Genomic DNA, 57,671 nt, shown 5'->3' with positions numbered 1-57,671 from the left:
AACACACTAAATACCAATAACTAATAACTGAGGATATTTTTTAAGACAAGTGGTAAAAAGAAAATGCATCCTTTCGTAAAGAACTATATGCGGGGCACTTAGAAAGCTCAAGCAAAATTACCGCCTTATTATCAAAGCCTTACACGCAAACATCTGCTCAATTGGGGATTCCGGCTTGTTCCATCAACTCCCTGATTGGGGAATCAACGCAGAAAAAACAGCCCGGTTTCCGGAAAAACCTATTTTCCGGACTTGCTTCGCCCCTGCTCCGGGACAAATTCGGGGCAGATTCGCTGTTTCTTCGGTTGTTCTTCGGTTATCCTTCGCTTATAAGGGAACGAAGCCTGAACGAATAACAACCGAAGCGCAACCGAACCTGCTACGAAGCAGGACCGAAGCATTTACGAGTGTGGGACGAATGGCAAGCGAAGAAAACAGGGAAGATTTTTCATCCTTTTCCAGGATTGAAATTTTTATTATTTTAGATGACCATTGACTAAATCATTAGAAAGAGAAATGGCAAAACAACTAACCATGAAAAACTTTGATGCTTTCTCAAAAGCTTTAAGCGACAGTTTTAACATCCCCATTGAAATTTTTGATTTTAATCGATCCGAACATTTTTCCTCTGAGGATGGCAATGACTATTATTTATCAGAGGCTTATGAGTTGACTGCCTCTTCCTCATTTGAGTTTTATCAATACATCAAACGATACGATGAAGGCTGGGGCTGCGTTCGCCTCTATATTGACAAATTGCAAATAAAGAAGGTTTTGAATTTCATCCTTGAATACCACAAGGAATTGTTTTCTGAAGAAGATTTGTTGCCCGTTAAAACTACTCTGGAAATCGGGAAAGGCCATTTTGCCATGCCGGATGAGACAGAAAGCCTGAGTTATCTGGAGGGGGTGTTTGATGAGGGACAGGCTTTTATTGAAGTGGCGAGAGTGATTGCTTAATTTCGCTATTCACTTAAAACCTCTGTAATTTAGTAGCCTTAATTTCTATTTCCTTATAACCACCCCCCCACTCTTACGTAGAAAACCAAAATTTACAACCGGGAAATATATAAAAGTCCATGATCAAATCCATTCAGCAATTCCTGTCCAAACTGGCCTTTCTTTTTGTAGTAGGACTCATCGCCATTCTCCCTTTTCCTGTTCTTTACGGGCTATCTAGTTTTATGGCATGGCTTTTCGGGAGTGTTATTAAATACCGACACAAAGTAATTTACAACAATCTGTCGCAAACTGATTTGAATCTTGATGAGACTCAGAAGGAAAAGCTGATTTCGGAATTCTATCGTAACCTGTCGGATATGCTGCTGGAGGGATTGAAAAGTTTTTCGATGTCCCGGAAGTCGGTAATGAAAAGACACAAAGTGCTGAATCCTGAGTTACTGGATCAATACTATAAAAACAATCAGAGTGTAATACTGGTAACCGGTCACACGGCCAACTGGGAATGGGGAAGTTTATCGGCAGGACTTTTTTCCGACTTTAACGTAATTGCTTTTTACAGTCCACTGAGGAACAAGCAAATTGATAAGCTGCTGAGATGGTCAAGATCGCGATTTGGCACCACACTTTGTCCCACCAAGGGAACGACCAATACTTTCGAAGCTAACCAAAACCAGCCAACTCTTTACCTGATGGCAGCCGATCAAAGTCCGGCAAGAGTAGTCTCGGCACATTGGTTGCAGTTTCTGGGAAGGCCTACTGCCTTTTTGCATGGGCCTGAAAAACATGCACGACGCAACAATTACCCGGTGGTGTTTGCAGAAATCATCAGAGTAAAAAGAGGGTATTATGAATTAACCCTCAAAACACTGGAAGAGCAACCTATAGAATCAGAACCTGTGTCCATCACCCGGAAATATGCTCTGGAGCTGGAAAAGTATATCCGAAAACACCCATCGAATTGGCTTTGGTCACATCGGAGGTGGAAGCATAAGTTAAAGATGGACAATTAACTTCACTAAGCTTTTTTCATAAAGGAGCATGGGGTGACAGATATAACAAAATCTCGTTCCTACGGAACTTATCCGTTAATCGAATTCATTATCCTACCAATGTTTTGCCCCTAACGGAGCTGTTCTATATAAAACTAAATAGGTTCTGTTGAAAAATTCAGCAGATTAATTTTTGATTTATTTATTGATTTTCTTTTTGGCATTGCCCCAAAAAGAAACAAAAAGTCTAGTCCGTTTAAACCTATCCGCCCGCATCAGGCTTAATTTCCGGCTGGCCCGCAAGGCCTTGAAGTCGCCCACTAAACCTTCTCGCCAACCGCCGGCCCGGAAAACGGACGGGCCTCCCCGCCCTTTGAACAATAAAACTCATTCAAGCATAAAACATGCTTTTGACCAGCAAGTTGTTAAAAATTTACCTTTTCAAGTGCAGACATATTTAATGATTTGCTTAAAAATCATTGCACTTAAAAAAATATCTGCACAATAAATTATTTATTTTCAAACTGTGATCCATTACTCATGCAGGATCTAAAGTACCGGTAGAAAGAAAAATTTCGTAAACAACAAGTTAAGTCCTGTAGTTATTAAACCTAACCTGGACAAGCCAGAAGTAAGCAACAAAAGAAAAAACTCAAATCATAATTTGCCGGTTTAAATAATTGCTGCGCAATTATTTTTTGTTGTCCACGAAACGACTGGAAGGAGTTCGATAACTCCTAAAAAGTCAATTATAATGTTGTCAATTTAACGAATTTAGCGAATCTAAACGGCTTTGCCGTTTTATAAAAGCTGTCGCTCGGCTTTGCCGCTTTGCTCTGCAAAGAAAACAGCTTTTTTCGCTCGGCTCTGCCGCTTGCTTGCAAGAATTCGTAAAATTCGTGGACGCTAAACAAAAAATGGCATAGCCATTTTCTATAAATCACTGGAAAAAATTTTGCAAAAAAACACACGAATATTAGAAGTAAGACCCTACGTTTTTTTCAGGAAAAGCCTGAAAAAAGACCCTTCGGTGGATATGGGGCAGTGCAAATATGTAACTTTCTAACGTCCTGAAAGGACAAATTAAATCAGCCTGGTGGCAACGCCCCGGGAATTAGAAGCAGACAACAACAGGCGCCCTTTAAGGGCAACTTAAATAATAGGATAAAATTTCAAAAAATGAATAGATTAACCTGCCCTTCCAGGGCGCATCCATTTTCAACATCAATTATCCCGGGACGACGCTTCGCTTTGTCCCGGGCTGATATAAATTGGGCTTTTAGCCCGAAGAAAGGGTATGTAATTTTCGAAACACCATCAACATATACAAAATGTTGGTAAGTTTACTACGCTAAGCGCCTAATATACAACAATCAAACAACAATTTAATTGCCCCCCAGTAAAACCGAATTAAAACCCTTAAGCGTACAACTTGTCAATAACGTCCTGGTATTTCTTTTCAATGTGCCTTCTTCGGAGTTTTAAAGTATTGGTCATGGTGCCATCCTCTATGGTAAAAGGATGCTGAAGAAGAGCAAATTTCTTGACACGCTCGTAAGGGGCAAGATGCTCCTGAAGCTCGTGCATGTACTCTTCAAAAGCCTCATTTACCTCTTTGGAATAGAGCAATTCGTCTTCATCCTCCACCTCAATATTTTTCGTTTGGGCAATCATTTTCAGCTTACTCACCAACGGAACAATAAGTGCTGTTACATACGGTCGGTTATCTCCTACCACAAGCATCTGCTCTACAAGTTCTTCACTGGCAAATAAGGTCTCAATTTTTTGGGGTGAAATGTATTTTCCAACAGAGGTTTTCATCAAATCTTTGATGCGGTCTACCATTATCAAATTTCCCCGGGAGTCCAGACACCCTTTATCACCTGTATGAAACCATCCATCTGTCATCACTTCACGCGTGGCTTCTTCCTTTTTGAAATAGCCACTGAAAACACCTTCGCCTTTAACCAATATTTCGTGGTTCTCCCCTATTTTTACCTCAACTTCGGGCATCACACTGCCACAGGTACCATATTGATAGTAATCATCTCTGAAGCATGAGACCGTAGCAGAGGTTTCCGTAAGACCATAACCATAGGTAATGAAAAGTCCCACCGCATGAAAGAACTTCAGAATCTCATCGCTGAGGGCAGCTCCGGCACAAGGCATAAATCGGATATTACCTCCCAAAACATTGCGCAGTTTTTGAAAGACCAGTTTTTCAGCCAGTGAAAGTCTGAATTGCAGCAGCCGGGGCATCATTTCTGAACGACTACGATATTTATTGGCTTTTAAGCCGGTTGAAACGGCCCATTTGAAGATGGATTTTTTTACCGGGGACCATTTTGACATTTCTGCCTGGACACCCTGGTAGGTCTTATCAAAAAACCTTGGAACTGCACACATCAGGGTCGGTCGCACCTCACGCATGGCTTCCACCACATCCCTGGGATTATCTAAAAAAACATTAACCACCCCGCTGTACAGCATAAAATGTGTCCAAAGTCGCTCAAACACATGGCTCAAAGGCAAAAATGCCAGTGAAACATCTTTTTCAGAAACCTTCAAACGTTGCTGATGCACTCTGTAAGTGTGAGCAAAGTGACTGTGTTTGAGCATTACTCCTTTGGGTTCTCCGGTGGTTCCTGAAGAGTAAATGATGGTTGCTAAATCTTCCGCATGGTATTCGTGGACTTTTTCATTCAACGTGATATGAGATCCATGCTCGCCGGATAATTCAATAAACCTGTTAAAGGAAAGAACCCGTTCATCCACTACTTTGCACTCGTCAAACACCACAATGTATTCCAACGACTCTACCTCATCGAGGAGAAATTTTACGGAATCCTTCTGCTCACAAGTCCCAACAAACAAAATGCGAATCTCAGCTTCTTCAATAATGTATTGGATTTGATCGGGAGAAGAAGTCGCATAGATGGGAACGGTAACAGACCGGTTGGCCATAATACCCAAATCAGCCACCAACCATTCGGCCCGATTCTGGCTTATAATGCCCACACTATCCATTTCTCTGCACCCAAGAAGATTCAGTCCGGTTAATACCTGCTCAACTTTCTCTCCCAGATGGTTCCAGGTCCACGATTTTCTGGTCTTTTCCCTAAAGCGTATTATCTCACCCGATCCGTAGTTTTCGATACGGTTGAGAAGCATCTTAATAACATGGTCTTCCATAAAATATTTCGTAGTGCAATAAAATGGATTAAGTCAAAATATGTACGGAAAGATCTTCCTGCGGTTTCGTTAATAGGTGGGATTTTGTGAAAATAATAGCTGCCTCAAAACAATAGATCGTTAGATTTTTAGACAAAAGATGTGAGATGATTCGTACAATCTTGATATTATGTATTTTAACAAAAAACACCTATAAGTACAAATTACTTGTTTGCAGTACATTGCAATCCCGATCCATCGGGATAACGGAGTATGGTCAAAAGGATAAACCATGAAAGTCTTGTCATGCTGAACGCAGTGGAAACAACTGTATAACAAACGCCTCCCTTTTCGACAAGCTCAGGATGACATCAAGTTTAGACTTTTGAGACATCCTCACTGCAGGTTAATTCAGTGGAAACCATTGAACTTTCCCTCCCCTGTCAAACGTTATTAAAAGAAAACCCGTTACTCAATGCTGTTTAAAATCAACCATACCGCACCTCTGGATCTGGAGATAAAAAGAATACTGACTGATTTTATTGATGAATCATTGGAGTATCTAAAATATTCTGATCAAAACACCGATGAATGCATTCATGAGATCCGGAAAAACATGAAAAAAGCCCGGGCAACGTTGAGGTTAATCAGGCCGGGTATTCCGACGGAATTATACCAACGGTTTAATGCCTTATTCAGGGATATCGCCAGAGAATTTTCTGAAGCAAGAGATTCACGAGCTCTTCTTGATACTTTTAATTGCTTAATGATTAAACATGAAGACTCTCTTCCCCTCCAACATGCAACCACCCTGATAGAAGACAATTACAAAAACAAAACCTCCAAACTGAAAAAAGATAAGCCTTACAGCGCCACGAAAGCCCAATTGGATACGACCAGATATTTGACAGAAGCCTTAAAAATAACTACTGGATATCATAAAAAGCTGCTTGAAGAACTGGTAAGTAATTACAAAAAGGTTCGAAAAGCTTTTAAGAAAGCTTCACGGACCAATGATGCCCACGAATTTCATGAGTGGAGAAAAAAACAAAAGCATCTTTTGTCCCAGTTTCTTTTGTTGGAAGATTTTTTTTCATCTGAAATCAGTTATTACCCGGAATGTCTTGATGAGTTAGCCGACCTTTTGGGCAAGGAACATGATTTAGCAGTTCTCATACTATTCTTACAAAAATCGGAACTCCCGAAACAGGAGTTTATAACAATAAAAAAAATCATTATGGAAGAAAGAGAAGTAATTCAAAAAGAAAGTCTGCATCTGGGAAAAGAGAGGATATTTAAATGGTCTCCAAAAGATTTCATTCTTATATTAAAAGATCATTACTCTTTTTGACACCAATATCTTCTGCAAATTCAGCTATATTTAGGATTTTCTCCTTTATCTTATTATCATAACCATCTAAAACCAACTGCTGATAAACGGATTTAAGAAGACCTTTGTTAACAGCTAAATCAAAATCCGAAAAGTGAGTATTCAACAAGCCCTCATATTGTTTTTTTATATCCAGCATCATTGCAGATGTTTTTACTGAGAAATCGAATCCCTTACAGTCAATTACGCACAATGAATCATTCCATGCTGTGGTAAAATATATCTTTTGTTTTTTGATATCATAAACAATACTCCATTGGGTATCTTTTTGTTTTACCCTGTCTAAAATTAAGAAAGCATCCTGCACACCTACTTCAAGCGAGTTGCTTCGCAATTCTTTTATCATTGTAGCGACCCTGACAAATCTCTCTCCGCTTGAATTCGTTGATAAAAGTTCCTGCTTTCCTCCAAAACCTTCAAAGTTTGAAATATATTTGACTAATTGATTGTAATGATTATTGCTCAACACCGGATAACCGACTTCATCTCCGGAATAAAAAAAGGATTTGCCATCATAAAACTCAACAACAGCCACTTCTCCTTCACTATCAGATATCAAATAATGTAAATTCACGAAGACAGGTTCAATTGAAATACTGTCCTTGAGCTCCAAAACTTCACCTATAGAAGAACAATTATCCAGACAGTATTGAACAAATTGAAACTCGTTCAACTTATAGGACCGGTCATCTTCAGGTGGGATCCCCCAACTATTTAACTCTTCCACTACGAGTCCGGTTTCATTCATCCCCCCAAGAGGAAATTCCTTACCAAACTGATTAAAGGTAACGCTGCCAAAACGGGAAGTCCAGCTTATCTGTTTCCCGGTTACATCAAAGGCTTTTTTAGTAACACCTCTTTGTTTAGTTTTTGTTGGTTTTTGGGCACCAAAAAATAATCAGATCCTTTTTATCCCAAAAAACGAAACCATCAGACCCGTTCCGGAAGAGACCAACAACCTGATATCCTGCCAACTACCGGAGTTAAGCTTGCCCTCCCCAAGAAGAGTTTCCCCGGCGTAAAAAGAAAAAGCATAATCAGACACCTTAACTTTTATTTTATGAACTGCGTCAGACTCAAACCCGGGAATGGGTTCTTCGACCATTAAACGAGTTTCCCCGGTGGAACCATTCGACTCATAAACCAATCCATTACCTTCCCCATCGATAATGAAATCATAACGAAGGATGCCGCTAACCAGAAAAAAGCCATACTGGGTTTGTCCTGGACTCCGGCTTACCAACCGAAAAGCCGATTCCACCTCAAAACTATTAAGCCCCATTAAAAAAGACTTATCCAGAGGTGCGGTGCTGGAGTACTGAAAGGAAGTATCTTTTGAGTGAATAAAATAATAGCCGTTTTTTATATACAAATCATGAGAGACTGTCTTCTCCTCAATCCATCCAAAATTATTGCGTAGAAAATTATCTTTAATTACATAGCCATCATCATGGTGAACATGCTTAAAAGGGTTAGATGGCAGGAAACAGGCATTCAAAATAAAAGAGAGTAATACAGTCAGGTAAAGATTTTGTTTTTTCATAAATAGTGTTTTAGTCAATAGTTATAGTGAATAGATATAGTTATTTGTTATAGTGAGAAGTGAAATAGTGGAGTCCGGCGGGTTATCAAAACCAAATCAACCAGAAATTAATTCAAAACCCGCATTTACAGGGCATTGGTTGTTTTAATTAAGTAAAGATCAGCTTTTATCCACCGATTCAAATTACTTAATACTTATCACCCGGGTTCCGGAAATTCGATCGTGCCACCCGGATTCTTCTCCACCCAGGAATGAAAGAGCATCAAAGGGAATAAACCGGCACAAACTCCGAATTAAGATAGCTTGAAAACCGGGACTTTCTCCATTCTCAGTGACCACTTTGGTTTTAGTAATGTACTTGGCAATAGATCGACCACTGGCATATTCCAGAATGGTGTAATAAAGAAAACTAACCACAAACACATGAAAAAAAATTAATGGGCGGTTGCTATTTAAAACATGAAATAGCTGATTTGAAAAAAGGGATAATAAAAAAACAAGAATAAATGCCCCAACAAAACTAAAGCCCATCAAAAATATTGAGTCCAATATATAATTGGCAAATCTGGTTCCCTGATTGCTTATTTTATTGGTCGAAGCATTCTGAAGGTCTTTTGCGGTCTGCTCTTCTTTTAGTTTGGCATCTCCTTCGAATTGGTCACACTCCAAGGCAAAAGTGGCTCTTTGTCCGGTAAGCCCGCAAATAATCCCTTGCTTAATGTCAAATTTTTGGTTTTTGCAGATCTTGCAGAAGCGAAGTTGTTTTTCTCTTTCCATAATTTTCAGGAGTTAGATAAGGTTAATAAATCGAAGATATCGACTCAAAACTAACAAAAATTCGATTATATACATAAATTAACATTGGAAACATTTACAACCACAATATTAAACATTCATCCACACCTACTATGCAACGCCCTTCACCTAATTTATCACTAAAGCAAAGGGCTTAATATTATCTGAACATCATAAAATTTTGAAGAAATGTGAGCTTTTTGTGAGGTGCAATTCTTCGGTCATTTAACATTTATTATTTCTTTTGTCGACGCTTGAAGTTGATCAGAGTGATGTATAGATAATAAGATTTAAGATATCTTAAGCCAGGCTGCCTCAAAAGTGTAAAAGGCTTAAAGGCTGTCATGTTGAGCGTAGTCGAAACATCTGTTTTTAAAGCGAACAGATTCTTCGACAAGCTCAGAATGACTTCAAATTTGGACTTTTGAGACATCCTGGTTTCACTTAAGAAAAGGAACTGGCACGATCACCTCAGAATCCACGGTTTTTCCATCGGTTTCTCTTGCAGGAACCCACTCAGGCATATCCTTTATAAGCTCTTCAGCCATGCCGTCTAATGTCTCCGAAATCCCCCTGTGAATTTCAATTCTCCTGATCTTCCCGTTGGATTTTACCTCGAATTTTACTTCTACAACACCCTGTTTCGTTTCTTCATCCGGATATTTGACATGAGCGTTGAGATAATTTTTCAGAGCTTTATCCCCGCCGGGGAAAGAGGCTTTTTGCACATATAACTGAGCCGACTCTTTTTCCACATTAGAAAAGCTGGTTCTAACTTTTTGGAAAGCATTTCGTCTGAGATGAGACTCAAAGGTTTGGGCAAAGTATCTATACTTAATCAGAGATTTAACTTTATTGCCACGAAACTCCCTGATAGTCTCGATTAATCCATGGTTGTCATGTTCATATTTTTCACGAATGGGTTCACCTCTCAGTCCAACAGCAATGACTTTTTCCTCTGGCAAACCATTAGCATCGTATTTGATTTTTTCAGAGCTCATGGTAAATCCTTTAGCATGCCTAAGTGTAATATAAACAGGCGATCCATCATCATTAAACCTGGCGATTCTAAAAAATGTAAGCTCATCATCAGGATTTAACTCCCGCGTTTTATAGAGGAATCCCTGGTCGTTAAAGACATTCAGCTTTCTGGCATCCAAGGCTCCATCAGCGGTATATTCGACAGCTTCAATCAATTCCCCGGCAGCATCGTAGTAAAAGGTCTCTTTCCAGGATAAAGATCCATCGGGCTCATAGTAATTCTTTTCCTTCAATTTGCCCTGATCATCATAATGAAAAGTCTCATATTCAGTCATCACCCTGTAAGGATCATACTTTGCGACTTTCAAGGGCTGACCACTTTCGCTCAACCAAAGTACGGTATAATTCACAGGTTGATCAGATTTCAAACCTTTTTCACTTGCATATTCACTTTTAATGATTCCTCTTACTCCCTGCGCCTTCAGCTTAGCGCAATAACTTTTTCGTTGCGCTTTATTCATAAAATCCCTGTTAACCTGAGCCGAAGCCGGAACAAAATATAAACAGAACACCAAAAACAGGAAGAAACGCCTCATAGATAAAAAACTGTTTTCAATATAAACGGCCCTTTCATCTTTTACTTCGAGAAAAATCGCATATCGATGAAATACAGTTCAATTTCTTTAAAGACAATCAGAAAATCCACCTTTTTTACACCAATCGCTGTAAAGGTGTTACTAATGTATCAGATCTGCCAGGGGAAGATTATCTCCGATGTATACCTTCCGAAATAAAACGATACAAATCAGCATGATTGGTAAAAGCTTTTTCCAGTTCTTCTTTTAATCGGGAAGAAAAGAAAAGGTCATCCAGTTGACGGGTAGTATTGACATATAGGTTCTTCTTCTGAATCCATTTCCGAAAGGATTCTGGGTAATCGTTAGAAATGGTTCTTTTGTATTCCTCACCGCCTACCGTAAAATCATCATGGGACTCATAGAAATCCACAATTGGTTTAAAAAGATCAGGCCGTCCATCAATATGGTCACGAATTTTGGCCATGTTGGCCGGAGAGGCACAGTAAAACCCCATTCCAAATTGGTACTCTTCAGGGGTAAAATAGAAATAAAATTCAGGAACATTGCCCCACTCTTTGTTTGGCCGCCGGAAGGAAATCCACAAATCGTTGCGTAAAGGTGTTTTGTCCTTCGAGAAACGGGTATCTCTGTAAATCCGGGAAATGGTTTTATTAATCGCCGGAGTGGTTTCAATAAAAGGATCAATGCTTTTGATACAAACTTCCAGATCGGTGGTCAGATCGCGCATCGGCTGCAAAACATGCGTTTCATAAATATCCCGTCGGGCTTCAAACCATTCTTTATTGTTGTTTAAAGCCAGATCGTTGAGAAATGATATAGTACTGGTAGTAAATCCGTTAAATGCCATTAAAAAGAGATGATTAATTTAAGATGATTAATTCCGGGACCGGTTAATTTATGAACCATATAAAATATTTAAGGCCATTTATGAATGTTTTTGATGCGATTGATGATTTTCATTTAGATGGCAATTTACAAAAAAACGGAACATTGCTCCCCTTTTGTAATTTTGTTTTCAGCAATATTAACCTGTTTTCGTTTGGCTGATGGGCAATAAAAAAACCTACTTTTAAATATGCACTTTCACTACCCCTCTTTTGCAATGAGGGGTCCCAAATTCGTCGTCTGTGACGACATACTTCTTTAATTCTCATATTCTGGTAGTTTTTGATTCGTCAAAGACGAAAAGGCAGACAACCCCTCGTTACAAACGAGGGGCAGGGGATCCATTTCATTTATTAAAAGTATCACTAAGGTCAAGTATTTCAATTTTTCTGAATTCGGTGGGATGACTTTCAGCCTGCAAGGCGATAAAACCTTCATCAATCAATTCACCACTTTCAGATAATTGAGGATGCTGATAAGTAAGTACCGTATCTTGCCCGAGAATGTGATGAATCACTGAATCGCCGTAAACATAGAGCTCAGCAGTCACCCATTGATCGCCAGTGTAAGTCTTTGCATTAGAAGAGATACAGTGTTCGGTTCTCAGTACACCATCAATTTCAACATCAGTTCCGGGTGTACAAACTCCAAAATTGGGACGTTCTTCACCCTCTATTCCGCCCAGCAACTGGGCTTCAATCGACACAGGAAAGTCCTGATTGAGCTCCATGGAATCAGGAGATTGAGCATGAAACATAATGCCATTATTAAGAAAAGCCCATGAAGGACCTCCCTGGAGCTGCTCTCCAACAAACCGGTATTCAACCCTTACTTTGTAATGAGAAAATTTCTCGTTATAAAAGATATGGCCAAAATCATTATTGAAAGTATCGTAATCGGCATAGGAAACTTTCAATAACCCATCCTCAACCCGGAAGGTGTTGTTATAATTTTCATTAAGCTCATGTCCGGCAATCTTGATGGTCCATCCATCCAGATTTTCACCATTAAAGAGGGGTTGCCAGTTTTTAGGGGGTCCGGTTTGGAAGGATGAAATAACTCCGGAAAAAATCACGAGAAATAATACAGGGTCTTTCCATTTAAAAAAGATGTCTCCAATGCGTGTTAATTTTTTCATAGCATATTGTGTGTGATGTTTCACTCTTCAACCTGGGGATTAATCAGAAGTCTGCTGAACCAATGCCACTGCCCGTTTTGATCACGTGTAGTAACGGTAACCAAAGTGCGGCGGCGGTTGGGCGGAACGGTTAAATCAAAGTTGAGTTTTCGCCCCTGTTTGGTAACGCTTTCGTTGGCTGACCTGCCGGCAATAAAGCAATTGAAGGAACCGCCAATTTCTTCATCCGTTAGTGTCACAGAGTATTTTAGAGATTGATTGGCTTTAACAAGAATTGGAATTTGATCTCCGGGCTCAGTTCTCAACGGAAGCATGTTAACTTTGCTTTTGAATTGATCCATATCCACATGAGCACCCGCAACCGGGAACCGGGAGACGGAATAGGGATTAGACCCGTCACTCATAACCCCGGAGTTCTGGGCAAAACTGACTACATAGTCGTGTTTCTTAAGAACATCAATCATATCCTGGGTAAACTCGCCATAAGGATAGACATACGTTTTGGGAATAAATCCCAGATGCTCCTCAAAAAGAGATTCGGCTTTCAACAGATCCTCCTCAAAGGCTTTTGCACGTTTGTCCTTCGGTAAATTCACAAAGTAAGAATGCTTGTGAGAATGACTGCCTATCTCTACTCCTTTGTCTTTAAGCTCTTTTAGTTCCTGCCAGGTTAAGAAATCACTCCATCCTACGCTTTCAGTATTGACAAACAATGTGGCCTTCATGTTGTATTTTTCAAGCAGCGGTAAACCACTCTCCATAAAGGATGCATAACCATCATCGACTGTAATCAATACTTTTTTTCGCTCATTCGTCAAAGCGGCAGTGTCATTCAAAAGCCCACTTACTGTATAAGATTTAAAACTTTCTTCAGAAAGATATTTCAAATGCTTTTCAAATGCAGCAACAGGCGTATTTGTTGAAGGATAGCGATTATCTCCAAACCGGTGATATGCCAGGCAGGTAACGCTATATTTTTTGGATACTTCCTGCCACCCAAATGCTGGATTCTCTGTTTCTGATCCTCCGGAAGCCTTCCCCATGCAGGAAATCAGAAAAGGAAGAAATGCTATCAGCAACCATTCAGGAGTCCAGAAGTTCCTGCCAGTTCTCGTCTTGTTTATCAATCTCAACCAACTCATAATAATCGTATTGTGTGAGTTCATTATATTCAATCATCTGCCTGAGATAAACCACGTAATTCAGGCGTTTTTCTGAATAATTACTCAAATACCAAATCAAACGATAGGGATTTTGAGACTTTTGGCGCGTTTCCCGAAATCCCTTGTAAGCATTTCCTCTGGCTAACACCATCAGGTAGTCATAGACCGATTCAAACAGACTATCGTAGCTTCGCAAATAGATGTTTTGTCCATCTCTGGCCTCTCCGGCTCTTATCCGGTCTTCTTCACTGTTAAACGACCAAACACCATAAACATTATTGGCCTCTCTGAAAAACCTCGAAGTTCCCCATCCACTCTCGATAGCAGCCTGCGCAAGGGTAATACTAACAGGATGTGGCTGCATTCTGTTTATCAGACCCTCCGGGTTTTCAGCATTGAACTCTTCAAGATACTTATTGAGTTCGAGAGTGTCTTCTGAAGAAAAGGTCCCTTCCTCTTTTTTTGCCAATAGGTACTCCACCTCTACCCGTTGAGTTTTAATTTTCTCCTGCGCCAGCAAAATGGAGGGTAGCATCAGATGAATAAACCGTTCTTTTCGTTCATCCACATCCAGTTCCGAAAGATCCGGGACTTGGGTATAGATTACCGGAGAGACAGTGCTATCGGAATGCATCACAATGGAATCAGTTGATTGAGCATCCACCTGTATAAGGGGTTCTCCGGCAGGCTTCTCAGATAACTTAACAATGCCCCAGAGGGCCACTATAAAAACTGCAATAATTCCTGCCAACCTGATGACTTTTGGAGAATTGAGTTTTTTAAAAAGATTTTTCTCTGATGTCATAGATATTGTTTTTCTTAACCGTTTCTACAGGAGAACTGTTAAATTCTACAACGCCTGTAAATCACGATTTTGTTCTTTCCAAGTTAGCAAAAAAAAGGCTCAAACCCCAATTAACGGAATTTAAGCCTTTCGATTTGAAAAGGAAATTGCATTGAATGTTTACATTTTTACAAACTCAACACGTCGATTCTCAGCCTTTCCCTCCGAAGTATCATTAGAAGCAACAGGCTTACTTTCGCCAAAACCTTTAAAAGAAAGTCGGTTTGCATCAACCCCCATTGAGACAAGACGATCCAGAACAGCTTTGGCTCTGGCTTCCGACAACTTTTGATTGAGATCCGGATCCCCATCACTGTCGGTGTATCCTTCTATGGTGAATTTTATTTCCGGATGATCATTCAGAATTTCATAAATTTCATTAATAACCCCCATAGATTCAGGCTTCAGTGTGGATTTCCCGGTATCGAAACGAATGCCGGTGGTCACGATCTTTCCATCCTGAAGAAAACGGTCGTAATATTTCACTCCCCCTTCAGCAATTCTAACATTCTTAATGTAGTATCGGTTATTATCACTTGCATGGTATGTATGCAACGATAAACCTGACGGATCAAATCCCAGGCGGGGAATGTTGATGAGGCGTGTTTCATCAATGTATGCCTTCATCTTTCCTTTGGTGTAAGCAATAGCTATGTGGGCCCATCGGTTACTTATGTCTCCATTATCAGGCAAGCTGCTTATGGCCGGCCTCAGGGACATGGAGTTTCTGTTTATATCCAGAAAGGTGGCTCCTGAAGGGGCACGCTGGTTTTTCCTGTCATAGAAAAGAACCTTGAAATAATTGTTAGGCAAATAAAGATCAAATTCAACAGTAAAGATTTCCGGCAGGTAATCGGTTTCAGAGTTTTTCAGATAAGGAATAATGGTTGGATGGGCTCCTCTGAACATGATGACATTCTCACCGTCAAACCGTGCGTTCTCCACATTCCCGGCTACCAGGTCCCATCGAGAAGGAAACTCTCCATTCTCTTCTCCCTCAAGATTGTCCTCGAAAATTATTTTATCTCCTGGCACAAAATCATATTTCGACCAGACTAACTCATGGGAAGGTTGATCTTTGGGCATGGATTCAGATGTTTTAGCCACATTAGTTTGAATGGTTTCTTTTTCCGGCTCAGGCTGACTTTCCTCTTTTTTTTCTTTCTTTTTTTTCTTCTTAAACAACCCCCCCAGGCCTTCTTCAATTTTATCAAGCCCCTTGTCAATTCCCTTGTCAACCTTTTTGTCAACACGTTCTTCTGCTTCCTCTTCAGTTTTTTTCTTTGGATCTTCAATCTGACCGTAACAGGGTGCAATTACCCCCAAAAACATCCCTGTAACAAACAAAATAACCAACAGCTTTTTCATGGCTTAAAGCTTTATGATTAATGTATAAGTTCAGTAAGGTATACCGATAAGCAACCTGATAGTGGCTCCCAGCTTCCCGAATGTATTTAATACGGGATTGAGAGAGGGTCACACCCAAAACGATGTTATAATTTATTCCAAATTATCTCTTTTGTAAAGTAAAAAATCACCTTGGCACATAGCTTTCCTGCATAATCTCACGCCATTCTCCGGCTGAATATCCGTCAACATCAGGATAATTGGGACTGTAAAGCAGTGTTTTCTCACGCTGAACCAATTCTCCATCTTTTACAAAGCCTTCTCCGCGCTCCTTGAGGTGATCGACCATATGACTGCGCCACTTTTTAAGTTCTTCGGTCCAGGATGCGTCACCGGACAGGTCTGTCAATTCTCCCGGATCATTTTCCAAATCAAACAGCTGTTCTTCCCCCGACCTGAAAAACCAGATGTACTTGATGTGACCGTCGGTCAGTGCACACCAGTAATTATCGCCGCTGTAAGCAGTCGCATGTTCCATATCAATGTATGGGCGCCATTCTGCTTTCGGATTTCTGATAAGCGAGAGCAAGGACATACCATCCATTTCTTCCGGAATTTCTCCCCCGGCAGCATCCAAAAATGTGGGCAGAAAGTCTCTTAACTCAACGGGATTTTGCAAACTTTCTCCCCTTTTCAAAGCTCCCTTCATTCTGCGGGGCCATTTCATAATAAAAGGTACATGCGTTGAGCCTTCATAGGCATAAGTCTTACGCCAGTGATGATGGTCGCCCAGCATATCCCCGTGATCAGAAAAAAAGCATATAACGGCATTGTCGTACATACCTTTTGCTTTAAGGGTTTCAATAATGCGTCCTACTTCATCATCGATAAAAGTGATATTGGCATAATAATGCCTGCGGGATTTTATGGCATGTTTCTCTCCAAAATCCCCAAATGCAGCATCCTTGCTTTCAGGAAATTCAGAAAATTTATCGGCCCACTCGCCGATTACAGGGGCCGGAACATCCACATCATTGTACATCTCCAGGTACCTGGCAGGCGGGTCATACGGACTGTGGGGCCTGGCAAAACTGACCTTCAGAAAAAGCGGATTATCCAGCTCATAATTATTGATAAAATCAATGGCTGTTTGCCCTGTCCAATGCGTGGGATGAAGTTCTTCGGGTAATTGATAGGTTCCGGCACGATGCTCATTCCAGCCGATGCCTGTCTCGTCCGGATCTTTCCCCGGGGCATTCAGCTTAAACCAGTCGCGGTAATCACTTAGAAAGCCGTCCTGTTCAATTCTTCCGCTTTCATCCACAAGTATCCCGTTAAAACCATGTAAAGCCTTTTGAGGAAACCAATGCATTTTCCCTATTCCATACCGGTAATACCCAAGTTCTCCCAGCATAGCAGGCATTTCGTATTTATATTTTCGAGCGACACGGCCATATCCAAGCATCCCATGATTCCAGGGAGACATACCTGTCAAAAGCCCGGCCCTTGCCGGGGTACAACTCGGTGTAGACACATAACCGTTTACGAAATTCACCCCATCTCGAGCAATAGCATCAATGTTGGGCGTTTCAATGGCTTCATTTCCCGCACAACCAAGAGCATCGCCCCTCTGCTGATCGGTCATAATCATTATAATATGAGGCTTATCCGGTGCTGTTGCACCAGTTGTTTTTTCCGACTTTTCAGATCGGTTTGTGCATCCTCCCATCAACGATATTGTCAGAATCAATAATGGGAGGATTGTTTGGAGAATTAATCTGGACTTTTTCATATTTTAAGAATTTACTTTCTTTCCTTGTTTGAGCCTCTGTTGAAGGCTAATTTCCTGGCAGGCTAAACGACAGCGCCCCGCGGACAATTCATTTTTTTCTTTTTATCAGGATTGAAATCCTGGGCAATGGAAACGCGGATTGCCGCTCGGCTTCGCCGCTTTACATGTAATGGAAACCGTGTTAGCAGGCGAAAAATGTTTTGATTTTCTTCACGGAATTTGACTGATGCGAATTCAAGCCCGCTACTTTCTGATTATACTCAAAAGTCTTAATAATACACGCCTACTTAAACAAACATTTAAATTTAACCGGACATCAATGTTTTTAAAAATTGGCTTTTTATACTGTTTGAAATCTCTGCCAGGGGGGATTTCATCCCTAGTACCCAGACTTACTTTTCTTCCCCTGTTTAAAAAGCAAGCAAAGAAAATCAAGACCGTACTGCTTCTCTTTAAAAACTTTGCGTCATTGCGCCTTTGCGTTTAAACTTTTTATTCCATTTATCATTTCAAAAACAATTCAATAACCGGAATTTCTTCGTTGGGTTTATTGACGGGCAGAACCACATTTAAGTCTCCTTCGGGCAGTTCCTCCCTCGCCCAGTGCCCTACTGGTTTTGTAAAGCGAATTTCTGAAGCATCATGCAGGAATTGAGCATATTCGACTTTACCACTGTAGCCGGGCAGACGGAAATTTTGTAACGGATACTCCAGCAAATGGATATACAAGCGATTTTTTTCAGGATTGTAGGTCAACAAACAATTATCAGGCACTTCAAACTCTTCGGGGGCCTGGGTGCAGCCATAGATTGAGCGACTGTTAATTTTCATCCATTCACCCATAGAAGCCAAAGCTTTGTTGGCACGATAATCGAAGTTGCCTCTTCCGGTAGGCCCCACATTAAGGAGCAGATTCCCTCCCTTACTGACTGATTCGATCAGCAAAACCAATAATTGTCGTGTATTTTTCCAGGTATGCTCATCTCTGAAGTATCCCCATGAACCGCTGAAGGTCTGGCAAGTTTCCCAGGGAATTTTTTCACCATCAACAGTAGGCCATTTGGAAACTTTGAATTGTTCCGGTGTGGTAAAATCCCAGCCACCGGGAACATCTTTCAAATCCAGTCGATCGTTGATTATGATGCCAGGCTGAAGATTACGCACCATATTCATCAGCTTTTCCGAATCCCAGTCTTCATGATCCTTTCCGTGCTTACCCGGAAAAGAGTAATCGAGCCAGAGAATATCAATTTCCCCATAATTGGTCATCAACTCCCGAACCTGATTATGCAGGTATTCGCGATAAATGTCCATATCCCGATCTTTGTTTATGGCTTTATACTCTTTGTCACTTCCGGCCCTTTGAGGATGAATACGGTCTACAGTATAGTGGGGATGGTGCCAGTCTATCAGGGAATAATAAAACCCTACTTTTAAGCCTTCAGCGCGCAGCGCTTCTACATATTCTTTTATAAGATCCCGGCCTATCGGGGCATTGGTAGCTTTATAATCTGTAAACTCTGAATCGAACAAGCAAAACCCTTCGTGGTGCTTAGCCGTCAACACCACATATTTCATTCCTGCCTCTTTGGCTTTACGAGCCCATTCGGCAGGATCATAAAGATCTGGATTGAAATGGTCAAAGTACTTTTGGTAGGATTCATTGTCCATCCTCTCGTACATTTTCACCCATTCGTGGCGGGCGGCCAAAGAATAGAGCCCCCAGTGGACAAACATTCCAAAGCGGTCGTGTGTCCACCAGGCCATGCGTTCCTGTTTCTCTTCAGATGTTTCTGTCCAGCCCGCAGTTTGTGCTTTGAGCATTGATGGTACCAATATCAGCACAGAAAGAATTAGTAATACGATTTTTTTCATAGTTCAGAATTTTGTTAAGCTTAATATGTGTAATTAGAGATTGCCTCTAAACCGAAGCAATCTCTAATTATAAAAAACGCTACTTTCAACTACAGCTAAAATTAATTAGGTACTGCTGAAAAAGTCAACAGCTTCCTTTATTATTTCATTTTTCAATGTTCTTTTTGGCATTGCCCCAAAAAGAACCAAAAAGGTCTAGTCCGTTTAAACCTATCACCCCGCAAAAACCAAAATTTCCGGCCTAAGTCGCCCATTTTGGTTTTTCGCAAACCGCCGGTCCGGAAAACGGACAGGCCAACGCGCCGTTTGAATACTAACATCTTAGCTGATTTGAACCATTCATATATAACAAAAAATCACTAAAATATGCTATGATAAAATTTATTGGCGCAAGGTTATTGATGTAAATCCTGTTATAACCTTGCAATTTTTGCTAATATTTAAATTACTAAACATTATTCAGCAGGCCCTAATCACAACTCTTTCATAATATAGTCTCTGCGTTCAGGCTTTTTTTAACGGACTATTTCAACGACAGAGTTACCAATACCGGCATATGATCAGAGGCATTATTTCTGATCACTTTCACATCCTTTACAATCCAGTTGGTATTTTGGGATATAAAGATGTAGTCGATTCTCTGTTCAGGTGCATGAAAAGGAATGGTATTTTCAGGATTGCCCTTGATTTTTGCCGCATCATCAAAACACTTTGCCAGAATTTTGTAAGGTTTGGTTCCGGGCTGAAAATTAAAATCACCCCCCAGAATTACAGCGGCATCTGAATGCTTGTAAATTTGACAAATAGCTTTTGATTGGGCTTTCCTGTTTTTATCGAACTGATGACACAGGTGTGTGCCTGCAAAAATAATTGTTTCGCCATTGGACTTTTGATATTTGACCTGAATAAGGGCTCTTCCCTCTCCGCCTTCAGGAATGTGAAGTTCGTGGACTTTGTACGAAAGTTCTTCCTTTGACAATATTCCTTCCCCATATCCTCCGTTACTAAAATCGATGGCCTTCCCAAAATAGCCGTACATCCCGGTCATTTCAGCCAATTTCGCCACCTGATTGAACGGTGTTCCTTCGTTCAGCCCGGCTGAGCGATTGGTCATACTATCGACCTCCTGCAAAGCCACAAAATCGGGTTTATATCGATTGATGACTTTTGCCACCTCTTCAAGGTTGCTCTTACCCGGATTGTAGTTTTGCTCACCATGGTAGATGTTAAAAGTCATCACTTTCAACTCCTGCGCTTGCAAAAACCTTCCGGAGATAAGAACAATTACTACCAGGATTAAAAATCTCACCTTCATCACAAAAAAGATTACTTGTTAATTTTTACCAATATGGAAGTGGCCATAAGGTAGCCCATGGCGACAAGAAGCACCAGCAAACCACCTACCTGACCAATGGCATCAGAAGCAATTCCCATCACCGGAGGTAACACAGCACCACCTGCAACACCCATAATCATTAATCCGGAAATTTCGTTACCTCTCTCAGGTCGTTTCTGGAGAGCCATAGAGAAAATGATGGAGAAAATATTGGCCAAAGCAAAACCTATTACTGCCACCATGGCAAAAATCATAACAGCACCCTGACTAAAGATCAAAACAACCATTGCCCCAATGGCAACCACCATGCTTATTTTAAAGAACTTCATGGCATTAAATTTGGCCAGCAAGATAGCTCCAATCAGTGCCCCTGCAGTTCTGGCAGCAAAATAAAGGCTGGTACCCAGGCCTGCTTCTTCCAGAGGCAAACCGGTACGGGCCATCAAAAACTTGGGAGTGGCCATGTTCATACCCACATCAACTCCTACCACAAACAAAATTCCGAGGAAGAGCAGCAAAATGGTCTTGTCTTTGAGCAAACCAAAAGCCTCACCAAAAGAAGTCGTTTCCTCTACCCTCTCATCCCGGGGTATGGGGGTAAGCAGCAACCAAAGCGAAGAAAGTAAAGTGATTCCGGCAAAAACAGGAAACAACATCTTCCAGCTACCCAGCGAAACTGCAGCAAAACCGGCAATAATGGGCCCCAGAAATGAAGCAATGGCTTTCAGAAATTGTCCAAGGGTTAATCGACTCGTTAGCTGATCCTGAGATACCACATTAGAAACCAAAGGATTAAGTGACACCTGCAGTATTGTATTACCTATTCCCAGCAAGGCAAAGGCCACTAAAACAACCACATAGTCATAAGCCACTAACGGAACAAGCATGGCAATAAAAGTAACCACCATACTCAAGAGCACTGTATTTTTCCGCCCGATTTTGTTCATCAACATTCCTGTAGGCACTGAAAACACAGCAAACCAAAGAAATACCATCATTGGCAACAAATTGGCTATTGAATCGCTTAACTGGAAGTCCTTTTGAACATAACTTGTCGAGATGCCTACGACATCCACAAATCCCATGATGAAGAATCCGAAAAGGACAGGTAATACTTTTGCTAGAGAAGTTTTTTTAGTCATACAATAGATGTTTAGAAGATAGATGTTAGACGTTAGATGTTAGATAACAATACTCCGTTATCCCGATGGATCGGGATTGCAATGCGCTGCAAGCCAGCAATTTGTATTTATAGGTTTTTGTTTGTTAAAATACAGAATATCAAGATTGTACGAATCATCTTATATCTAAAAATCTAACGATCTATTGAGATAATAGATATTTCATATAATACTGATTTTCTGCCCTTCAACGCACAAAACCTTTGGGTCGTAAACAATTGTACAAAAATCAGCACATTCTCAAATCATCGGAATAGCAGACTATTGTCATCGAAACGTATTTAAGTTTTTTAAAGCTGATTAATGATTACAGGGTATTATTTTTTGTGAAATCCAGAATTTCATTCAGATAACCAAAAGCAAGTCCGATAACAGTATCGGCAGCACCATAATACACAGACACTCTTTCCCCATCTGTAAGGGCCGCGCAAGGGAAAATAACATTAGGCACATCACCTGTCATTTCATAAAGTTCGGCAGGTGCAAGCAAATAGGGTTTGGTACGATACCGCACTTTAGATGGGTTTTCTTTATCGAGGATAGCAGCTCCCATAGAATAGCGAAACCCCCTGCAGGTATTAATCACTCCGTGATAAAACATCAGCCATCCCTCATCGGTCAGAATAGGTGCTGACCCCGCCCCTATTTTAGTACATTGCCAGGCGCTGTCTGTAAAGTCGGCCACCTTCATCACACAGCGATGCTCCCCCCAGTATTTCATATCGGGGCTGTAACTGATGTAAATGTCTCCAAAAGGCGTATGCCCGTTATCGCTGGGACGGCTAAGCATGGCATAACGTCCGTTAATTTTTTCAGGAAACAAAACCCCGTTGCGGTTGAATGGCAAAAATGCATTTTCGCACTGGTAGAAATCTATGAAATCGAAAGTATAGGCGATACCGATGGTAGGTCCGTGATAACCGTTGCACCAGGTCACCCAGTAACGATCCTCAATAAATACCACCCGTGGATCATACTTGTAATCCGACTCAATCATGTCGGTATTTCCGGCTTTCATTTCAATAGGCTTGTGGTTGATTTCCCAGTTGATGCCATCCTTACTAAAGCCGGCATAGATATTCATCTGAACGGCTGTATTGTCTGAGCGAAACACACCGGCATAACCTTCTCCAAACGGCACTACTGCACTGTTAAATATGCTGTTGGACCCGGGGATATCGTATCTTCCCACAATGGGGTTTTTGGAGTATCGCCACATTACTTCTTTCGATGCCTCGGGACGGGCATCCCAGGGAATTGAAATTGTATTTGTCATGATTTAGATGTTAGATGTTTAATAGATGGTTAGATGTTAGACATTAGATAATCTTAGAACTGATTATTTCACTAAGTACATTTATCCAATTTAAGTTACTAATAATCAACCACCCAAGTTAATTTAAAATATATTTAAAATCACTATCATCCAGTAAAGCAACTGAATTAAAAGCCAATAGATAAACATATACGCGTAATAGCATGAAAATAAAGACTTTTTATTTTTAAAATTGCGATAAGGAACCTAACATACCACCGGATTTAATTTCTAATATGACTGGAGCCTTTATTTATATTTGCTCTATAAAATTAACCACTACTGACCGGCTATAATTTGTTATTAAATCATAACTGTCAAACAGATCGCATCCCTACGGGACTTGTTTTTTTGTCATCAAAAAATTCTACCGACATTGCAGCCCTAACGGGCCTTTGTTCCTTTTAATAACCAAATTCCGAAATTTAAAAAATGAACTTCTTCACCTTTAATAAAGTCCCGGAGGGACGGAATATTGGTAGAAAGAGCCTTAATAACATAAATGAGTGCCGTAGGTACGCAATAAATATAGCGGCCATCCGGGACTTTTTTGGATTGTTAAGGCATTCTCCTTTTCTACCGAAAGTTTGTCCTTAACAGGACTGAAACATTAGTGTCATGTCAAACATAATCTGACGGCCCAAGCCTTGCTCTTTTTATCTTGTGCTTCTCAAAAAAAGACTCACGTAGCTAGGGCTATGCTTACTTTTTTGTTGATTCACACAAGTTGAAAAACAGCGGCGGCTTAACCGACATCCTACACTTGATTTGACACTGGAAGTAAAAAGATGAATAAGATCAACAAATAAATTCCGTACGAACGAAATAAAATTTTTATAAGTTACCAGTGTGAATTTTTAAAAGTCATTTCATGAATCATAAACTGATTCGTTAATCAGCTTCTTATTCTATATTTTTAATATGATCGTACCACGTAAACTTCAATATTGCGGAGGTGCCAACCAGAATACCGAGAGTAATCCAGGTAGATTGATATTCCCCTGAGAGCAGGTAAAGCGGTAAAACAACCATTGACATCTGCCATGTGATGCCCACCAGAACGTTGAAACTATCGCGTTTGAAATCCTTATTGGGGACAAACGAAGGATCATCTTTCATCACCTCTCTTTTTACAGGCTCCCAAAATCCCCAGGGACGGGTTTGCTTGTAAAATTTCCTGAGGGTTTCCATGCTCTCAGGTTTGGTTAAAAGCGTTCCAAAAACTGAGGCAGACATGGAGATCAGCAATGTTATCGGAAACATATAGATATCAATGGCCCCGGGAACAAAAATCCGGAAAGTAGGCGGAACAACAATGGATGCCACCAGACCACCCACCATACCATAGAAGTAGCCCATGCCATTAAAACGCCACCAAATCCATTTCAGAACATTAGCGGCCGCATAACCACCATAAAGAGAAGAGGTAATCCACAGTGTCAGACTATTAAGAGATTTGGCAAATAACCCAAATGCCAGGCCGATAATGACGAGTATCAAACTAGACATATAACTGTAGCGAACAAGTTTCTTGTTAGAAGCCCCGGGGTTCAAATATTTCTTGTACAGGTCGTTGATCAGATATGCCGGAGCAGCATTGATAAAAGCTGCAAAAGTACCCATGAAAGCCGCCAGTAAACCTGCCAGCAAAATTCCTTTTATTCCCACCGGAATGAACTCCTGAATGGCCATGGGCAAGACCATTTCAAAGTCTATATCGGCCCCCATTTTCATCAGTTCCGGTTTAAGGTATACCAGACCAAGCACAGCAAGCCCTCCAATCATCAGGTATCTTGGAATAAAAAGTGCCAGGGAGGTAATACCACTCATTTTGGCTGCTTCGGCAGGGGTACGAGTGGAGAGAATACGCTGCATGTCATAACTGGGTACCGGTCCGGCCAGACTGGCAAAAACACCTTTTAAAATCATCATCATCAAAAGCATGCCAAACATCTCATACCCATCCTGTCCGATTTTATCATTCAACTCGGGAAATATTCCCGACCAGTCGAGACTCAAATTCCATTCAGGCCACAGGTTTGTCCAACCATCAGGTGTGGCAGCTGCTACCTGCTCAGGCGTAACCTGGTTAAAGGCTATGATGCCAATAGCCACACAGGCCACTGTCATTATTAAAAACTGAAGCACCTCGGTACTTACTACACTGTACATACCGCCTTTCATTGTATAGACAGTGGTAATGGCGATTATAATCAGTGCATAAACCTGGGCTGATGTCAGATGCAACCCCATGATCGTGGTGGAAAGATCCCAGGTAAAGAAGGTGGTGGCAAATTTTCCGATGCCCTCTACAAAATAGGCGATAAAACCGATTACACTTACCACCGCAAAAAGCACAACTATTATGTGCGACAACCGTCCTCCTTTGCCATCTCCAAACCGGAATGTAATCCACTGAGCACCCGTCATTACATTAGAACGCCGCATCCATATAGCCAAAAAGACCATTACAAAAATTTGATTCCAGACCGGCCACAACCATGGTATCCAGGCACTTTTTAAACCATAAACAAAAACAATGGTTACGGTCCACATGGTTCCGGATATGTCGAACATGCCCGAAGCATTGGAAAGTCCCAGGTAGTACCATTTTATTTTATTCCCTCCCAGAAAATAGGCTTCAAGATTTTTTGAGGCTTTTTTGGACAGCCAAAACCCGATAAAAAGCGTAAGCACCAGGTAGGCCAGGACAATCCCGATATCGATAAAGGAAAAATTCATTCCGTTCTTTTTGTAATTTTTAAATTAAGCCAATTTAGTTTTGTCAAAATTAGAAAAAAGAAAAGAACAAAGAACATCTTGAAGAGATAAAAATTGACATTTTTTCACTTTGAACAATCAATTTTTAGTCCACCCGATAAACCGAAAATTTCTTTATCTGAGGTACTCCGTCGCTTTCGGTAACTCTTAATCTCAGTTTTGAACATTTCACATCATCAAACATCTGAATACGTTTGTGACCAATTGATTCACCGGAGCAGATGATTTGCCATCCTTTTTTGGTTTTCATTTCTACCAAATATTCCCGGATTCGCTCCCCTTTTCTAATCTCCTCCTGAATAATAACATGGTTGATCACCTCAGCGGGGTTCAGTTCCATTTCAAGCGTTTGGCCAACCCCACTCTTTGAAGCTATGGGATTTGAGAATCGACGTTGAATCTCTGCTCTCCACTCCTTCAATCTGGCAACATCAACTTCCGGCAAAAGTCCGTCAGGATCAGGCGTTAATCCCATAATTAAAGTGGAATTTCGACCTACTGATTTATAATACATATCCATAAGGTTATCCAACGGAAAAACATGGGCTTCATCCCCCGGTTCCCAAAACCATTCATGCCGGCCATTATAGCCGCGAAGAGGGGCATCACTCATGGCCGGCATCCAATAATTTCCATCCGGATCGCCATGTTTAAGCAATTCCATTCTCTCTTTTTGAGTATCTCCGGCATGTGAATAAAAATTGGGAAAAGTTGCCCAGCACGGATAAGGAACAGTTCCTGATTCGGAACCACCCCAACGCACTTCTGCCAACTGTTTATTGTGATAAAAAAGGCAATTGGGCTGATATTTCAGGACAATGGGAAGAACATCAGGAGCCCCGTTATCAGGATGATCGGCACCACCATCAAACCAGATCTCAAACAATTCACCATAGTTGGTACAAACCTCCTTCACCATTCCTTCCACCATCTCATTATACCACCTTTGCCTGTTTTCACGGAAATCTCCGGTACCATCAACCTTAAAATCGTGGACTCCGAGAAATGAGTTCCATCGAATCCCAAGATAAATACCCGGTTTAATTCCATATTTACGGCAGGAATTCACAAAATCCCTGACAATATCCCCTTTCCCATCCCGATAATTAAGGGCTTTCATACAGTAAGGATTAACTTCAGACTGGTAAAGGGCAAATCCCGTTTCATGAGTAGCGGTGAGAATCGCAAAAGTAAACCCGGCATCTTTAATGGCTTTAATCCACTGATCGGTATCCAAACTTTGGGGATTGAAAACCTGATAATCGTTTACAGGATTCACCCGGTTACTGTGTTGATTATATTTTTCACCGTCAAAAACATGCAGGTCGTAATGAAATACTGCTCCCAGTTCAGCTTCCTGCCAGGCAATTTGCCGCTCATTGGGCAAAGGACGAGTCTGTTTTCTCACTGGCAGGAAAACAATGTATGCGTCGTTACCTTCCTTAACCGCCAGACTAAGCATTTCAGGCTCTCCGCCTTCAGTGTAAACAAATGGCCGCTCCAACCTGTCGGGAGAAATCTGGTCTCCATTTTTGAACTTTAAAGTTTTAGGCATAAGAGCATATTCTGTTGCCTTTTCCCAATCAATTCCGTTGGGAGAACTAACCATCCCAATGAAAGAGTGTGCATGAAAAACGCCGTAAAAACGGTCACGGCCGGAGTCATACCACATCGACATATCCTCAGTATCGAGATAATCAATTACCGGTTGATCATGCATCTTGAATGGTCCGGCCGGATCATCAGCAACTGCTATCGCCTGATTCCGGATAAACCTTTTCTCATTGGGCTTATCACCTTTTACAATTAAATAGTAGCGATTATCATTACCTCGTGCGATAGCCGGATTAACTGTTATTGTAGTGATGGGTCCGGATGGTTCAATCAACGGCTGGTCCATTCTTTTCCATGGCCCGTTTATGGATTCAGCAACAGCCACCCCTGTTCTTTGATTGGGACGAAGTTGCTTTTTCCAGTTGGGGTGACTGTATCCCTCTCGCGCAGTTTCAATCAATTCTTCTTCTGTAAAATCTTCATTTCCCATATTAGTGGAAACATAATAGAGATAGTATTTCCCTTCAAACTTTTTGATTTTGGGATTATGGGCAGTTATAGCATCCCAATGACCTTTTCCCCGTCCCTTTAAAACCGTCTCCTTGTATTTCCATGGCCCTTCAGGATGATCTGATACAGCATGTGCCACTTCTGAATGCGTTAACCAACTTAAAAAAGTATATTCCTTTGGCCATCTGGAATAAAACAGGTGATATTTCCCATCATCGCCCTTAATCACAGAGGAACACCAGTTGAAATAGCCTTCGGTTTTAAAAACATTTTTCTGGTCCAAAGGCTGCAACCGATCCTTGAAGAAAAGAGGATTCTGATCAGGCTGAGCCATACCCTTTTGGCTCAGCAACGCTAAAATACATATAAAGAAAAGACGTTTCATGATATTAAAATTCTAATGCTGAAGAGTTACAAAAAAATTAATCAAGCGGTGGTAGAATCTCCAATTCGGCTATCCCTGTTTTTTGTCTTTGACCTGGTCCTTTTAAGGCTGAAAAGCGGATATAAGCCGTCTCAACCTTTGTATCAAATAAAACAACCCGGGGAGAAGGATCATTGACAATGTTTCCAAAGCGTGCCTCCTTAATGGTTTTCCAGACCTTACCGTCGTTACTGATTTCAACCTTATATGATTCTATGTAGGCACCGTCTCGATTGGCCGGAACATATTTGAAGCCACCTATCTCTTTGGGTTGCCCCAGTTCAATAGTCAGCCATGCAGCCCCCCCCTCATACACCCAGGAAGAATAGTAATTACCATCAATAACAACTTGAGGATCCTGACCTTCTATCGCTGGCGCTTTAATCGCAAAATCATCAGCCGACATCCCGATGTATTGTTCATTAACTGCCCCTCCCTGCTCGCCTACAATGGCTTTGGCTTTCAGATAACCACCCGAAGGTAGCGCAAACGGCTTTTCATACCTGATGGAAGACACAGTCGGTTCAGATCCATCCAGTGTGTAATAGATGGGTTGAGAAAGGTCCGTTTCTCCATGGTTTTTCCAGGAAAAGCTCGTTCCAACACCCAACTCTATTTTTCCATCTTTGTTTTTGCGGATAACCACCGGTTTGGGTGGTTCATCGTAATAATGAACCGACACCTCTGAAATGCAAGGAGTCGCCCTTGATTTTGAGATGATCAGTCTCAAAGCATCAGTGATCACAGCAGGAAAGCGAAGAATTCTTTTGTGACCGATCGTTTGACCCTCGGCTACTTGCACCCATTCTCCATCCAATCTGGCCTCAAGAATATGTTTTTCAACCCTTTCACCACGCCTGGCAATAGCTTCCCGAACAACGAAACGATTAACAGAAACCTCCTCATCCAGCTGAATTTCCAGAGCATCATTTTCATAGGAAGGACTCCACCATGTAGAAGCGTTTTGATCGGTTACACGCCCATTCATGGATTTTTTTTCAAATGGAATTTGGGCACCATATACCTCACTAATTTTCCGGCCTACATCCTTCAACACCTTAGCATCCCGACTCGAAAACTGTCCTTTGGGATTGGGGGGAATGTTCAGCAGAAAGATACTATTCCCTCCAACTGATCGCTCATAAATATCAAAAACATCATCAGCACTACGAACCTGCTGTTCATCGTCGTTGCGCCAAAACCAGCCATGACGAATAGAAGTATTGGTTTCGACCGGCAAATAATGAAAGTATTCCGTATCCTCAGTGATATTTTCGCGACCTGCGATGTTCTCATCAGTCATATCGGGCCAATCAAATTCGGAAGGTGAAACAGGCAGCGGCACCACATTGTATTCTGCCTCACGGGTAGCTCCGGCTTCGTTTCCACACCACCGCGCATCAGGACCTTTCCCAAAAATTACGGCATCAGGAGCCAATGTACGAATGAGATCAAACCAGGCCTCATAGTTATAGGTCTGCCCGGTTCCCGGTTTGGGATTGGCACCATCAAACCAAACTTCGTAAATGGGGCCATATTCGGTCAGCAACTCAAAAAGCTGGTTTAAGAAATATTCATTGTAGTCATCCACCTGACAGGTAAAAGAACGCTGATCTTCAAATGGTCTGTCTTCCACATTCCGAGGGATGGTTCTTTCGGTGAATTTGCTGCCATTTCCATAGTATCCTTCCTCCGACTCAATCTGATAAAGATCGGCAGGTGAAAGATAGACACCCACTCTAAGGCCATACTTTTCGGCCGATTGAACCAACTCGCGCAATACATCACCTTCTCCGCTTTTCCATGGAGATGAAGCTACCGAATGGTTGGTATATCTGGTTTGCCATAAACAATAACCATCGTGATGTTTCACAACCATAATAACCCGTTTCATGCCTGCCTCCTTCATCAGCCGGCACCATTGATCTGTGTCCAGATCTCCCGGATTGAACAAGGCAGCATCTTCGTCTCCTGTTCCCCACTCCCGTCCGGTATAAGTATTGGGTCCATAATGGATGAAACCAAAAAACTCATCATTGAACCATTTTACCTGTCGAGAATGGGGCAAAACTCGAGTGGAAAGCTCCACTATTTCTTCCTTCGAAGCATTCGGGGGAATTTCCACGGATTGTGTAAAATATTGTTCCGATGTTTGATTACAGGATAAGAAAAGAAAGAATGCTAAAACAATGAGGCAAACGCTCTTAATTAAATTAATGCCGGATTTCATAATAACACATTTAGTACGCGATGGAAAACACGATTTTTATTAATCATTAATTTTTCAGTCCCCACGATTCAGGACCGTAAGCAAGGATGTATCAAGGCAGAGGTTCATCTCGTTGCATTGAATTAAGACATCTATCAAAATTAAGAGAAAACCCTAAGAAAGAATATATCTAAAACCAACATATGTGTATCTGAAAGGTGAGAGAAAAGCAGTACTATTGGGGGTTAATTAATAAAAAACGGCAATACCCATTTAAAAAGATATTGCCGAAAATGCAAAAAGCGATAAAATATGAAAGAAAACCCTATTTACGAAGATGGGTTATTTTGTATAATAAGTCACCCGATCCAGTTTTTCCCAGGCCCCACGTGTAAAGTCAGGTACCTTAACCGGCATGCCATTGTTTTTAACTGATGCTTCAGAAAGGGCTACAATACAGGACCACTCGGCTGCATCGTAAACGTCCTGATCCAGAGGCAAACCGTTGCGGAGACAGTAAATAAGCCGATAATCCATGATGAAGTCCATGCCGCCATGGCCACCCACTTCACGTGCTTTTTTTCCTACTTCTTTGGTGATGGGATGTTCGTATTTCTCCAACATTTCTTCCATCTCCTCATCCGAGAGAAAACTGTGCGCATTGGGCTCCAAAGCAATGCCTCGTTTGGGCCACTTTCTCACAAAACCTTTGGTGCCACTCAGCATATGTATGCGGCTGTAAGGCCGTGGACTGGTAACATCGTGCTGAAGCATTATGGTTTTGCCTTTGGCCGTTTTGATAATGGTGGTATTCATATCACCTTTTTTATATTCCTGTTTGGCATATTCAGAGTCTTCACCATATTTATTTTTGGCATATTCGGTCATCCCAAACTGGCCGCTGGAAACCGATACCAGATAATTCATTTTATCCCCACGGTGCAGGTTCATCGCATGAGCAATAGGCCCAAAACCATGAGTGGGGTAAAGATTGGCATCGCGGTTTTTTAAATAATCGAGGCGCCACATATTCCAGTATCCGTTTTCTTCATTGAAATTGAGAGAACGCAAATCATGGATGTAGGCTCCTTCAGCATGTACTATTTCACCAAAAACACCCTGTTGAGCCATATTCAGTGTGGCCATCTCAAAAAAGTCGTAGTTACAGTTTTCGAGCATCATGCAATGCCGGCGGGTTTTTTCGGCGGTGTTGACCAGTTGCCAGCACTCTTCCATGGTGAGAGCGGCAGGCACTTCGGTGGCTACATGTTTGCCATGCTCCATGGCATAAACAGCGATGGGTGTATGCAAGGCCCAGTTGGTAACGATATAAACCAGATCAATATCGTCTCGCTCACAAATTTTCTTCCATCCGTCTTCGCTGGTATAAGCATCTGCTTTTGGACGCCCGTTGTCCTGAAGGATTTTCTGGGCCCGCTCAACTTTTTCAGGTACCACGTCTGCAATGGCAGCCACCCTTGCCCCGTCCAGGAAGGTATAACGGTATACTGCTCCCGAGCCCCGCATACCAAGACCGATGATCGCAACATCTACAGTATCGATTGGATCAGCCCTTAGTTCCAAAACATCGGTTTGACCTGCGGGGCGCTCAGGAGTAGCATAAACCTCTTTGGGTTCAAATTTTTGATTTTTTTTATTCTGAGGAGTTGTTTGACATCCCCAGGATATGGTAATCATTAATGTTACCAGTGTCAGTAAAGAAAAATATTTTCGTTTCATAGTTATTTAATCATTACGTTTTTCGTTTACATTATTTTTCAGAGGGTAGCTGATCAAAGTCAATCTCCGGGTACTGCCCGGATTCCACTCTGGACAGCGAGGTTCCAATTGTTGTATGCTCATCGAAAAAGCCACAATTCTTCAAATAAAACCTCCCATTTTCAACACCCCCTTCATAATCCAGCCTTGCATCTTTGCGTGCAGTCGCATCAGCAGTAAAAGTGGCCGTTGATATTTCATGCCATTCTCCAGAGCTATTTATCACCCATTGGTTGGAATAATATCCTGTCCGTTTTAATACACCTGCATCGGTAATGAAATTCTCCAGAAAAGAGTAAAGACCAGTGAGGTAATTGCTGGTTTCCGGCCTTTTAAAACTGGCAATGAGTGACCAATTTCCGGCATCAGGATCAAAAAACCATGCTGTATAAGCGGTAGACTCAGAGTCGTATGGCACTCCTTTTAAGAGAAATCCATAGGTTTTGCCTGCTTCCCACATAAACTTCCTGTAGCTCTGCCCACCAGATCCTTCATTCCCAAATTCTCCGGCATGGACACCTTCCCCCTTTTCGAGCAAAACGATTCTTTTATCCTCTGGAATATCTTCAGGATTATCCGTACTATATGGGCTCCAGACGGAGAACAATACACGTCTCTCTGTTTCTGAATTAACCTGGATGCCAAAATATCCATGCGAAAAACCATTGGCCATAAAATAGGAACCAATAACATCATTCCCTTCAGGAACGGTTATTTCATTATAGAAATATTCAACATCTCCAGCTTCTTCCGGCACTTCATAGCCAAGATGAACAGAGGGACCGCGTCTTCCCCAGTAAAAATCGTCTTTCACATATTTCACTGATGCAGGAGCCGCTTCTCCGGCAACAATAACATGGGAAACTCCACCAAAATCCTCTCCATCAGCCGAAACTCCACTCAAATCTATTTCCTGGTAACCGGTTGATTCCACATTAAATTCACCAACATACACGTTTTGAAATTCGTCACTCTTTTCAATCTCAATCTCCTTTTGCTGATCATAAAGATCCATCTTAAGTTTAGAGTCACCAGTTGCGGTCTTAATTCTTAGTCCGATTTTTAAAAGTCCGCTTTGAGAAGTATGGAAAAAAGTCCTTACAGTATCAAGTTTATCGGTCCAATTCCGGACACCATCTTCAGTAATTAAATGCGAAGATTTCCTGTACTGATTAACGATCCAGGAGTTGCCCGTGGTTGGAATAAAGATGCCGTCCTCAATTTGTTGAATGTCCGGTTTTTTCTCTGCCTTTGGCTCATCCTCACTGCAAGCGCAGGCAATCATACCGCTGAAAATAGCTACAACAAATAAAAAATGCCGGCAATAATGGAACTTTCTTGAAATAATGGTTTTCATTGATGTATCTTTATTAGTGATCTATACTCCAACTCATTAAAAATCGGAGCTATCTCAGACAAATGAGTTGAAAAACAGGTATTATACAACAACCCGAAAAAGACAGTAATCACCATCCTTCCCGGGTTGCGTTTTGGAGCAGGCATTTTATCAAGCTTTTTAACCAATGCCCTAATCCCAAATCACCCGGAATTTGTAATCCACCTTAAGGATTCTGCTGCAGAGCAGAAGGATATCGGTCAATCTCCTGTTGCGGAATATACTGAATTACAGCAGGATCAGTGGATTCCACCATCATCTTCACCATATTAGAGGCGCCACGGTCATGTGTACCCGGATAACGACGATCCAGTGTTCTTCCTTTTCTGAAAATATCGTTTTTCCGGTGTCCTTCAAAAGCCAACTCCAGCCGTCTCTCTTCCAGAACGATATCCAGAACACTCTTTCCATCGGGCAAACCAGCCATAGTCCATTCGGGTATACCGGCACGACGCCGGATAATATTAACATCATCTATGGCACCTTGCTCATTTCCCTGATGATATCTGGCCTCAGCTCTGTTAAGGTACATTTCGGCCAATCTTGAAATCACGGGCGACCACAGATGCGCCTGGTCCTCCTGACCTGAACATTTAAGCACGTAATATTTGGGATATCCCTGACGCATTTCCATTTTACGACCAATTTCAACATATTCCTTTTCTCCTCTCCAGGTTATATAGTAAGAGGTTTCTCCTTCACCATTTAACTCTTCCTGGACGTAATCTTCAGAAATAACCTCATCATCGCCTTCTTCCTTAACGATAAGCCATTGCCCGTTATCATTGACAACTTCACGGTTGCGGAACATGTATTTCGTGATTCCATCATCGTCATAGTCTTCAACAAAAAGGAACCACATCTTATTGTCCTCAGTATATTGGGGTTCAACAAAAGCATGTCGGGCATCTTCGGGATGTTTCCCCAGTAAGTCGCGATAAGGTTTGGAAGCATACATCTCACCCCAGCCAATACCGTTAACATTGGCATACATACTCCCAACACTCCACCAGCCTAAATGATCTTTGTCTTTCAAAGTACGAATGGCCAATATGGTTTCACTGTTATCTTCAGGAACCATAGTAAAATAACGGCCCAGTTGCTGGTTATCCAAAAGGGCAAAACGATTGGAATTAATTACAGAATCGGAATATGCTTCAGCCTTTTCCCAATCTTCCATATAAAGATAAACTCTTGAAAGTAAAGCCCAGGCAGCTTCTTTGGTGGCATAAATATTCTCCTTAGGCACATTCATTAAAGAAGCCCCTTTTTGCAGATCCTCAATAACCTGTTCATATACTTCTGCAACAGTAGCCCTTGGAGGAAAATCGTTTTCATCGCTGGTCAGCTTCAGGGGTACACCCAGGTTGGTCTGTGGTGACTGGGTATAAGGACGGCCAAAAGCCTGTACCAAATTAAAATACAAAAATCCTCTCAGATAATAATTTTCTCCCAATACCTGGTCCACCTCAGAAGAGGTACCTTCCTCGGCCATCTCGAGGGAACGGTTAATGGTAACCACCATTTGATAGGTATAAGGCCAAAGACCTATTTCCAGATGCCAATTACCTGAAACAATCCGGTTATAGTTGTACAATGTCATTAACGGATCGGATGTTGTGCCGCTTAAGGAAATATTATCACCCCCAAATTCCGGTATATAATGATAGGGTTTGACAAAGTATTCATTTTTCATGTAAGAATAAACCCCTCGTGTTGCAGACTCAAGGCCCGCGATCCCTTTTATATTTTCACTGGTAACAGAGTCGAAGGGTTCGCGATCCAGCTCACAAGCCCCCAAAACCAATACCATTGCTGTCATTAATGATACTATATATTTTTTCATTGTCTTTCAGTTTTGAAGATTAAAATTCAAGGTTTAGTCCAAACATAATGCGCTGTGTGAGCGGATATGAACTGGCACCTACATTTCCTGTAGCACTTCCCTCGCTCACTTCAGGGTCATAACCTGAAAAATCGGTCAATGTCCAAAGATTTTCTCCACTAACAGAGAACCGGGCTCCTTTTAAGTTGAGCTTGTTTAAAACACTTTGCGGAACATTGTAAGACAAAGAAAGATTTCGCAATCTCAGGAAACTTCCATCTTCGAGATAACGCGAGGATGGACGGTTAGAATCGTTATTGCCGCCATTTACCGGTTTTGGGTGAGTGGCATCATCACCCGGTTGCTGCCAGCGTGACCAACCATCAGCCAATACCATCTGGTTGTAGGTGGGATAGGCCCCGTCAGAATCAAACAACTGACGAGCGGAATGATACACATCAACACCCTTCACAAAGCTGAAGTTAGCGGTTACCAAAAATCCTTTCCACGAAATGGTATTTAAGATACCTCCGAAAATATCGGGCGACGATTTGCCAATCATTTGCCGTGTGGCTTCATTGTAATCTGATGTAAGTTCAACACCGGTAACATTCCCCTCTTCATCTGTTATTTCTTTTTCCCACTGAGGACGGCCATTTTCAGGATCCACACCGGCCCATTTGCGCAAATACCAGGCATCCATATCGTAACCTTCGGTATATCGACGATTTCCGGTAATTATGGGATCTCCATCATAGAGTTCTGTGATTTCATTGTTATTGATGCCCAGGTTAAGATCCATACTCCAGGTAAACTCATCATTAGCTACAATATCGGGGCTTAACGTTAACTCAAATCCATTATTTTGAATGGCACCTGCATTAATCCATTGATAGCTGAATCCGGTAAGTGGTGATAAAGCCAGACGATGGAGTAAGTCCGAGGTATTTCTGCTGTAAACTTCGAAGTTAACTCCCAAACGATTGAAAAAACGGGCATCAACGGCAAAGTTGGATGAATAGGCTTTTTCCCAGGTCATCCCCATATTTTTCATTTGCTGGGGAAATGCAGCAGGAATTCCGGCATATTGACGTGTGTATTGATAAACATCCAGATATCCATAACTGGCCCCGGGCGTATTTCCCACCGAACCATAACTGGCTCTTATTTTCAAATAATCAACCCATTCGGCATTATTCATAAAGTTTTCGCGATGAATATTCCAGCCTACTCCAAACGTAAAGAAATTGGCATACCGTTTATCAGGACTGAAGCGAGATGATCCGTCCGTCCGGAATGAAAATTGTCCCATGTACCGGTTATCATAAACGTAGTTGGCATTGAACAGCAAAGACTGCAACGCATTCTCACTTTTACTACCCCCTACAGATTTAGCTTCGGCCGTGACATCTAAAACTTCAAATCCTGTTGGTAAGCCTTTACCCGTAGCGTTAAAACCCTCATAACGGTAATCGCTGAATTCATATCCACCAAAGGCAGACACATCATGCAATCCGCCAAAATTCTTGGAAAATCGCAACATTTGATTAGTATAGCGTGTGGTTGTTAAAGAGGTCGCATCGTAAAATGATCCATTATCATCGCGCCCCGATAAAGAACGCTTATCAGTATAGCTCTCCGTTAAGTGATAACGGTAGCCAATATTATTATTGGAAGTAAATGTGAGCCAGGGTGTAATTTTGTACTCCATGCCAAAAGTCCCCTGAATACCCACCTGTTTTCCGCGAGACCAGTTCCACTGAAGGTCGTACAAATAGTTACTTTTGTCGCGCCCTATCCATTCTTCTTCCTTACCCGTTTTTATGGAACCATCTTCATTGTAAGGATCATCCCATGGCAGATTCAGGTTAGCCTGATAAAGACTATGTTGCTGATTATCGTCGCTCCAGTAACTACCAGAAATTTTTGTAGAAAAAGAAAGTTTTTCATTTACCTTATAATCAAGATTAGCTCTGGTTGTAAACCGCTCATAATCGTAACCCTTTACGGTACCTGTTTCATTGTAGTAATTACCAATAATGGCCGCCTGTATTTTTTCACTTCCACCAAGATATGAAAGACTGTACTTCTGAGTAATGCCATTTTGCGTAGCCAGATCGAACCAGTCGGTATTCGTGTTCTGAAATCTCTCAGGATCCCACCAGGTAGGCAGATTATCCGGATTTTGAAACATCTGGTGATAATCATAAAGTTGCTGAGAATTCATCAATTCAAAGTTTCCGGTATTCAACCAGGAAACACCCCGGGAAGCAGAAGCAGAAAATTTATTCATACCAGCCTTTGCACGCTTGGTAGTTACCAAAATAACGCCGTTGGCGGCACGAGATCCATACAATGCAGTTGCTGAAGCATCTTTAAGGATGGAAATCGATTCGATTTCGGCAGGGCTGAGTTGGGCACCCGTCCCGGCAACGACACCGTCTATTACCCACAAAGGATCCTGTGTAGAAGAAAGAGAGCCTTTTCCCCGAATCCTGATGGTACCCCCTGAACCGGGACGTCCGGATGAATTCACAACGTAAACACCAGCCGCTTTGCCCTGGAGCAGGTTACTAACTGAAGGAGAGGACACATCCGCCAATTCCTCCTCTGATACAGAAGCCACAGAACCTGTTAAGTTAGATTTCTTCTGAGTGCTGTAAGCCACTGCCACAACTTCATCCAATCCAATGGAAGCTTCTTCCAGGCTAATATTAATGCTGTTTTGGTCAGCAATTATAACCTCGTTGGATTCAAATCCTATGAAAGAGAAAACCAGCACATCTCCTCTTTTTACTTCAATACTGTATTCTCCATTGGCATCCGTAATTGTTCCGGCGAAAGTCCCCTTAACAAAAACGTTCACCCCCGGAACCGGATCTCCGCTGGTATCAGTAACCACACCTGCAACAGTACGCCCCTCCTGCTGTTGGCGCATCCGTTCTTCCGAAAGGATAACAATTACCTTATCCTGAATCTTGTAAGTTAAGCCTGTATTACTCAACGCCTTATCCAAAGCATCGGTAACCAACTCGTTTTCAACCTCCATACTAACAGCAGGAGTCAATTCCAAATCGTCCGACTTATAGAAAATGGTAAAATCGGAGTTTTCCTCTATGGCTTTAAAAACTTCGGAAAGTCTGGAATTTTCAATTTTCAGATTGAGTTTTTTGGTTTGGGCATAACCATTCAGAGCAGTTAACTGAAATGCCCCAATAATCAAGAAGAAGGTTAATAATTTCATAATCTTTAACCATTTAGGGATAGATATAAAGATATCGTACCCCATGAAAAAGTGATTTTTTTTCATAGTTTTGTAATGTTTTGAATTAATCATTGATTTTAAGGCGGGGCATGTTGGCGCATGCCCTGCTTTTGCGTTAGAACAAATCTATCTCATAGGCAATTACTCTTTGTAAATTGTTAATTTTCGGTTTTTCAGTTCATATTTGATAGGGGTGGTAATTTTGATGACATCCAGCACCTGCCAGATGGTTTCCTCATTTTTGAAATTTCCGGTATACCTTATTTCCCTGAGTTCCTGATCAGCAAGTGTAATGTCCACATCGTACCATCTTTCAAGTCTTCTGCACAATTCCTCAAACCTCACATCAGAAAACATAAAAAGATTGTCTTTCCATGCAACTTCGCCATCCAAATCCGTGTTTTTTACGGTTACTCGATTCTCTTCTTTATCGAAAATTAGTTTCTGACCCGGTTTTAACTTTAATCGCCTGTCTGGAGCAGCACCCTCAATGTTGCGGATTTCGACACTTCCCGATAAAAGAGACGTTTCTATGCACTCTGCATCCTCGTAGGCCATAATATTAAAAGAGGTACCCTTTACAACAACATCATAATCACTGGTTTGAACCACAAAAGGCACATCCTCATTTTTTTCAACTTCAAAATATACCTCTCCGGATAATTGCATTCTCCTATCCTCCATATAATTCCCGGCCGGATATTTAAGAGTGGTTTCAGCGTTCAACCAAACTTTGGTTCCATCGGGAAGGGTGATTTGCGTTTTTTCGCCACGGGGTACATAGGTTTCATACCAAACCATTGGCTCCCGGGATTGGCTCCATTTTTCAAACAGCGAATAACCGGTGGCCAACAATACCGCCAAACCAATAACCGCTGCATAGCGGGATATATTCCGTATTAACTGCAGTTTGCGAACATTGGATTGGTTGAGATATTTTGAATGAAATTGATCCCATTCCTTCTGAATAGATGTTGCATTCAGATGCTTTTGAGCGTAAGTATTTTCATAGGCTTCAAAATAATTACGTGAAGCTGCATTCTCCCTGATCTCATCAAAAAGCGCTTTCTCCTCCAGAGGCGAAGTCAATCCCAAATAGAAGTTTTTGGTTAATTTTTCCAGGTTCTCTTGTTTCATTTTTTGTCTCTGTTGTATTAGTAATACAGGAAGGATAGAAAAAAACCCGCATAAAATTTTCTTTTTTTTACATTATTGAACAACCCTTTTTCGTAAGCAGCAGACCATAAAGCATTTAATCTTCAAAAAAAATTGGGATTACTGAAAATTCCTTAAAAAGCTAAGCATATAGAACGTTGGAAAAAGTCAGCAGGACAACGATTGATTTTTAGATACAAAAACAGGCTCTTGCTTCTTGCTGTAAAGAACAAGCCCCGGGTTTAACAAAGAATCTCCACCCTCTCATTTCAATAAAAAGAAAGTTGGAAAAAAGTGATGTGAAAACAAGAATAAAGACCAGACTTATATGGGGAAACAGATGTTAGTGATAGACGCGTGCACAAATACGGTGTTTAAGACTCTTTCAGACATTGTTTCCAGGAAAAGGTTCTGGTTGTGGCGGTTCAATCAGGAGTTTGTTTTACGTTTGAAGTCTCTTCAAGTAATTAGAAAAAAATCTGTCAAGCTATTTTAGGGAATTACACGTCCCGGGAGAGTTTAGCACGTCCCGGTTGAGGTTTGGGCCGTCCCGGGAGATTTTGGGCCGTCCCGGGACTTTTTTTCGCGTTCCCGGAACAATTTGGGCTGCCCTGGGACATTTTTTCATCTTCCCGGGCGTTTTCTGAGGCTCCCGGGTATTTTCTCAAGTTCTGGAAGGATTTTGGCGTTACTCCGGGGATATTTCAGGGCTCCCGGGGCATTTATGAATTCTTGAGGCTAATGAATAAGTAGTAAAAAAAGCATATATAAAAGAAAGTCCCTTTTCCTCAATTCTATTTGCAAAAGTTTTGAAGCTCTGGAAATGTGCTTTTCAACCGTTTTAATATTCAAACCAAGGGTTTCGGCAACTTCCTTGTTTTTCAATTGCTCAAAACGGCTCAGCACAAATGCTTTTTTGCAATTATCGGGTAGGGTGTCCAATAGGTGCTCCACCTCATCCATCATTTGTTTTTTTAAATCCTCAAATTCATATTCATCCAAAAAGCTGAACATAAAAAGCCCCTGAGAAGCATCATTTGGATCATTGGCTTTGATATACTTATCAACAACTTTATTGTGTTCGAGGTAATTTAAATATTTATTTCGGACGGATTTAAAGAGAAGCGCTTTTAAATTTCCCTGATCGCTGAGCAGATATTTCTTTTCCCAAACGCCGGCAAAAGCCTCCTGAACAAAATCTTCTGCCTGACTTTCATTTCCGGTCAAACGCGTTCCGTAAAGTTTTAAGCGGGGATAGTATAACTTAAAGACATACTCAAACACCCCGACATTCCCATGTCGGATTCCACGGATAATTTCCTGTTCTGAAAGTTTTTCTGCCTTCATGTCCTGCATCTCAAAACTTCTCGTAAAATTTTCAAAAAGTATTGCGCAAAACTAAATAATATTTCTCAATTTTTAATAATTGACATTAACAACACTCCCAAATGACTATCAATAAACAAAGTAATCAACTCATAAAAAAGCTGGGCCAACTGATAACTTATGTCGTAAGCACTTTACAATTAAAGGAACTTGAGCTTTTCAGCCTGCCCAGGGTATCAATTCGGAAGTATTCTCATTCGCTTAAAGCCCGGTAACCACCTAATAAATAATTAATTAAAAATTCGAGAACAAATATAACCGCTTCGCTCTCGCATAATATTTTTTAAACATAATGTCAAGTCAAGTGTAGAATATCGGGTAAACCGTCGTTATTTTTCACCTTGTGCAAAACAACAAAAAAGTATGCATAGCCTTAGCTACGTGGGTCTTTTTTTTGAGAAGCACAAGGTAGAAAGAGCAAAGCTTATGCCGTCAGACTATGCTTGACTTGACAATAGTTTTTTGTGAAATTTATGCTTAATAAAAATCATGCTCGTTTTATCAGTAAAATTTTCTCTAAGTTATTGGTCTAATGCCTGCCTGACTGGTAGGCAGGTAACTCGAATGGTTAAATATTTGCATTCTCTTTTGAGGAAATCGTTGCCATGCTCGTTTCATTCCAATAATCGACAAGTAATCTCCACTAATTATCATTAAGCAGAACCACCTTTGTTATCATCAAATTAGGTCCTGAATTGACTTTTGATTTAAGCACCAGTTTGCCGTCATTGCTATCTTCCCTCATCACATGAAACTTAACCCATTCACCCTCTTCATGATTCCCCAGCTTTGCTTTTCTTCCCTCAAATTCAAGCAAGCCGGATCTGCCATTATGATTCCAGTCGTAAAAATGAACCAGCAATGTTCCCAGGAAACCCTGAGGGCAGTTTATGACCAGTTCCATCTCCTTACTATGCCAGGCTGCTCCCTTTTCCTCCTTCCAGGTTCCATCAACCTTAACATTATAGCTGGTTCCTTCTGAAATCACCACATTATCCAGATTTGGTTTCCACTTTAAGGAATATTGAAGAATCTATGAGCTCTCCTTCAATTATATCAGGATAGAACATGTGGTTTCCAAGGGGTTTATCACCAAAGGGAGTTAGCTTTTTCCACCCACGAGGCAATTCTGGTTTCATCATTCAGTATCCTATTTTCTTCTTTTCTTTTAATTATGAGAACATGGAAACTCAAAGAAACTATGTCCATCAACTTTTGACATAAAAAAATCTATATTCTTCTTCTGCCGAAACAACCAGTTTTTCACGGATCAATGTGCTTTTGGAAATACCTGTTGAAATAAAGATACTTGCAACCCTTTAAGAAATCCTTGGGTTGCTTCAAAATTTAAGTTATCCTCAACACCTCCATTTCTCATATTACGTTCACTCACCGATTTGAATGTCCAAATCTTATTAAGAGAAGTAACAATTTTATTATTTATCACTGGTGTCCGGGGAAAAAATCAATAAAGTTATCTATGCCTTAATTCACGGAGTAATTAGCTATCTGAGCTATGAGGCGGGGTTGGAATCGCTTCAGCCAAATCCCGTGAAGAAAATCAAAACATTTTTCGTTAAGAAATCCGAACTGTTTGAGCGTAGCGAGTTTTCGGATTTTAGAAAAATGTTTTGATTTTTTCCCGAATATAGTTTTGTAAGCTTTTGTGGCTTCAGCCCAAAAGCAACAAAAACTTATATCGGGATGGGTGAGCGACGGCATTTCTTGTTTACTTCTTTTTGCTGTAGAATTGGAGCGAAGCGGAAATCGTGATTACCTATAAAAGCAGGCAAAATCATGAACAAAAGAAGTAAAAGCCCGCGCGGCTTGAGCGCATAAAAAGGAATATTATTTTTTTAACCGGACAATAGTGATTATTTATACTAAATTCAAATGAAGGAGAAGGACTATTCAATAGACCTAATTTACCATCTGCGCTAATTTTAATTTCAATAGCAGATGGCTCAGTGTCTGATGCTATAATCTCTTTTCGAAATTTATCGTTCTCAATAATAAAGTTTTAACAGAAGCGGAACAGTCTACAAATATGAGATAAAATACAATTACAAAATTAAATCTTTTCATTGTCTGGTGAATAAATAAAAAATCTTATCACTTGCTTTGAAAGACATTAAATGGCAAAGCTGTTCCTTCTATTCTTAATACTGCAACGCCATGTGGAGGCACTTTTTTACTTATTATCTGCTTGCTTAAAAATTTGAACTTTTCCTTCTTCCAAATATCTTCATACGCATAATTAAACGAAGAATCAATACCTATATCCCTCAAATTTACAGAAATTACCTGCGTCTCTTCAGAACGATTCAGCAAGGCTACGGCCACTTCCCCGCTCATCGTTGATTTTAAAGGTTTGGCCCAAACCTCCAAGTCTCCCATATCGACAACTCTTCGTGCCTGATAAACGAGAGGGTCTTGGTTTATTGCAATAAGCTCTTCGTTTGTCAAAATCTCCAGTGTTTCCTCGGAAAGTGTTGTTAAGTCGTTACCTGCAATTAGTGGCGAACACATCATACACCACATGGCAAAATGAGTTTTATCTTCCTCAAGGCTCATACCTCGACCAACTTGTAGCATATCCATATCATTTACATGTCCAGGTCCAGCATAACACCATAAATCTGCATTTAGGTCGATAATTCCCATTACCGATTCAAACGTATTCGCAATATCAGGCGAAATTCGCCATGAATCAGCGACACTTGTAACCCATTTACCGGGGAACTGCCAACGACATACATTATAAACTGCTTCAGGTTTCAATTTGTAAACGAGTTCGCCTATTTCACTATACCTTGTTTTCTCATCCAAGCCAAGCCATTCGCCGCCACACCAGTCTACCTTTATAAAATCGTAATCCCATTCTTTCAAAAACAGTTCTAGGTCTTTTTCATCATGTCCCCAAAGCCCAACACCGACACCTATGGTATCTTTGTCCCAATAAGTTGCGCAAGTATTTATCCCTGCATCGGTGTAAATTCCTGCTTTTAATCCCTTTGAATGAATATATTCAGCTAGCGCTTTCATCCCTCCAGGGAATCGTTCAGGATGTACTAATAATTCCCCATATTCATCGCGACCTCCAAAAAACCCATCATCAACATTAATGTATTGATAACCCGCATCTTTCATACCGGTAGCCACCATGGCATCGGCCTGTGCCTTTATAATATCTTCATTAATATTAATCCGGTAATTGTTCCAACTGGCCCATCCCATGACAGGCGTTTTAGGACGGGCTGGAAGCTCCGAATTACTTTCATCGGTGCCATTACACGAAACCAAAAACATGTTAAAAATGAGTATTATATTTAAAAAAACATTCTTCATTGTTGCTATAATTATTTATTATCAAAAATTTCAAGGCTCCACTCTTCAATCCATTCTATATAAGGATTACCGGCATCGTTAAACTGTATGGGCAACCAGATATACCGACCATCAATGGCATCTTTGGGGTTCCAGCGGTCGGCCATAAAAATATATGAATCTTCCACTCCCTGAACCGGGAGGATATAGGTACTTTGAGAATTATATGTGGTCTCTTTTCCTTCAGAAACACAAGGGTTGCCAAGCTCCTTCCAAGGACCAAAAATATTTTCGGCAACTGCCGAGCGGGCAGAATTTGGGGACCAACCTGTACAACCCGAAGCCATGAAAAAGTATTTACCATCGTGTTTAAAAATTGCCGGTGCTTCCATGTAACGAGCAGGGAAAATCCTTACATATTCACCACTGAACGATTTGTAGTCATCGCTCAATTTTGAAATATGCGTGGTACTGTTTTCTTCAGATGAGTGAATATGATAAGCGGCACCGTCATCATCAACAAAAAGGGTCATATCGCGCGACATCTGCCCTTTTTCAAAATCACGCCCTAAAATATTAATGGTATCAATATTACCAGGAAGACATTCAGGTCCACCACAATAGCTATCTTTGGTTGTTTCGGGAACACCCTGCTGATGAATGGGTTTTACGTTTACAGGCCACTGTCCGGCATTCGGACGTACACTGTGAATATATTGGTAGGGCCCAGTAACTGATTTAGAAACCGCCAGACCTGTTAATCCTGCGCTATAGCCCTTCCCTTTCAGTTCGTGGTGAAACCACATTACAAATTCATCATTTTTTTCATTGTAAATAACTTTGGGCCGTTCGATGATGCATCCTTTTATTATCGGGCTTTCAGGATCGTCAGAAACAGCAAGGGCAATACCTTCATCTTTCCAGTTATACAAATCTTTCGATGAATAAACATGAACACCAACATGGGCAACATTCCCTGCTTCTCCTTCAATTTTGTGCTCCCCAAACCAAAAATAGGTATCATCAAAAAAAAGAATTCCGCCACCGTGAGCATTAATGTGAACCTGGCTATTGTCGTACCATATTTTGCCAGGCTTAAAAGAATTGGCTTGCCCCCAAGAATTCAATGCAATTGCAAAAAAATTTAGAAGCAAAAATAGTTTTACTTTTGTCTTAAAATACATCGATTATATTTTTAATTTTATGGTGAATAAATATTTAAGGATGGAGTGGTTATCTAAACTACTTCTTTTCAACACTTCCCACTTTCAACCATTTATTTTCAGAAAAAAGTGACTGATCTTGAATGGCCAAAGAGATCTCACCAACATCGTTCATAATTGAATTAACAATTGCAACAACCAGCTGATATTTGCCTGTAGGTAAATCAGAAATATCAATCGTTTCTTCATACGAAAAATCCTTTCCTTTTATCCAATCCGAAGGTTCAGCCTCTTTTGAATAATGTACTTTCACCTGTTCTCCTTTATCATCAACAAAACCAAAACAAACCTTGTATTTGAAGTTCCAACGAAGATTATTGTTAGGCATAACTCCGACTCCAATATTTCTCCAGGTATGATTAATCTTTAATTTTAATTCTTGTGTAAGTTGTTTTTCATAGCTTATCTCTGAGGGATAGATTCGATATCCACCCCATCTTATAAATCTTTCCACCTGACCTAAAGCCTGAGTTACGTATCGCTCCGACTCCAATGCTTCCCTTAAATCCAAGTAATTAGCATGATGTTCAAGTGCTTCATCAACAACTTGGGTATAGTACATGTTCCATGTAGTCCAATCGTGTCGTTTATCAATATCACTGTAATATTCGATAGAGCCGTTGCCCCAATAGGCTGCTTCAGCAATAAACATTTTTTCAGGAAAATTACCCTTCACAATACCTTTTTCATAATCACTAAACCACTGACTTCCTAATCCATCACGGCGAAGGATATAATCTTGCCCTTCGAAAGCAACTAATTTTTCCAACTCGTATCCCACTTCACTATTAACTGTTAGAGCAAGGGGCACGTTTTCAAATGCACTTCCGTAAAGATTTATAATCCAAGAAAAAACGCTCTGTTTATTTAAAGGATTTTGAAATTTCAGGTGATGTCCTTCTCCCCACCAACCAAGGTTGAACCCATCAATAAAATCAACTTTTGAGGTATTATCAAATTCTAAAGCAAAAGCCTTGATAAAATTTTCAAACTTTTCCTGAAACACGGGATCATCAGGGTATGGAGTTTTATTTTTTCCACCCCCCAACTTTTCTACTTCATAGCTTGCAGCACCTGCATCGAATACAAATTGAGGTGTACCGGGTTTAATGTTATCTTGTCCGTTAACATAAACTCTAAATGCCAGTTTTAATCCTCGATCCAAAGCTCCCTGAACGAGAGCTTTGAAATTATCATCATAGATCCATGCATATCTTCCTTCTTCTGGCTCTAAATCGGACCAACGCCAACGAATGTATAAGCATGATGCATAATTTCTTGCAATCTCATCTTGTTTATTCCAATAATCCGTAGCATCTGCAACTTCATCATTTGCATCATCGTAAATTACCCACCCCATACCGGGATTACGAATTAATGACTCAAGATCTGGTTCAAAAGTTACTTCATTCTTGACCCCCTTAGGTTCTTTAGTTCCCTTAGATCTAGAACAAGCGCAAAATAGCAATATTACACTCAAAAATACAGGCAAAAAACTTGAATTTGTCATCATTCCCGTTAATTAAAAAGGAGGACAAAGAATGTCCTCCTCTGGATTTTTTTATTATTTATTCAAAGGCCACAAAAATAGGATCACCATTTTCAGGTATACGCTCGTCGCTTTTATTGGCAACTCCTATTGCTATGCCTGTGCTTGCCATATCAACTTGGGCATTATTTTTTAATTGCTCTTTGTTTATTGAGAACTCATATGCATAAGTCTGCTCATCAACCTTAACCTTTTCAGATACTGTTAACCACCCGTTTTTGTTTTCTGCCCATGCCCAGCTCCAATCATTGCTTCCATCAGCTCCGGTAAAATTAGCATACCACTTGTAGTTACCATCAACATACAGGTCAGCACCTTTTATAAAAGAATACCATTCCAGGTTTGTATATCCTGTTTCAGGTTTGTTATCAACATCAATAAAAAGAACTGGCTGACTTAAATCTATATATTCTGTTCCTTCAATATATAAATGGATAAAGTCTTTATCTTCTCCCCATACTTTTATCCTATTGAACTCGCCAGTACCATTAGCTTCTTCAACATACGGAACATATTCCCAATCGGCAATATCTCCATCATTATCTATTTTTATTGTGGCAGGAACATCTACCAAAGATATAGTCTTACTAGTGTTATGATTGATTCCAGTACTTCCGTCACCTGCATAAAGTTTTACCAATACATCATATGTACCTGGGGTTGTATATTCAAAAACAGGATTTTCATCAGTACTAACACTACTTTCACTATCTCCAAATTCCCAGGCATATACATCGGAGCCTGTAGATTTATTAATGAATTTTACAACACCAGAACCTTCAGTTGTTTCAAAATCAAAATCTGCAATAGGATTGGTTGTTTCTGTAACATCATCTTCGCAACCAATAAATGCAAATAAAATTGCAATAAAAATAAAATATAATTTGTAATTCATTTTGTTCGTTTTAAAGATTAATACCCATCATTTTGCTTCATTAACGGATTTTCAAAAATTGCCTGATTTGGAATAGGATATAATTTATGAAAATCGCGGGCATTCTGTTGAGGATTTCTGTTCTCCATTTTTAATGGATCGTTTGCATACTCAACAAACTTACCATGACGAATTAAGTCTTCACGTCGGCAACCTTCAAAACACAATTCCCATCCTCGTTCTTGAAGAATGTAATCTCTAAGGTCCTGTTTCGATGAGAAGTCGGATAGAAAGATAGGTTTTGCAGGATCAAATGCCCGTTCCCGGACCTGGTTAATTAAATCAACTGACCGCTGATTAGGCCCATTTATTTCGTTTAAGGCCTCAGCCAAGCCAAGCAATACATCGGCATAACGATAAATTACATAGTCAGCTCCCTGATTTTGACCTGTACCTTCCGGGTCTTCAGGATATTTTAACGGGATTGCACCAAGCGGACTTGTTTCGCGTGCATCGATAGTCTGACCTTTTTTACCCGTATAGAACCGAACCAATACTTCCCTTCTTTTATCATCCTCATCAAAACTATCATAATAAGACCAGGGTACTTTGTAACCGTTCCATGCAGTAACAGCATAACCATTAGGAGAAGCCCAATCGCTGGGTAAAACATGAGCGCGATAATTATTGGTGATACCTCCTAATGTTGGGTGATTTTGTATTGCAAAAATAATTTCAGAATTCTGTTCATTCTCCAGTGCCCAAATATTTTTATACACGCTTTGTAGCTTATATACATTTAAATCGATAATTGCCTCAGCTGTTTCCTTAACCTTTTGCCAGTTTTTTTCGTGTAAATACAACTTTACCAATCCCATTAGTGCTGCACCTTTTGTTAGCCTACCGAAATCACTCGAAGAATATTGAATTGGAAGTACTTCCGCAGCTTCACTTAAATCCTTTTCAATAAGTGCTACTATTTCTTCATTTGAAGGTCGTGCTTGTTGTTCATAATCAGTTAAGTTTAAAGCATCCTCTTCGTTAACAATAAAAGGAACCGGACCATACAGATTATAAATATCGTACATCCAATATCCTCTGGCAGCTTTAATTTCCGCAATATACCTTTCCAACAATGTTGCATCTAACGATTCTACACTACGAAGCTGTGCAATAGCACCAGTCGCTTTTGTAACTGCAGGAACAAAAGCATTGTACATATCAGAAAAAGGCCATCCATCTGGCTGCCAGGTGAAGTTAAAAGGAGCTCCCCAGTAACCATCCCAATAGCATGAAAATTCGTCTGTAGAAAATAATCCCTGTACCAATCGCGACTCATTTGCGGCATTGTACCTGTTCCATGGACCATCACGAAACTCATAGTAAACTGAATTTACTAATGCCTTCGCATCCTCTTCTGTCTGAGGAAAGTTATCACTGGTTAATTTATCATATACTACTGGTTCCAGTTCTCCTTCGCAACCTTGAAATACCAACGCAATTATTGCGAACAACAGAACATATAATTTAAATTGAAATATTTTTTTCATAACCTACTGAATTAAAATTTTAAGTTAACACCGAATGAAAAAGTCTTTGCATTTGGATAAGACCCAAGACCATCCGTTTCCGGGTCCACACCTGAGTAACCGGTAATCAATAACAGGTTCTGTCCATCAACATAAACACGCATATCCAATTTATTTTTAAATATTCTTCGTGGAATTGTATACCCCAGCGTAACATTCTTTAGACGTATAAAAGAACCATCTTCAATATAATAATCGCTTGAGCCTTGATAGGGATGTGCTGCCATACCAGGTGTCGTTGTACTTGGTGAATCGGCCCTGAATATCCTATCAACCTCTTTCATCATATTGTTGTCACCATTCGGCAACCTCCAGGCATCAAGTTTATATTTAAAAGTATTCGGATTGGTTAATATTCGATCAGCCATTCCATAGAAAAAAAAGTTTAAATCTAATCCCATGTATTCGAAAGTATTACCAATACCAAATGAAATACCTGGATCCCATGTTCCCAAATAAGTAATATCGGCTGCATCAATTTTCCCGTCAGGAATTCCGGTGAGTTCATTATTTTCATCAAATCCATTCAAATCCTGATAAATAAGGTTACCTGGCAATTCATTTTCCATATGTGGAATATCTTCACCAAGTTGGACGATTCCATTTGTTTTGTACCCGTACATTGAACGAATTGGATCGTTCTCTCCTTGCCAAGGGTCTAAAATTAAATCCGGGTTACGCTCTTTCCAGTTATCGGTATATGTTGAAATATTAAAATTTGTAGTCCATTTTAATTCTTTAGCGATATTTACTGTATTCAATTCAAATTCGAAACCTTTTAATTGAGTTGAACCAATATTATCTGCAACAGAACTAATATCACTATAAGTGGGCAAGGTTCTGTAGGAAAGTAAATCATCAACAACCTTATTATAATATTCAAGTGTTCCAGAAATACGGTTTTTATAGAATCCAAAGTCTAAACCAACGTTAAATTCTTTTGTTGTTTCCCACTTTAAATCGCTGTTACCAAGTTGTGTTTTTGTAACAGGAGTAACTACTATATCACCAAACATGTATTCTCCGCGAGTACCATAATATTCAAAAGCTTTATCTCCAATTCCACTATTACCTGTTTGTCCGTATGATGCCCTTAATTTTAAATTGCTTAAAACATCCACCGATTTAATAAACTCTTCTTCCGATATTCTCCATGCCAATGCAGTAGAAGGAAATAAGCCCCATTTATTGCCTGAACCAAAATTCGAGGTTCCATCGCGCCTTAAAGTAAAACTTGCGATATATTTCTCCTTGTAGTTATAGGATAGTCTGGAGAAATATGATGCCAATTTTCCGGCGTTTTTGTACGAATAAACATCAGGGCGACCTTCTCCGGCACCAAGATTGTTGCTCTCAAATATATCGGTAAAAAACTTGGTTGCCTCTGAACCAAATCCGTTATATTTAAACTCTTGATATTCGTAACCAAGGAGCACATTTACATTGTGCTGCTCATTAAACACACGTGAATAGCTTACAGTACTATTGAACAATAAATCGGTTGAATTACTTATCGACTTTGTGGCTTTCCCTCCGTATTGTGCACCATAAAGAAAAGTAGTTGGCAAGTAGTTACTTCTTGTACCCGATTTATCATCTATACCAACATTGGCTTTAATTATTAATCCTTTTAACGGCTCTACCTGAACATACGAATTAGCCAATAACCGTTTTTGAATGGTATTATCATCAATTTCGCGATACGAAACCGGATTTGGCATTACTGCATCTTTGGGATTTATTGAATATTCCCCATAAGCATTATATACCGAAATTAACGGACTCATTTGCAATGCACTTACCAGTACTCCTGAATTTTCCCATTGGCCATCTCCTAACTGCGTATTACCATTATCAACATAAGAACCGGTTGCAGAAATACCCACTTTTAAAAAGTCTGTTATTTTGTGGTCAAGATTTATCCGCGAACTAAATCGGGTAAAATCAGAATTATACACCACCCCTTTCTGATCGAAATAGTTGGCAGAAATCATAAAGTTTGTTTTTTTACTACCTCCCGATATTGAAAGGTTCACATCATCAACTGATCCTAAGCGAGTTACCTCATCCCACCAATCTGTTCCTTTACCCGCATTAGCTATCTGGTCACTTGTGAATCTTTGCGTAAATCCTGATAAATCCTGGTCGTTTGAGCCGTAAGGGTATTGGTTATTAGAAATTAAATAGTACTCTTCTCCAAGTATATTTGCCTGCTCCATAAAACCTTTTGCATCAAGCATATCAAAATAGCGGTCTATTTCCTGAACAGAATGGCTTAAAGAAAAGTCAACAACCGTGTGGCCTTCTTTTCCGCGTTTGGTTGTTATCAGTATTACTCCGTTTGCTGCACGTGCACCATAAATTGCGGTAGAAGCTGCATCTTTCAAAATTTCGATTGACTCAATATCGTTTGGATTAATTGAGTTCAACGGATTACGACTTCCCATATTATAGCGGTCGCCACTACCAGGCTCAACACTGCTGTTGTTAATAGGAAAACCATCGATAACATACAAAGGCTGATTACCTGCATTAACCGAACCTGCTCCCCTGATTACAATATCAATTCCACCACCAGGTTGAGCACTGGTTTGTTTGACCTGAACACCAGAAGCCTTGCCAGACAACATGTGAGTAACCGAAGTATTAGCTGTTTTAGGAAGATCATCTGACTTTACGGTTGAAATTGAACCAGTAACTACACTCCGTTTAGATACGCCGTAACCAATAGCAACTACTTCTTCTAGGCCTATAGAAGTGCTTTCCAATGCAACATCAATAACCATTTGGTCATTCGCAACAACTTCTTTAGTCTCCATCCCTATAAATGAGAACACCAAAGTATTTTCTGAGGAAACTTTTTCAAGCGAATAATTCCCTTTTACATCTGTGGTTGTTCCCCTTGTGGTACCTTTAATAAAAACATTTACCCCCGGAATTGGCTCTCCATCCTGGTCAGTAACCGTTCCGGTTACAGTCTTCTGATCTTGCTGAAGCATTACCATTGATGCATTTGCTTTCGAAAGAATAATCTGGTTATCAACCACCTGATAGGAAATATCTCTTCCATCAAAAAGCTGATCTAAAACTTTAAAGATGTTTTCTTCTGTGAACTTTACTGAGGCGTCAAAATCAACATCCACTAACTTTTCATTATAGAGAAAATAAAACTGACTTTGATTCTCAATCTCATCGAGAACCTTCTCTGCTTTAACATTCTCAAGGTCGATGGAAAGTTTCTTTATTTGGGCATAAGAACTCTCAGCAAATAACTGAGATACACCGATCAACATTAAAAAAAGTGTAATTCGCATAATACGAAAGATTTTAATGAGGACACACCTGTCCCACATTCCTGTCTTAGGAATTTTTTTCATAGCTTTGTAATGATTTAAAGTACAACATGAGGGGATGAGGAAGTTGCCGCTTCCTTGCCCCTTTTTTTATTATTTATAAAGGTTTAGAGTGTTAAAGGATGTTTAGCTGGTGTTGAATAGCGTTTTCATTGTTGTGAATTTTGGTTCAGGAATTATTTGTGAAAAATTATGACCTTCTTTCTTGAAAAGTCGCCATTTTTATCCCTTTGATTGTCAATGATCTTGTATTCTATCGGGGAAGTCAATTTCAATAGACGCAGTACATCCTCCAGTTTTTCATCCACAAAGGTGGCACGAAAAGTATAATCCTGAAGTTTACTGTCTCTGACCTCCACATCCACATTGAACCATCTGGAGAGTTCCCGGGCCATTTCCTGCATACTGTCTCCGCGCAAAACCAATTTGCCATCAATCCAGGCAGAATAGTACTCCGGTTTTACCTGCGATCTTTTCAATCTCCTTTCTTTACTATTGTAAACCAACATCTCACCTGGTTCCATGCTAAATGACCTGTCACTTTTCACGGGGAGAAGTTCTACTTTTCCTTCTTCAAGAACAACTTCTGTCAATTCCTCACCGGGCCACATTTTCACATTAAACCGGGTTCCCAATACCTTGACGGTGCTTCGCGGGCCCTGAACCAGAAAGGGACGCAAGGAATCTGTCCTGACATCGAAAAAAGCTTCGCCTTCCACGGAAACACTTCGCTTTTCAAAAGGTGCCTGATAAGTCAGAACCGACCCGCTGTTGAGCCAGCCTTTGGTTCCGTCGGGCAGTGTCATACGCACCCTTGAGCCCAATGGAGCTGAAACTTCCACCAGTGTGGAGGAAACAGTCTGATCCTTGGAGGTAAGCTGATAAATTCCCCAGATGGTCAACAGTGGCAGTAAAAGCATGGCTGCAATCCTGCTGTACCAGTGCAATATCTTTCGTGTTGTATTCCGGGAGTGTTTGCCCTTTTTTTCTGAATTGATGAGAAAATGGATCTTATACAGGACCGGACTCAAATCCGCTTTTTGAAGTTCTTCATCAGAAATAGCATCCCAGTCGGCTTTCATCTTTTTCTTAAGTACGGTTTCGTTTTTGTTCCCCCGGAACAACTCCGCGAAACGTGCCACTGATGACCTACTACCGTTACCTTTGAGGTAATTTTCAATTATATTAAATATTTCCTGCTGTTTCTTATCCATCGAAATAATAAAGTCGTTTAATAGTAATACCCTTCTTAACGAAAAATCTCCCGTAAAAATTCACAAAATTTTAAAAATATTTTTTTTAAATGGTGTTAATTGATTGATTTAAAGTCATTATTGTTCGGATAAACTTCTCATTTTAATTGGTTAGATTGCTATAAGATAGGGGTCGGGACAGGCCCTATCTCTACCAATGACAGATTTGGCTGTAATTTTAAATGACGTTTTTCCCAAGATTCCCGAATGTTCGCCTCTTATCAGGGATCATACACTTTTGATATCTACAAGTGCTGTCTCAAAACTTATTATTCTGGCAGTATACGCAGAAAATAACAGTCATGTAATCATTTATTTGCACCTTTGCGTCCTTGCGAGATACTATTGTTTTAAAATTTTGAGACAGCCCCTTATTAAAATTCGTCCTTTGTCAGAAACTTGATGGATTAACATTATTTAAATCATGCACAAGACATGTAATTTAGGAAGAACCCAACCTGGCATGGCCAGAACCAAACAAGTTAGAAAAAAAATTAAAATGAGAATTAGCCAAATGAGCTAATTGCTTCGCAATTCTTTTTTGTCCACGAATTTCACGAATTACACGAATTTTGGTCGCACTTGAAGTGCGACATTAAACGGCTTCGCCGTTTTTCAATAAAGCTGTAAAACAGCTTTTTAATTCGCTTAATTCGGCGAATTCGTGGACCCCAAACAAAAAATGGCGTAGCCATTTTATAATAAACCATTGGAAATATTTTGCTCTAAGCGGCTATTGTCGAAAACAACAAACACTGGTAATCGAAAGCTCTTCATTGAAGAAAGAGATAAAAGAAAAGCCAAACCAGGGGAGTGGCATCCTTTAGGTTTTTGCGTAAAAAACCTATTACTTCTGAAATTTGGTTATCAACAGTTTTGGGAGAAACATCCATTAACCCGGCAATTTCTTTAGCAGATTTCCCCTCGAAACGACTTAAACGAAAGATCTCTTTTTTCTTTTGAGGCAGCTTTTCCAATAAGGTAGATACTTGCTCTAATACAGACCGGTATGTAATAGTCATTTCTGTAGAGTTGTCAGAAGTCCCGATTAAACTATTATCTTCGACATCAAGATAAATTCCCTTATACCGGAAATAATCTTTTATCTGATTAAAGGCAATGGTAAAAAGATAGGAATGAAAGCTCTCTTCTTCTTTTAGTTTTTGACGATTTCTCCAGAGCTTCAAAAACACATCTTGTACCAGCTCCTCTGCATCTGCCTCTGATTTGAGATATTTCAAGCCAAACCCATAAATACGATGGGAGTATGCCTCAAAAAGCTGATTAAACGCTTCCATACTTCCACCCTTAAGCTTTTTCACATGAGCATGCACCTGAGTCATCAATCCTGAATTTGGAACAGTTTAAGTTTGAGACCGCAATATTGTGAAATATATTTAAGAAATGCAAAAACAGGCTTTCGAATAATTTATGAAACCTGTTTCGAAAATCATTCCACATCCCGCACACAGCGGAATCCAAGATGCATCATTCCAGAATCGGGGGAAGATTTCATCCTTGCCGATGCCCGATAACCTGCGCAATAAGAATCGTTGCATAAGAAGGAACCGCCACGCATGGTTTTCTTTTGAACTCCGGGTTCCATTGGATCATAAGACGTTCCCGGCCCTTGCGGATTCTCAGCAACGCCTTGTTTTGAAAGGGTCTTGTAATAATTGGCATGATACCAGTCAGATGTCCATTCCCATACATTCCCGGCCATATCGTACAACCCAAATCCATTGGCCTGAAAGGAGCCCACCGGAGCGGCAAGTTTATGACCATCTTCTGTTAAGTTGGTATATGGGAACTCCCCTTGCCAAAAGTTGGCTTTTTCAGGCGATACTAATTCATTTCCCCATGGATAAATGTACCCGTTGTTTCCACCTCTGGCAGCGTATTCCCATTCTGCCTCTGTAGGCAAACGCTTACCCGTCCATTCGGCATAAGCTTTGGCATCGTACCATGAAACATGAACCACGGGATGATTATCCATTCCCTCTATGGAGCTATCAGGCCCTTTAGGATGTCGCCAATCAGCACCTTCCTCCCACTTCCACCAGGATTGATAATTATTGAGCGAAACCTTTTGTCCCGGAGATTCAAAAACAAGCGAGGCTGCCACCAGCACAGAATCAGGTGGTTTAGGGGTACCTGGAGGTAGTTGTTTCTTCAACTCTTCCCAATCCGGCTTTTTCCCGGCAGTGGTCACATAACCTGTAGCTTCGACAAACTCTCTAAACTGAGCATTGGTTACAGGATGCTGATCCATATAAAAACTGTCTACACGAACTTTATGAACCGGAAATTCATCCGGCTTTGAGAACTGCTTTTCTCTGGCTCCCATATCAAATACTCCACCGGGTATTAAAACCATATCGTTAAGTGTATCCGGATCAACATCCCCCGGTTTGTCGTTTCTTGCTTCCTCTGAACCCAAAAACCGACTGGAAGTCCCAGAAGGAAGGCAACACTCTGCTTTTTGCTTTTTAGAACTGGGTTGGCAGGATAAAACTATCAGGGAAACTATAAGAACGGGGAAAAAGAATTGCTTTCTCATATTAGGTATTATTTTTAATTAATCTAAGAAAAAACAACAATCATTCACCCCAAATAGTTGGTAGCACCAGCCAATAAAAAAGACAATTTCTCCAAACATTAGGAACAACCAACTCATTTTTAACAAAATGGCTCATCGAAATAATGCGTACCTGCTGTATTAATAAAAACTCATTCTCCAAGTCCCCGGGAGGGCATAGCCGTCAGGCTAAGCAGATTGATGCAGTGGAATATTCACAAAATCAAAGGTTTGGTTTATCATTTCTAATATGTGGATACTCGAAAATGTTTTATTTTTTGGTTCTACATTCTGTTCCTTCCGTGTGGCGGTATGAACAAGGCTGGAAATGAAT

The 57,671-nt window shown here is 40.5% G+C and carries 38 protein-coding genes; 3 read left to right on the top strand and 35 right to left on the bottom strand.

Annotated features, from left to right (window positions below; all coding sequences use genetic code 11):
• Positions 1-534 precede the first annotated feature (534 nt).
• Positions 535-960, top strand: coding sequence for a hypothetical protein (locus DDZ16_RS12940; RefSeq protein WP_109264903.1), 426 nt, complete (start codon positions 535-537; stop codon positions 958-960).
• Positions 961-1,079: 119 nt separating this feature from the next.
• Positions 1,080-1,973 (top strand): lysophospholipid acyltransferase family protein, encoded by an 894-nt coding sequence (locus DDZ16_RS12935; protein ID WP_109264902.1) that lies wholly within the window; start codon positions 1,080-1,082, stop codon positions 1,971-1,973.
• 1,398 nt (positions 1,974-3,371) lie between these two features.
• Here DDZ16_RS12935 and DDZ16_RS12925 read toward each other — a convergent pair.
• Positions 3,372-5,144 carry an AMP-dependent synthetase/ligase gene (locus tag DDZ16_RS12925; RefSeq protein WP_109264900.1) on the bottom strand — a complete coding sequence of 591 codons (1,773 nt, stop codon included), beginning with the start codon at positions 5,142-5,144 and terminating at the stop codon, positions 3,372-3,374.
• Positions 5,145-5,598: 454 nt separating this feature from the next.
• On the opposite strand from DDZ16_RS12925, the gene DDZ16_RS12920 reads away from it, so the two are divergent.
• The gene (locus DDZ16_RS12920; protein ID WP_109264899.1) at positions 5,599-6,474 is read left to right on the top strand and encodes a CHAD domain-containing protein; all 876 of its coding nucleotides are present in this window, start codon (positions 5,599-5,601) and stop codon (positions 6,472-6,474) included.
• Here the strand turns inward: DDZ16_RS12920 and DDZ16_RS12915 are convergent.
• From DDZ16_RS12915 to DDZ16_RS12745, 34 genes are all read right to left on the bottom strand, one after another.
• Positions 6,446-7,261: a linear amide C-N hydrolase gene (locus tag DDZ16_RS12915; RefSeq protein WP_109264898.1), complete on the bottom strand. Its 816-nt coding sequence runs from the start codon at positions 7,259-7,261 to the stop codon at positions 6,446-6,448. The genes DDZ16_RS12920 and DDZ16_RS12915 overlap by 29 nt on opposite strands.
• A 150-nt stretch (positions 7,262-7,411) precedes the next feature.
• Positions 7,412-8,056 carry a hypothetical protein gene (locus tag DDZ16_RS12910; RefSeq protein WP_109264897.1) on the bottom strand — a complete coding sequence of 215 codons (645 nt, stop codon included), beginning with the start codon at positions 8,054-8,056 and terminating at the stop codon, positions 7,412-7,414.
• Positions 8,057-8,239: 183 nt separating this feature from the next.
• On the bottom strand, positions 8,240-8,833 hold the full coding sequence (locus DDZ16_RS12905; protein ID WP_109264896.1) for an RDD family protein: 594 nt from the start codon (positions 8,831-8,833) through the stop codon (positions 8,240-8,242).
• A 458-nt stretch (positions 8,834-9,291) separates the two neighbouring features.
• Positions 9,292-10,353: an energy transducer TonB gene (locus DDZ16_RS12900; RefSeq protein WP_158275666.1), complete on the bottom strand. Its 1,062-nt coding sequence runs from the start codon at positions 10,351-10,353 to the stop codon at positions 9,292-9,294.
• Between the two features lie 244 nt (positions 10,354-10,597).
• Positions 10,598-11,278 carry a DUF2461 domain-containing protein gene (locus tag DDZ16_RS12895; RefSeq protein ID WP_109264894.1) on the bottom strand — a complete coding sequence of 227 codons (681 nt, stop codon included), beginning with the start codon at positions 11,276-11,278 and terminating at the stop codon, positions 10,598-10,600.
• Between the two features lie 384 nt (positions 11,279-11,662).
• Entirely contained in the window at positions 11,663-12,454 is a 792-nt protein-coding gene (locus DDZ16_RS12890) for a 3-keto-disaccharide hydrolase (RefSeq protein WP_109264893.1), read from the bottom strand.
• Between the two features lie 20 nt (positions 12,455-12,474).
• On the bottom strand, positions 12,475-13,596 hold the full coding sequence (locus DDZ16_RS12885) for a polysaccharide deacetylase family protein (RefSeq protein WP_109264892.1): 1,122 nt from the start codon (positions 13,594-13,596) through the stop codon (positions 12,475-12,477).
• Entirely contained in the window at positions 13,538-14,422 is an 885-nt protein-coding gene (locus DDZ16_RS12880; RefSeq protein ID WP_109264891.1) for a glucosaminidase domain-containing protein, read from the bottom strand. Before DDZ16_RS12880 ends, DDZ16_RS12885 begins: the two co-directional genes overlap by 59 nt.
• A gap of 159 nt (positions 14,423-14,581) precedes the next feature.
• Positions 14,582-15,829 carry an OmpA family protein gene (locus DDZ16_RS12875; RefSeq protein ID WP_109264890.1) on the bottom strand — a complete coding sequence of 416 codons (1,248 nt, stop codon included), beginning with the start codon at positions 15,827-15,829 and terminating at the stop codon, positions 14,582-14,584.
• 166 nt (positions 15,830-15,995) lie between these two features.
• Positions 15,996-17,600, bottom strand: a complete 1,605-nt coding sequence (locus DDZ16_RS12870; RefSeq protein WP_198416717.1) for an arylsulfatase — start codon at positions 17,598-17,600, stop codon at positions 15,996-15,998.
• A gap of 504 nt (positions 17,601-18,104) precedes the next feature.
• Positions 18,105-19,475 carry an alpha-L-fucosidase gene (locus DDZ16_RS12865; protein ID WP_109264888.1) on the bottom strand — a complete coding sequence of 457 codons (1,371 nt, stop codon included), beginning with the start codon at positions 19,473-19,475 and terminating at the stop codon, positions 18,105-18,107.
• Positions 19,476-19,998: 523 nt separating this feature from the next.
• On the bottom strand, positions 19,999-20,790 hold the full coding sequence (locus DDZ16_RS12860; protein WP_109264887.1) for an endonuclease/exonuclease/phosphatase family protein: 792 nt from the start codon (positions 20,788-20,790) through the stop codon (positions 19,999-20,001).
• A gap of 11 nt (positions 20,791-20,801) precedes the next feature.
• The gene (locus DDZ16_RS12855; RefSeq protein ID WP_109264886.1) at positions 20,802-21,953 is read right to left on the bottom strand and encodes an MFS transporter; all 1,152 of its coding nucleotides are present in this window, start codon (positions 21,951-21,953) and stop codon (positions 20,802-20,804) included.
• A gap of 346 nt (positions 21,954-22,299) precedes the next feature.
• A complete protein-coding gene (locus DDZ16_RS12850; protein WP_109264885.1) occupies positions 22,300-23,268 on the bottom strand; it encodes a glycoside hydrolase family 130 protein in 969 nt (322 codons plus the stop codon).
• A 942-nt stretch (positions 23,269-24,210) separates the two neighbouring features.
• A complete protein-coding gene (locus tag DDZ16_RS12845; RefSeq protein ID WP_109264884.1) occupies positions 24,211-26,049 on the bottom strand; it encodes a sodium:solute symporter family protein in 1,839 nt (612 codons plus the stop codon).
• Between the two features lie 124 nt (positions 26,050-26,173).
• The gene (locus tag DDZ16_RS20855; RefSeq protein WP_198416716.1) at positions 26,174-28,537 is read right to left on the bottom strand and encodes an alpha-L-fucosidase; all 2,364 of its coding nucleotides are present in this window, start codon (positions 28,535-28,537) and stop codon (positions 26,174-26,176) included.
• 37 nt (positions 28,538-28,574) lie between these two features.
• Positions 28,575-30,806, bottom strand: a complete 2,232-nt coding sequence (locus DDZ16_RS12835; protein ID WP_109264883.1) for an alpha-L-fucosidase — start codon at positions 30,804-30,806, stop codon at positions 28,575-28,577.
• A gap of 321 nt (positions 30,807-31,127) precedes the next feature.
• A complete protein-coding gene (locus DDZ16_RS12830; RefSeq protein WP_232526670.1) occupies positions 31,128-32,525 on the bottom strand; it encodes a Gfo/Idh/MocA family protein in 1,398 nt (465 codons plus the stop codon).
• A 31-nt stretch (positions 32,526-32,556) separates the two neighbouring features.
• Positions 32,557-33,921 carry a DUF3472 domain-containing protein gene (locus tag DDZ16_RS12825; RefSeq protein ID WP_146192234.1) on the bottom strand — a complete coding sequence of 455 codons (1,365 nt, stop codon included), beginning with the start codon at positions 33,919-33,921 and terminating at the stop codon, positions 32,557-32,559.
• Positions 33,922-34,126: 205 nt separating this feature from the next.
• A complete protein-coding gene (locus tag DDZ16_RS12820) occupies positions 34,127-35,806 on the bottom strand; it encodes a RagB/SusD family nutrient uptake outer membrane protein (RefSeq protein ID WP_109264882.1) in 1,680 nt (559 codons plus the stop codon).
• A gap of 19 nt (positions 35,807-35,825) precedes the next feature.
• Positions 35,826-39,095: a TonB-dependent receptor gene (locus tag DDZ16_RS12815; RefSeq protein ID WP_158275665.1), complete on the bottom strand. Its 3,270-nt coding sequence runs from the start codon at positions 39,093-39,095 to the stop codon at positions 35,826-35,828.
• 96 nt (positions 39,096-39,191) lie between these two features.
• The gene (locus DDZ16_RS12810) at positions 39,192-40,187 is read right to left on the bottom strand and encodes a FecR family protein (protein WP_109264880.1); all 996 of its coding nucleotides are present in this window, start codon (positions 40,185-40,187) and stop codon (positions 39,192-39,194) included.
• A gap of 756 nt (positions 40,188-40,943) precedes the next feature.
• On the bottom strand, positions 40,944-41,552 hold the full coding sequence (locus tag DDZ16_RS12800; protein WP_158275664.1) for an RNA polymerase sigma-70 factor: 609 nt from the start codon (positions 41,550-41,552) through the stop codon (positions 40,944-40,946).
• 682 nt (positions 41,553-42,234) lie between these two features.
• On the bottom strand, positions 42,235-42,582 hold the full coding sequence (locus DDZ16_RS12795) for a hypothetical protein (protein ID WP_109264877.1): 348 nt from the start codon (positions 42,580-42,582) through the stop codon (positions 42,235-42,237).
• Position 42,583: 1 nt separating this feature from the next.
• Positions 42,584-42,733 (bottom strand): hypothetical protein, encoded by a 150-nt coding sequence (locus DDZ16_RS20750; protein WP_158275663.1) that lies wholly within the window; start codon positions 42,731-42,733, stop codon positions 42,584-42,586.
• 970 nt (positions 42,734-43,703) lie between these two features.
• Complete coding sequence (locus DDZ16_RS12785; RefSeq protein WP_109264875.1) at positions 43,704-44,939, bottom strand: glycoside hydrolase family 27 protein; 1,236 nt, start codon at positions 44,937-44,939, stop codon at positions 43,704-43,706.
• Between the two features lie 11 nt (positions 44,940-44,950).
• Positions 44,951-46,102 carry a glycoside hydrolase family 43 protein gene (locus DDZ16_RS12780; RefSeq protein WP_109264874.1) on the bottom strand — a complete coding sequence of 384 codons (1,152 nt, stop codon included), beginning with the start codon at positions 46,100-46,102 and terminating at the stop codon, positions 44,951-44,953.
• A gap of 58 nt (positions 46,103-46,160) precedes the next feature.
• Entirely contained in the window at positions 46,161-47,654 is a 1,494-nt protein-coding gene (locus DDZ16_RS12775; RefSeq protein WP_146192233.1) for a hypothetical protein, read from the bottom strand.
• Positions 47,655-47,709: 55 nt separating this feature from the next.
• Positions 47,710-48,585 carry a PKD domain-containing protein gene (locus DDZ16_RS12770; protein ID WP_109264872.1) on the bottom strand — a complete coding sequence of 292 codons (876 nt, stop codon included), beginning with the start codon at positions 48,583-48,585 and terminating at the stop codon, positions 47,710-47,712.
• A 17-nt stretch (positions 48,586-48,602) separates the two neighbouring features.
• Positions 48,603-50,114 (bottom strand): RagB/SusD family nutrient uptake outer membrane protein, encoded by a 1,512-nt coding sequence (locus DDZ16_RS12765; protein ID WP_109264871.1) that lies wholly within the window; start codon positions 50,112-50,114, stop codon positions 48,603-48,605.
• A gap of 11 nt (positions 50,115-50,125) precedes the next feature.
• Positions 50,126-53,467 (bottom strand): TonB-dependent receptor, encoded by a 3,342-nt coding sequence (locus tag DDZ16_RS12760; RefSeq protein ID WP_158275662.1) that lies wholly within the window; start codon positions 53,465-53,467, stop codon positions 50,126-50,128.
• Between the two features lie 215 nt (positions 53,468-53,682).
• The gene (locus DDZ16_RS12755) at positions 53,683-54,720 is read right to left on the bottom strand and encodes a FecR family protein (protein ID WP_109264869.1); all 1,038 of its coding nucleotides are present in this window, start codon (positions 54,718-54,720) and stop codon (positions 53,683-53,685) included.
• An 812-nt stretch (positions 54,721-55,532) separates the two neighbouring features.
• Positions 55,533-56,102, bottom strand: a complete 570-nt coding sequence (locus DDZ16_RS12750) for an RNA polymerase sigma factor (RefSeq protein ID WP_109264868.1) — start codon at positions 56,100-56,102, stop codon at positions 55,533-55,535.
• 107 nt (positions 56,103-56,209) lie between these two features.
• Positions 56,210-57,319 (bottom strand): formylglycine-generating enzyme family protein, encoded by a 1,110-nt coding sequence (locus DDZ16_RS12745; protein WP_109264867.1) that lies wholly within the window; start codon positions 57,317-57,319, stop codon positions 56,210-56,212.
• Positions 57,320-57,671: the final 352 nt, after the last annotated feature.

Origin of the sequence: Marinilabilia rubra, assembly GCF_003121985.1 — a bacterium.
Classification (GTDB): domain Bacteria; phylum Bacteroidota; class Bacteroidia; order Bacteroidales; family Marinilabiliaceae; genus Marinilabilia; species Marinilabilia rubra.
Note: the sequence above shows the minus strand (reverse complement) of the source record. Positions and strands in the feature narration are given on the sequence as shown.

What these genes read in the sequence shown, in the direction of transcription:
- DDZ16_RS12910 (WP_109264897.1), bottom strand. Translation starts at nt 8,056, where the DNA reads ATGAAAAAACAAAATCTTTACCTGACTGTATTACTCTCTTTTATTTTG.
- DDZ16_RS12770 (WP_109264872.1), bottom strand. Translation starts at nt 48,585, where the DNA reads ATGAATTACAAATTATATTTTATTTTTATTGCAATTTTATTTGCATTT.
- DDZ16_RS12865 (WP_109264888.1), bottom strand. Translation starts at nt 19,475, where the DNA reads ATGAAAAAAATCGTATTACTAATTCTTTCTGTGCTGATATTGGTACCA.
- DDZ16_RS12880 (WP_109264891.1), bottom strand. Translation starts at nt 14,422, where the DNA reads ATGACATCAGAGAAAAATCTTTTTAAAAAACTCAATTCTCCAAAAGTC.
- DDZ16_RS12810 (WP_109264880.1), bottom strand. Translation starts at nt 40,187, where the DNA reads ATGAAACAAGAGAACCTGGAAAAATTAACCAAAAACTTCTATTTGGGA.
- DDZ16_RS12745 (WP_109264867.1), bottom strand. Translation starts at nt 57,319, where the DNA reads ATGAGAAAGCAATTCTTTTTCCCCGTTCTTATAGTTTCCCTGATAGTT.
- DDZ16_RS12890 (WP_109264893.1), bottom strand. Translation starts at nt 12,454, where the DNA reads ATGAAAAAATTAACACGCATTGGAGACATCTTTTTTAAATGGAAAGAC.
- DDZ16_RS12855 (WP_109264886.1), bottom strand. Translation starts at nt 21,953, where the DNA reads ATGACTAAAAAAACTTCTCTAGCAAAAGTATTACCTGTCCTTTTCGGA.
- DDZ16_RS12935 (WP_109264902.1), top strand. Translation starts at nt 1,080, where the DNA reads ATGATCAAATCCATTCAGCAATTCCTGTCCAAACTGGCCTTTCTTTTT.
- DDZ16_RS12835 (WP_109264883.1), bottom strand. Translation starts at nt 30,806, where the DNA reads ATGAAATCCGGCATTAATTTAATTAAGAGCGTTTGCCTCATTGTTTTA.
- DDZ16_RS12875 (WP_109264890.1), bottom strand. Translation starts at nt 15,829, where the DNA reads ATGAAAAAGCTGTTGGTTATTTTGTTTGTTACAGGGATGTTTTTGGGG.
- DDZ16_RS12920 (WP_109264899.1), top strand. Translation starts at nt 5,599, where the DNA reads ATGCTGTTTAAAATCAACCATACCGCACCTCTGGATCTGGAGATAAAA.
- DDZ16_RS20750 (WP_158275663.1), bottom strand. Translation starts at nt 42,733, where the DNA reads ATGATGAAACCAGAATTGCCTCGTGGGTGGAAAAAGCTAACTCCCTTT.
- DDZ16_RS12940 (WP_109264903.1), top strand. Translation starts at nt 535, where the DNA reads ATGAAAAACTTTGATGCTTTCTCAAAAGCTTTAAGCGACAGTTTTAAC.
- DDZ16_RS12775 (WP_146192233.1), bottom strand. Translation starts at nt 47,654, where the DNA reads ATGATGACAAATTCAAGTTTTTTGCCTGTATTTTTGAGTGTAATATTG.
- DDZ16_RS12780 (WP_109264874.1), bottom strand. Translation starts at nt 46,102, where the DNA reads ATGTATTTTAAGACAAAAGTAAAACTATTTTTGCTTCTAAATTTTTTT.
- DDZ16_RS12755 (WP_109264869.1), bottom strand. Translation starts at nt 54,720, where the DNA reads ATGGATAAGAAACAGCAGGAAATATTTAATATAATTGAAAATTACCTC.
- DDZ16_RS12900 (WP_158275666.1), bottom strand. Translation starts at nt 10,353, where the DNA reads ATGAATAAAGCGCAACGAAAAAGTTATTGCGCTAAGCTGAAGGCGCAG.
- DDZ16_RS20855 (WP_198416716.1), bottom strand. Translation starts at nt 28,537, where the DNA reads ATGAAACGTCTTTTCTTTATATGTATTTTAGCGTTGCTGAGCCAAAAG.
- DDZ16_RS12765 (WP_109264871.1), bottom strand. Translation starts at nt 50,114, where the DNA reads ATGAAAAAAATATTTCAATTTAAATTATATGTTCTGTTGTTCGCAATA.
- DDZ16_RS12760 (WP_158275662.1), bottom strand. Translation starts at nt 53,467, where the DNA reads ATGCGAATTACACTTTTTTTAATGTTGATCGGTGTATCTCAGTTATTT.
- DDZ16_RS12925 (WP_109264900.1), bottom strand. Translation starts at nt 5,144, where the DNA reads ATGGAAGACCATGTTATTAAGATGCTTCTCAACCGTATCGAAAACTAC.
- DDZ16_RS12815 (WP_158275665.1), bottom strand. Translation starts at nt 39,095, where the DNA reads ATGAAAAAAAATCACTTTTTCATGGGGTACGATATCTTTATATCTATC.
- DDZ16_RS12820 (WP_109264882.1), bottom strand. Translation starts at nt 35,806, where the DNA reads ATGAAAAAATATATAGTATCATTAATGACAGCAATGGTATTGGTTTTG.
- DDZ16_RS12860 (WP_109264887.1), bottom strand. Translation starts at nt 20,790, where the DNA reads ATGAAGGTGAGATTTTTAATCCTGGTAGTAATTGTTCTTATCTCCGGA.
- DDZ16_RS12800 (WP_158275664.1), bottom strand. Translation starts at nt 41,552, where the DNA reads ATGAAGGCAGAAAAACTTTCAGAACAGGAAATTATCCGTGGAATCCGA.
- DDZ16_RS12785 (WP_109264875.1), bottom strand. Translation starts at nt 44,939, where the DNA reads ATGAAGAATGTTTTTTTAAATATAATACTCATTTTTAACATGTTTTTG.
- DDZ16_RS12895 (WP_109264894.1), bottom strand. Translation starts at nt 11,278, where the DNA reads ATGGCATTTAACGGATTTACTACCAGTACTATATCATTTCTCAACGAT.
- DDZ16_RS12830 (WP_232526670.1), bottom strand. Translation starts at nt 32,525, where the DNA reads ATGAAACGAAAATATTTTTCTTTACTGACACTGGTAACATTAATGATT.
- DDZ16_RS12905 (WP_109264896.1), bottom strand. Translation starts at nt 8,833, where the DNA reads ATGGAAAGAGAAAAACAACTTCGCTTCTGCAAGATCTGCAAAAACCAA.
- DDZ16_RS12870 (WP_198416717.1), bottom strand. Translation starts at nt 17,600, where the DNA reads ATGAAAAAGTCCAGATTAATTCTCCAAACAATCCTCCCATTATTGATT.
- DDZ16_RS12915 (WP_109264898.1), bottom strand. Translation starts at nt 7,261, where the DNA reads ATGAATGAAACCGGACTCGTAGTGGAAGAGTTAAATAGTTGGGGGATC.
- DDZ16_RS12750 (WP_109264868.1), bottom strand. Translation starts at nt 56,102, where the DNA reads ATGACTCAGGTGCATGCTCATGTGAAAAAGCTTAAGGGTGGAAGTATG.
- DDZ16_RS12885 (WP_109264892.1), bottom strand. Translation starts at nt 13,596, where the DNA reads ATGAGTTGGTTGAGATTGATAAACAAGACGAGAACTGGCAGGAACTTC.
- DDZ16_RS12825 (WP_146192234.1), bottom strand. Translation starts at nt 33,921, where the DNA reads ATGAAAACCATTATTTCAAGAAAGTTCCATTATTGCCGGCATTTTTTA.
- DDZ16_RS12845 (WP_109264884.1), bottom strand. Translation starts at nt 26,049, where the DNA reads ATGAATTTTTCCTTTATCGATATCGGGATTGTCCTGGCCTACCTGGTG.
- DDZ16_RS12850 (WP_109264885.1), bottom strand. Translation starts at nt 23,268, where the DNA reads ATGACAAATACAATTTCAATTCCCTGGGATGCCCGTCCCGAGGCATCG.